Origin of the sequence: Hydrogenophaga sp. T2 (assembly GCF_049843535.1) — a bacterium.
Taxonomy (GTDB): domain Bacteria; phylum Pseudomonadota; class Gammaproteobacteria; order Burkholderiales; family Burkholderiaceae_C; genus Hydrogenophaga; species Hydrogenophaga crocea.
The window spans coordinates 166,391-220,775 of record NZ_JBBHZJ010000008.1 but is presented as its reverse complement, the minus strand read 5'-3'; the positions used below and the strand labels follow the sequence as shown (position 1 = coordinate 220,775).

Sequence of the window (54,385 nt, the reverse complement as noted above, 5' to 3'; positions counted from 1 at the left end):
TTCAGCGAGCGCCACGTGCGCGAGCTCGCGCGCTTCGACCAGGCGATCGACTACCTCAACACGCGCGACTACCGCGCCGCGGTGGCCGCCACGGTGGAGCGCGAGAAGCGCCTGCTGCAACGCATGAACCTGCTCAAGCCATGAACGCCCCGCTGCTGCAGGCCGAGGGCCTGAAGAAAAGCCACGGCCCGCGACCCGCGCTCAAGGGCGTGGACCTCAGCCTGCAGGCCGGCGAGCTGGTGGCGCTGCTGGGGCCCAACGGCGCGGGCAAAAGCACGCTGCTGCAACTGCTCACCGGCCTGTTCACGCCCGACGAGGGCCGCATCGTGGTGCTGGGCCACGACCTCGCGCGCCACCCGGACCGCGCACTCGCGGGCCTGGGCGTGGTGTTCCAGCAAAGCGCGCTCGACCTCGACCTCTCGGTGCGCGCCAACCTGCATTTCCACACCGACCTGCACGGTCTGCCGCGCGCGCAGGCGAACCCGCGCATCGACGAAGGCCTGGAGCGGCTGGGCCTGCAGGCGCAGGCGCGCGCGCCGGTGCGCAGCCTCTCGGGCGGCAACCGGCGCAAGGTGGAGCTGCTGCGCGCGCTGCTGCACCGCCCGCGCGTGCTGCTCATGGACGAGGCCACGGTGGGCCTGGACCCGGCCTCGCGCGAGCAGCTCATGGCCACCGTGCTCGCGCTGTGCGCCGACCACGGCATGGCGGTGCTCTGGGCCACGCACCTGATCGAAGAAGCGCGCCAGGCGCAGCGCCTGGTGCTGCTGCACCAGGGCACGGTGCGCTTCGATGGCCGCACCGCCGACTTCACCGCGGCCTCGGCCAGCGGCGACTTCCACACCGAGGTGATGCGCCAGCTCGGCCCGTGAGGGCCGCACGGGCTCAGAGCGCGTTCACCGGGATCTTGAGGTAGCGCACGCCATTGGCCTCGGGCGGCGGCATCTCGCCCGCGCGGATGTTCACCTGCACCGAAGGCAGGATGAGCGTGGGCATGTCCAGCGTGGCGTCGCGCTGCGTGCGCATGGCCACGAACTGCGCCTCGCTCACGCCCGCGTGCACGTGGATGTTGTGCGCGCGCTGCTCGGCGACCGTGGTCTCGAAGCGAACCGCGCGGCCCTCGGGCGGGTAGTCGTGGCACATGAAGAGCCGCGTGTCGCCGGGCAGCGAGAGGATCTTCTGCACCGAGGCGTAGAGCGTCTTCGCATCGCCGCCGGGGAAGTCGCAGCGCGCCGTGCCCACGTCGGGCATGAACAGCGTGTCGCCCACGAACACCGCGTCGCCCACCTGGTAGGCCGCACAGGCCGGGGTGTGGCCGGGCACGAACAGCACCCGGCCTTCGAGGGCGCCGATGCGCAGGGTTTCGCCGTCGGCAAACAGGTGGTCGAACTGCGAGCCGTCGGGGTGGAATTCGGGCTCGAGATGGAAGAGGCCCTTGAACACCTGCTGCACCTGGGTGATGCGCCCGCCGATGCCGATGCGCCCGCCGAGCTGGCGCTTGAGGTAGGGCGCGGCCGAGAGGTGATCGGCATGGGCATGGGTCTCGAGGATCCACTCGACGGTCAGGCCCTGGGCTTTCACGTATTCGATCACCCGGTCGGCCGACGCGGTGCGCGTGCGGCCGGACTTGGGGTCGTAGTCGAGCACCGAATCGATGATGGCCGCGGGCGTGCCCGGGCCGTTGTGGACCACGTAGGTGACGGTCCAGGTGGCGGGGTCGAACAGGCCTTGCACCTGGGGACGCGAGGGATGGGTGGGCATGGGGCGCTCCTTTGAATAAGTAAACGCCAATATATTGACAAACAATATATCCGTCAATATAGTGACAGCCATTCGACGGAACCCCCCATGCCCGCCATCAAACTCGACCTCGAAGAAATGCACGCCAGCGCCGAAGCCGCCTGCCGGCTCATGAAGGTGCTGTCCAACCCCGACCGCCTGATGCTGCTGTGCCAGCTGCTGCAGGGCGAACACAACGTGGGCGAACTCGAAGCCACGCTGGGCATCACCCAGCCCACGCTGTCGCAGCAGCTCACGGTGCTGCGCGAAGAGTCGCTGGTGAGCACGCGCCGCGAAGGCAAGCACGTGTACTACCAGATCGACAGCCCGCAGGCCCAGGCCGTTATCCGCACCCTTTACCAACAGTTCTGCCAACGCTGAGGAGACCCCGCATGACCATAGATCTCGCCAACTTCACGCCCTGGGCCTCGCTGGCCGGCGGCGTTCTGCTCGGGGTGGCGGCCGCGCTGCTGATCCTGTTCAACGGCCGCGTGCTCGGCATCAGCGGCATCCTGGGCGGGGTGCTCAACCCCACGCGCGGCGACGTGGGCTGGCGCGTGGCGCTGCTCGCGGGCCTGTTCGTGTCGCCGCTGGTCTACCGCGCGCTCGCGCCCGAAGGCTTCATCAGCGCGCCGCGCATCGACGCCGGCTTCGGCCTGATCGTGCTGGCCGGTCTGCTCGTGGGCATCGGCACGCGCTACGGCGCGGGCTGCACCAGCGGCCACGGCGTGTGCGGCCTCTCGCGCCTGTCGCCGCGCTCGCTGGTGGCCACGCTGGCCTTCATGGCCACGGGCTTCGCCACCGTGTTCGTCATCCGCCACCTGCTCTGAGGACCCCGCCATGCAGACACTCGTTGCGTTCATCGTCGGCCTGGTCTTCGGCCTGGGCCTGTTGCTCTCGGGCATGACCGACCCCGGCAAGGTGCAGGGCTTCCTCGACCTCGCGGGCGCTTGGGACCCGTCGCTGGCCTTCGTGATGGGCGGCGGCATCGCCGTGGGCCTGTTCGCCTTCGCGCTCGCCAAGCGCCGCACGCGCAGCTTCCTCGACGGCGCCATGCAACTGCCCAAGGCCACGCAGATCGACCGCCGGCTGGTGCTGGGCAGCCTCACCTTCGGCATCGGCTGGGGCCTGGCGGGCTTCTGCCCGGGCCCGGGCCTGGTCTCCATGGCTTCGGGCGAGCTCAAGGGCCTGGTGTTCGTGGTGGCCATGGTGGCCGGCATGCTGGTGTACGAATGGATCGAGCGGCTGCGGGCCCAGAAGCCGCCGCGCCACGCCTGACACCCCCACGCCCAGGAACCCCCATGGACCTCAAACGCCTCACCCCCAGCCTCGCCGTGGCGCCGCAGGTTGCGCCCGCCGACCTGCCCGCGCTGGCCGCGGCCGGCTTCACCACCGTCGTCTGCAACCGGCCCGACGGCGAACAGCCCGGCCAGCCCGACCACCACACCATGGCCGCGGCCGCCCAGGCCGCGGGCCTGCGCTTCGTGTTCCAGCCCGTGGTCTCGGGCCAGATCGGCCCCGCGCAGGTGCAGGCCTTCGGCGAAGCGCTCGCGCAGGCCACGGGCCCGGTGCTCGCCTATTGCCGCAGCGGCACGCGCTGCACCACGCTGTGGGCGTTGTCGCAGGCCGGTCAGCGGCCCTGGGACGAGCTGCTCGCGACCGCGGCGGCGGCCGGCTACGACCTGAGCCGCCTGCCCCGCCCCAGCCCATGAACCCGCGCGCGCCCCGCTGGCTGCCGGCCCTGCCCGCCCTGGTGTGGGCGCGCGACTACCGCCGCGACACCCTGCTGCGCGACGCACTGGCCGCGGTGATCGTCACGCTGATGCTGATCCCGCAGAGCCTGGCCTACGCGCAGCTCGCGGGCCTGCCGCCCGAGGTGGGCCTGTACGCGAGCGTGGCGCCGCTGCTGGTGTACGCGCTGCTGGGCAGCAGCCGCGTGCTCGCGGTGGGCCCCGTGGCCGTGGTCTCGCTCATGACCGCCGCGGCGGTGGGCGAACACGCGGCCGCGGGCAGCGCGGCCTACCTGGCGGTGGCGATCACGCTGGCGTTTCTCTCGGGCCTGATCCTGCTCGCCATGGGCCTGCTGCGGCTGGGCTTCATCGCCCACTTCCTGAGCCACCCGGTGATCTCGGGCTTCATCACGGCCTCGGGCCTGCTGATCGCCGCGAGCCAGCTCAAGACGCTGCTGGGCGTGAGTGCAGGCGGCCACAACCTGGTCGAGATGCTCGCGGCGGTGTGGGCGCAGCGGGGCCACATCCACGGCCTCACGCTGGCCATCGGCGCCAGCAGCCTGGCCTTCCTGTTCTGGGTGCGGCGCGGCCTGCAGCCGCTGCTGCGCCGGCTGGGCCTGGCGCCGCGCGCGGCCGAGCTCGCGGCCAAGGCCGGGCCGGTGGTGGCCATCGTCGGCGCCACCGTGTTCGCCTGGGCGATCGACGCCGGCGCGCACGGCGTGAAGCTCGTGGGCGCGGTGCCGCAGGGCCTGCCGCCGCTCACGCAACCGCTGTGGGATGTCGCGCTCTGGCGGTCGCTGCTGGTGCCCGCGCTGCTGATCAGCGTGGTGGGTTTCGTGGAGTCGGTGTCGGTGGGGCAGACGCTGGCGGCCCAGCGGCGCCAGCGCATCGAGCCCGACCAGGAGCTCGTGGCCCTGGGCGGCAGCAACCTCGCGGCCGCGTTCAGCGGGGGCTTTCCGGTCACGGGCGGCTTCGCGCGCTCGGTGGTGAACTTCGACGCCGGGGCGCAGACGCCCGCGGCCGGCGTGTTCACCGCCGTCGGCATCCTGCTCGCTTCGCTGCTGCTCACGCCGGCGCTGTTCCACCTGCCGCAGGCCACGCTGGCCGCCACCATCGTGGTGGCCGTGCTCTCGCTGGTCGACTTCGGCATGCTGCGCCGCACCTGGGTCTATGCCAAGGCCGACTTCACCGCGGTGCTCGCCACGCTGGGGGTCACGCTCGCGGCGGGCGTGGAAAGCGGCCTGGTGGCGGGCGTGGGCCTGTCGCTGCTGCTGCACCTGTGGCGCACCAGCCAGCCGCACATCGCCGAGGTGGGCCAGGTGCCGGGCACCGAGCACTACCGCAACGTGCAGCGCCACACCGTGATCACGCAGCCGGCGGTGCTGGCGCTGCGCATGGACGAGAGCCTGTACTTCGCCAACGCGCGCGCGCTCGAAGACCGCATCAACGCCGCGGTGGCCGAGCGGCCCGCGCTGCGCCACGTGGTGCTGCAGTGCTCGGCCATCAACGACATCGACGCCAGCGCGCTCGACAGCCTCGAAGCCATCAACCAGCGCCTGCGCGACGCCGGCCTGCAACTGCACCTGTCCGAGGTGAAGGGCCCGGTGATGGACAAGCTGCAGCGCAGCGACTTCCTGCTGCACCTGAGCGGGCGCGTCTTCCTCACGCACCACCAGGCGGCGAGCGCGCTCGCCGCCTCAGCCGAGCCCGGGCAGGAACACCGGCAGGCCGCCCTGCCCGCCTGAGGCCGACACCGGCGCGCCGTACAGCGCGCCCAGGGCCTGCGCGTTCACCACCCCGGCCACCGGCCCCTGGGCCAGCACCCGGCCCTCGCGCAGCAGCAGCGCGGTGTGCGCACAGCGCAGCGCCTGGTTGGGGTCGTGGGTGCTGAAGAGCACGCCCAGGCCCTGCCGCGCGAGCGTGCCGATGGCGGTCATCACCAGGCCCTGGTTGCCGAAGTCGAGGCTGGCGGTGGGCTCGTCGAGCAGCACCGCGCGCGGCTGCTGCGCCAGCGCGCGGGCGATCAGCACCAGTTGGCGCTCGCCGCCGCTCATGCGGTGCACCGATCGCTCGGCCAGGTGCGCGATGCCCAGGCGCGCCAGCGCCTCGTCGGCCACCGCGTGGTCGCGCGCGCCGGGGCGCGCGAGCAGGCCCAGGTGCGCGGTGCGGCCCATGAGCACCATCTGCCGCGCGCTGTAGCCGAAGGTACTGGCCTGGCCCTGCGGCACGTAGCCGAGCAGCCGCGCGCGTTCGGGCACGGGCCAGTCGGCCAGCGGCCGGCCCTGCAGGGCGAGCGTTCCGCCCTGCGCGGGCAGCAGGCCCAGCAGGGTCTTGAGCAGCGTGGTCTTGCCGCCGCCGTTGGGGCCGAGCAGCGCCACCACCTCGCCCGCGCGCAGCGCGAGCGACACGCCCTGCCCCACCGGGTGGCCGGGGTGGCCGAAGCCCAGCCCGCGGGCTTCGAGCAGCGCGGTCATGAGCCCCCCTTCATTGCCAGCCCTTGTGCGCACGCGCGAGCAGCACGATGAAGAACGGCGAGCCGATCAGCGCCGTGAGGATGCCCAGCGGGATCTCCACCGCGGCCAGGCTGCGCGCCAGCGTGTCGATGAGCAGCAGGAAGCCGCCGCCCAGCACCGCGGCCGTGGGCAGCAGGCGCACGAACGAGGGCCCCACGAGGAAGCGAGCCAGGTGCGGCACCACCAGCCCCACCCAGCCCACGATGCCCGCGGCCGCCACGCTCGCGGCCGTCACCAGCGTGGCCGCGGCCACGATGGCCAGGCGCAGCGCCGTGGTGCGTGCGCCGAGCGCGCGCGCCTCTTCCTCGGGCAGCGACATCACGTCGAGCCGCCAGCGCAGCGCGAGCAGCAGGGCCAGGCCCAGGCCCACGGGCACGAGCAGCGCGGGCAGGTCTGCGCGGTGCGCCCCCGAGAGGCTGCCGAGCAGCCAGAAGGTCATGGCGGGCAGCTGGTTGTAGGGGTCGGCCAGCGTCTTCACCAGGCCGATGCCCGCGCCCAGCAGCGAGCCGATCACGATGCCGGCGAGCAGCAGCACGAGGATCGGGTCGCCCTGGCGCACCACCGAACCCGTGGCGTACACCAGCGCCACCGCGGCCAGCCCGCCCGCGAAGGCCGCCAGCTGGATGCCCGCGAGCCCGAGCGAAAAGAAGATGCCCAGCAGCGCGCCCAGCGCCGCACCGGCCGACGCGCCGAGGATGTCGGGCGAGACCAGCGGGTTGCGGAACAGCCCCTGGAAGGCCGTGCCCGCCACCGCGAGCGCCGCGCCCACGGCCACCGCCGCCACGATGCGCGGCGCGCGGATCTGCCACACCACGGTCTGCATCGCCTCGCTGCCGCCGCCGGTGGCCACGGCCCACAGATCGGCCGGTGCCAGCGGCGTGCGACCCACGCTGAAGGCGAGCAGCACGCCCGCGCAGAGCACGAGCACGGCCCAGGCGGCGCCAGCGCGCATATCAGTCGCGGCCCGCGAGCACGCGGCGCAGCTGCGCGGGCGAGAGATCGACCTGGTAGAAGCGGCGGTAGAAGTCGCGCGCGATGGCACCGAGGTCGTCGCGGAAGCGCTCGGGGAACACCTTGGCGCCGATCCACCACAGCCCGGGCAGGCGGTTCACGCTGGGCGGGAAGTCGACCCAGCCGAAGGGCAGCTTGGGGCTCAGGTGCACGCGCCCGGCCTTCACCGCGCTCACGTTGCGCCACAGCGGGTTCTGCGCCGCGCCTTTCGCGAAGTCCTGGTCGATGGTGATGATGACCTGCGGGTCCCACTGCAGCACCTGCTCGATGGACACGCGCGCGAGCCCGCCGGGCAGCTGCGTGGACACGAGCTCGATGCCCATGGCCTCGAACATCTCGACGTTGATCGAACCGTCGAGCCCGGTCTCGAGCCCTTGCGGCCCGCGCGCGTAATACACACGCGGGCGCTGGGCACGCGGCACCGCGGCCACGCGTTCGCGCACCTGGCGCAGCGTGTCTTCGGCGTAGCGCGCCAGGCCCTCGGCGCGCTCGCGCACGCCCAGCAACTCGCCGAGCAGGCGGTAGCCCGCGGGCACGGCGTCGAGCGCGCCATCGATCAGCGCATAGGGAATGCCGGTCTGCGACTGCACGCGGTCGGCGAGCTCGACGAAGGTGGGCCGCACCGAGCCGGTGTCCACGATCAGGTCGGGCTTGAGGGCCAGCACGGTTTCGAGGTTGGCGGTGTTGCCGCGGCCGGTGAGCCGGCCCAGCTCGGGCCGGTTGCCGATGCCGGGCAGCAGGAACTCGATCTCGTCGGGCCGGTTGGCGCGCGGCCAGCCCAGCAGCGCCTCGGGCGCGAGCGTGTAGAGCCAGATGGCCGCGGGCGGGCCCGCGGGGAACACGCGCTGCACGCGCGGCGGCACCACGACGCTGCGGCCCGCGCTGTCGCTCACGCGGCGCGGCGCGGGCTGGGCCCGCAGCGCCGGCGCGGCCAGGCCCGCACAGGCCGACACGGCCGCCAGCGCGAGCGCGCGGCGGCCGGCGTCGATGGGCTCAGGGCGTGCCGAAGCCATGGCGCGCGAACACCGCCTGCGCGGGCGGCGCAAGCAGCGCGTCGGCAAAGGCCTGGGCCGCGGGGTGCGCGCCGCGGCGCACGCTCAGGCCGTAATCGGCCCCCACCTGCAGCGCGGCCGGCACGGCCACGATCTTCAGGCGCGGCACCTCGCGCTGCGAGGCGACGGCGTTGGTGCAGTAGGTCAGGAACACATCGGCCTGGCGCTCGTCCATCACCCAGGCATAGGTGCCGCGGCCCGCGGGCGCCTTGGGCGAGTTCGGGCCGCCCGTGAGCTGCAGCGCCTTGCGTTCGAGCGTGGCGAAAGCGCCGGGGCGCAGCGCATCGGCCTTGCGGAACAGGGCCCAGGCGTAGTCGCCCGAGGGGTCGGCCTTGGGCGTGCTCGTGCCCACGCGCACCTGGGGGTCGAGCAGCGCGTCGAGCAGGCGGTCGGGCGTGAGCGAGAGCTCGGCTTGCGTGAGCGCGCACAGCTGGTTGCGCGCGAACACGCGCGGCGCACTCCAGCCGCCCGCGTCGGCGAGCTTTTGCGGGTGGCCCATGTCGGCCGAGGCGAACACCTGCGCGCCCTCGCCTTTTTCGATGCGCTCGCGCAGCAGGCCCGAGGCCGCGAAGGACAGCGCGAGCTGCTGGCCGGTGCGGGCCCGGTGCTCGGCCGCGATCTCGGTCATGGCCTCGCGCAGGCTGCCCGCGGCCACCACGGGGATCGGTTCGGGGCTCAGGGGCACGGCGGGCGAGGTCATGCAGGCACTCAAGAAAGCAGGCAACGCGAACCCACCCAGCCACCGGGAGGCACCGCGGAACCGGCTTCGCCGGGCCGCGGGTGCCGTCCCCCCTCGGGGGGAAGCCGCGCAGCGGCGCAGGGGGGGCTTCATCATTTGCTGGCGTTGGGGAAGAACAGCTGTTCGCCGCCGATCTTGTAGCTCGCGATCGCGGCCTGGCCCGCGGGGCCGGTCACCCAGTCCACGAACTTCTGGCCTTCGGCCGTCTTCACCTGCGGGTGCTTGGCCGCGCTCACCAGCATCACGCCGTACTGGTTGAACAGGCGCTGGTCGCCTTCCACGAGCACCACGAGCTCGCCGCGGTTCTTGAAGTTGAGCCAGGTGCCGCGGTCGGTCAGCACGTAGGCGTTCGAGCCCGAGCCGATGTTGAGCGCCGGGCCCATGCCGCAGCCGCATTCCTTGTAACCCGCACCCTTGGCGGCCTCGGCGTCGGCCATCTTCCAGAAGCGCAGCTCGGCCGCGTGCGTGCCGCTCTTGTCGCCGCGCGAGATGAAGGGCGCGTTGGCCGCGGCCACCTTCTTGAGCGCGGCCACGATGTCCTTGCCCGCGGTTTTGGCCGGGTCGGCCTTGGGGCCCACGAGCACGAAGTCGTTGTACATGACCTCCTGGCGCTTGGCCGAGAAGCCGTCGGCGACGAACTTCTCTTCGGCCACCTTGTCGTGCACGAACAGCACGTCGGCGTCGCCGCGGCGCGCCATGTCGATGGCCTGGCCCGTGCCCAGGGCCACCACCTTCACGTCGATGCCCGTGGCCTGCTTGAACTGCGGCAGGAGGTGGCCAAACAGGCCCGATTGCTCAGTGGACGTGGTGGACGCCACCACGATGTTCTGCGCGAGCGCGGCACCGCCGAGCAGCAGGGCGGCGGCCAGGGTGGCGAGTTTGTGGATGGGTTTCACCAGGCTTCTCCTTGAACAAAAAGATGGGCGTGCGGGCACAGTGCCCGCAGCAGGTCGGCATTGAAAAAATCGTCCACGGGCAGGTCGGCGAGCACGCGGCCCTGCTCCAGGTAGACCACGCGGCTGGCCAGGCGCTTGACCTGGCCGAGGTTGTGGCTGGCGAACACCAGGGTGGTGGGGCGTCCGCCCACGGGCGTGGCGGTGAACTCGGCAATGAGCTGCTCGACCTCGCGCTTGGCGTGCGGGTCGAGGCTGGCGGTGGGTTCGTCGAGCAGCCAGATGTCGGGCTTGAGCGCCCAGGCGCGCGCGAGCGCGAGCCGCTGCTGCTGGCCGCCCGAGAGCGCGCGGCCGTTGCGCTGCGCGATGTCGGACAGGCCCACGCGGCCCAGCGCGGCGTGCGCGGCCTCGCGCGCTTCGCGCCAGCGCTGACCCTTGAGCCACAGGCCCAGCGCCACGTTCTGCCAGGCGCGCACGCGCAGCATGTGCGGGCGCTGGAACAGCATGGCCACGCGGCGCGCCTCGGGGCGCTGGCACTGGCCTTCGGTGAGCGGCAGCAGGCCGTGCAGCGCGCGCAGCAGCGTGCTCTTGCCGCTGCCGTTGGCGCCGATCAGGGCCACGCGTTCGCCTTCGGTGATGCGCAGGTTCACGCCGTCGAGCGCGGGCGCGCGCGGCGCCGGGCCCAGGCGCACCTGCAGGCCGCGCACCTCGAAACAGGCCGCGGGCAAGGCGGGCGTGCCGGGCATGCCGGTCACTGGACGACCCTCCGCGCTGCGCACTGCGGGGCTGAGCGCCTTGGGAACGGCCCGGCGGCGCTCATGCGGGCGCTCCCACGGGCAGCAGGCCGTCGGCCTTCTCGCGCCAGCGGCGCAGCAGCGAGACGGCGGCATTGAGCAGCAGCACCACGGCCAGCAGCACCACGCCCAGGCCCAGCGCCAGCGGCAGGTCGCCCTTGCTGGTTTCGAGCGCGATGGCGGTGGTCATGACGCGCGTGAAGCCGTCGATGTTGCCGCCCACGATCATCACCGTGCCCACCTCGGACACGGCGCGGCCGAAGGCGGTGATGAAGATGGTGAGCAGCGCGTAGCGCTCGTCCCAGGCCAGCAGCAGGCTGCGCACCGTGGTGCCCGCGCCCAGCGAGCGCAGCTGCTCGCCGTGGCCGAGCTCGGCGTCTTCCACCACCTGGCGCACCAGCGCGGTCACCAGCGGCAGCACCAGCACGGTCTGCGCCAGCACCATGGCGGGCACGCTGAACAGCCAGCCCAGAAAGCCCAGCGGTCCCGAACGCGACAGCAGCAGATACACCACCAGGCCCACCACCACCGCCGGCACCGCGAGCGCGGTGTTGAGCAGCGTGAGCACCGCGCCGCGGCCGCGAAAGCGCGCGGCCGCCAGCCAGGCGCCCAGCCACAGGCCCAGCGCATAGGCGATGGCGGTGGCACAGGCGCTCACGAAAAGCGAGCGCCACACGATGGCCCAGAGCCCGGCATCGCCCGACACGATGAGGCCGAAGGCCACACGCAGGCTGTCGGAGAAGGTATTCATAAGGGCCTGCACTGTAGCCAAGTGCCGGGCATCGCGCCCTGCGTGAAGACGCGATATGCAATGCCTTGCATAAGAGGGCTTGCGGCACACTCGGGGCCATGCGACGCATCGAGCTGGCCTACCACCTGAGCACCCGCGAGCCCACCCAGCCCCATGGGGCGTCGCTGTTGCGCAACCCCATGATGGACGTGCTGCAGGCGGTCAAGAGCAGCGGCTCGATCTCGGGCGCGGCGCGTGAGGTGGGCCTGTCGTACCGCCACGTGTGGGGCCAGTTGAAGGACTGGGAGGCCGAGCTCGGCCAGGGCCTGATCTTCTGGGAGCGCGGCCAGGCCGCGCGGCTCACGCCCTTCGGCGAGAAGCTGCTGGCGGCCGAGCGGCTCGCGCAGGCGCGGCTGGGCCCGCAGCTGGAGAACCTGCGCGTGGAGCTCGAGCGCGCCTTCCAGCAGGTGCTCGCGCCCGAGGGCGGGGAAGACAACGCGCCCACGCTGCGCCTGTACGCGAGCCACGACCACGCGCTCAACGAACTGGTGGACTTCGCGGCCCAGCGCGAAGGCGGGCCCGCGCTGCACCTGGACGTGCATTTCTGCGGCAGCGTGGACGCGATCCGCGCGCTCAACGAAGGCCGCTGCAACGTGGCGGGTTTTCACGCCCAGCCCTTTGCCGACGCGGGCACGGCCACGGCCCGCACCTACCGGCCCATGCTCAAGCCGGGCCAGCACAAGATCATCGGCTTCGCGCGCCGCACGCAGGGCCTGATCGTGGCGCCCGGCAATCCCATGCGGCTGCGCGACATCCACGACGTGGCGCGGCTGCAGGCGCGCTTCGTGAACCGCGCGCTGGGCACGGGCACGCGGCTGCTGCTCGACGAACTGCTGGTGCGCGCGGGGCTGATGCCGCTGGACATCGACGGCTACGACCACATCGAGCGCTCGCACGCGGCGGTGGCGCTGGCGGTGGCCGGCGGCACGGCCGACGTGGGCCTGGGCACCGAGTACGCGGCGCGCAGCGCGCGGCTCGATTTCGTGCCCATCACCGACGAGCGCTACCTGCTCGTGGGCCTCAAGCGCACGCTCGACGAAGCGCCCATGCAGCGCCTGCTGCAGTTGCTGCGCAGCCGCGCCTGGCAGACCCGCATGGCCGCCCTGCCCGGCTACCAGCCCGACCACTGCGGCGAGGTGGCGGCGATGAAGCGGCTGCTGCCCTGGTGGGGTTGAATGGGGCGCTGAGCGCGGGGCGGCATGCCGCGCCCCGCGTCGCGCTCACTGCTTGGGAATGCCGGCGCGCTCGATCACCGCGCTCCAGCGCTTGATGTCGCCGGCCAGCAGCGCGGCCGTCTGCTCGGGCGACGAGGCACGCGGGTCGATGTTGAGTTCGCGCAGCTTCTTCTGCACCTCGGCGTCGGCCACGCTGGCCGCGATCTCGCGCTGCAGCCGCTCGATCACCGGCCGCGGCGTTTTCGCGGGCGCGGCGATCGCGTTCCACGACGAGGCCACGAAACCCGCCACGCCGGATTCGGCCGCCGTGGGCACGTCGGGCAGCACCGCCGAGCGCTTCTCGCCCGCCACCGCGAGCGCGCGCAGCGCGCCGGCGCGCACCTGGGCCAGCACCGGCGCGAGGATCTCCACGCCCACGTCGACCTGGCGGCCGCGCAGCGCGCCGATCAGGTTGGGCGTGCCGTTGAAGGGCACGGTCTGGGCGTCGATGTCGGCGCTGCTCTTGAACAGCTCGGCCGCCAGGTGCTGCGTGCTGCCGATGTTGATGCTGCCGATGTTGAGCCTGCCCGGGTGGCTGCGCGCGTAGGCCAGCAGCTCGGCGAAGGTCTTGAACGGGACCTCGGGGTGCGCGAGCACCGCGATGTCGAAGAAGCCCAGCGTGGAGACGGGCGCGAAGTCTTTGAGCGTGTCGAAGGGCAGCGACTTGAACAGCCCGGCCGTGACGGCCGTGCCGTTGGACATGAGGAACAGCGTGTGGCCGTCGGGCTCGGCGCGGGCCACGGTTTCCGCGGCCACCACACCGCCCGCGCCGGGGCGGTTCTCGATCACCACGGGCTGGCCGAGCCGCTCGGCCAGCTTGCCCGCCACGATGCGCGCCGTGAGGTCACCCACCCCGCCGGCCGCGAACGGCACCACCAGGCGCAGACCGCGCGTGGGGAAGGCGGGCTGCGCCCAGCCCGCGGGCCAGGCCAGCGAGGCCGCCACGCCCAGCGCGAGCGCGCGCCGCCCCATCGAGGGATGCCGCGGAACCGGCTTTGCCGGGCCGCCGGCATCGCCCCCTCGAGGGGGTCGCGCGAAGCGCGGCGGGGGTGCTCTCATGTCATCCCACGAACTGGACGAGCCAGAGGGAGATCGGCGGGAAGAACAGCAGCAGCAACGTGCGCAGCGTGTCGGCCGCGAGGAAGGGCATCACGCCGCGGTAGCTCTCGCCGATCGGCACGTCCTTGGCCATGCCGTTGACCACGTACACGTTCAGGCCCACGGGCGGTGCGAGCAGGCCGAAGCCGACCGTCATGAGCACCATGATGCCGAACCAGATGGCGACCGATTCCTGCGGCATGCCGAAATCCAGGCCCATGATCACGGGGAAGAAGATGGGGATGGTCAGCAGGATCATGGACAGCTCGTCCATCACCGCGCCCAGCACCACGTAGAACAGCAGGATGCCGCCCACCACCATCACGGGCGGCACCTCCCAGCCCTGGATCACGCTGGCCAGCTGCGCCGGCACCTGCGTGAGCGCCAGCGAGGTGTTCATCATGTCGGCGCCGATGAAGATCATGAAGATCATGGCGCTGGCCGAGGCGGTCGACAGGAAGCACTCCTTGACCTTCTTGAGCGTGAGCTCGCCTTTGAGCACGGCCGCGATGAAGGTGCAGGCCACGCCCACGCCCGCGCCTTCGGTGGGGGTGAACAGGCCGCCGTAGATACCGCCGAACACGATCAGGAACACCACCGCGAGCGGCAGCACGCCCATCACCGCCTGAAGCGACATCTTCGGCAGGTCGAGGTTGTGGTCGGGCGCATGGCCGGGGCGCACGCGCACGTAGATCGCGATCGCGATCATGTAGCCCAGCATCGCGATGATGCCGGGGATGGTGGCCGCGGCGAACAGCTTGGCGATGTTCTGCTCGGTCAGGATGGCGTAGATCACCAGCGGCACCGAGGGCGGGATGAGGATGCCCAGCGTGCCGCCCGCAGCCAGCGTGCCCGTGGCCAGGCGGCCCGAGTAGCCGTGGCGTTTCATCTCGGGCAGGGCCACCGAGGTGATGGTGGCCGCGGTGGCGATGGACGAGCCGCAGATGGAGCCGAAGGCCGCGCTTGCGCCCACGGCGGCCATGGCCAGGCCGCCCTTGAAGCGCGCCATGATCACGCTCGCGAACTGGAACAGCGCCTTGGAGATGCCGCCCTGCGTGGCGAAGTTGCCCATCAGGATGAACAGCGGAATCACCGACAGGTCGTAGCTCGCGAAGCGCGCGAACGCGAGGCCGTTGAGGTTGTTGAGGAAGGGCGGCAGGCCCACTTGGTAGAGGTAGCCGAAGGTGCCGGCCGCGAACATCGCGACCGCGATCGGCACGCGCACGGCCATGAGGCCGAGCATGACGCCGAAGATGCTGAGGGCCATGGCAAGCGAGCTCATGCAGCGCCCTCCTCGTCCTGGGCCGGGCCGAAGGTCTGCGCCAGCGCGATCACCGCGGTGAGCAGCAGCGGCGGCACCATGGCCGCGTAGGTGATCCACTCGGGGAAGCCGAGCATCATGGTGGTGGTCATGGACTCGCGCGCGCTGAGGCCGCCGACGGCGGTGCGCCAGCCGATGACACCGATCATGAGGGCCATGAGCAGGGCGCCGAAGCGGTCGAACAGGGCGTTGACGGAAGCCGGCGCCTTGGCGGTGAAGAAGTCCACGATGATGTTTTCGCGGCGCAGCTGGCACAGCGGCATGAACAGGGCCACGGCGGCGCCCGCGGCCACGGCCGTGAGTTCGTAGTCGCCGAGGATGGTCCAGCCGGTGGTGTTGCGGCCGATGAGGCTGACGCAGGTGACCAGCGTCACCGCGGTGAGGATGAAGCCGGCCAGCACCGCGCAGACCTGGGCTAAGAACGAGAGGAACTTCAAGGCGGGGTCCAATCAGAAAAATCAAGCCGATCCGGCCCCGGCATCACCGGGAGCGGACCGGCCGTCGAAAGAGCCGCGATTATCGGCTGTGCTTGGCGATCAGGGCCCGGGCCTCGGCCGCGAGCTTCGCGCCGTCGATGCCCTTGCCCTTCACTTCGTTGATCCAGTCGGTCTCCACGGTGGACGCGGTGCGGCGCCAGCGCTGCGTTTCCTGGATGTCCAGCGCAACGATGTTGTTGCCGGCCTTGACCGCGATGTCGCGGCCGGCCTTGTCGCCCTCTTCCATGGCGCGGCCGAACAGGGCCGCGGTCTCGATGCCCGAGTTCTTGTCGATCACCGCCTTGAGGTCGGGCGGCAGCTTCTCGTAGGACGCGCGGTTCATCGAGAACGCGAAGGTCTGGGTGTACAGGCCTTCCTTGCCGGCGAAGGTGGTGTGGTTCTTCACCAGCTCGGTCACCTTGAGCGAAGGCGTGACCTCCCAGGGAATGGTGGTGGCGTCGATGGTGCCCTTGGTGAGCGCGTCGGTCACGGCCGGCACGGGCATGCCCACGGGCGTGGCGCCGAGCTTGACCAGCATGTTGTTGATGATGCGCGAGCCGCCGCGCACCTTCATACCGCGCAGGCTCTCCAGGCCGGTGATGGGCGTCTTGCTGTGGAACAGGCCGGGGCCGTGGGTGTGCACGGCGATCAGCTTGACGTCCTTGAACTCGTCGGCGGCGAACTTCTCCACGTACTCCTGAATGGCGCGCGACGAGGCCACCGGGTCACCGCTCATGAACGGCAGCTCGAACACCTCGGTCTTGGGGAAGCGGCCCGGGGTGTAGCCGAGCACGGTCCAGGTGAGGTCGACCACGCCGTCGCGGGCCTGGTCGAACAGCTGCGGCGGTGCGCCGCCAAGCTGCATGGCGTGGAACAGCTGCACCTTGATGCGGCCACCCGAATCGGCCTCGACCTTCTGGGCCCAGGGCACCAGGGCGCGCGCGGGAATGGTGGCCTGCTGCGGCAGCATCTGGTGCAGGCGCAGCGTGACGGTCTGGGCCATGGCGGTGCCGGCCACCGTGGCCGCGGCCACGGCGCCGAGCGCCGCGAGCGCGGTGCGTCGCTTCAGGAATGTCATCGTCTGTCTCCGATCGGGTTGGGGGCCCGCGCCTGGTGGTGTGTGGGTGCTCGGCGGCACGGGCGACGGGTACAACGCGCCCACACTGTGCATGCGGCCCGGCCGGGCAGCCAGTCCGGAGACCGACTTTCAGCTATGCCGTTATGTTATGAAACCTGGGGCAAACCCCGAGCTTGGGTCTGGCTCGCGGGACCGGCGACGGCCGGCCCGTCGGGGCGCCAGGCGCTGTCGAGCGTGATGCGGCCCACCACGCGCGACACGCAAGCGCAGATGCGCTGGTTGGCGGCGCGCTCGTGCGCGCTCAGGAACACGTCGCGGTGGTCGATCTCGCCTTCGAGCGCGAGCACGTCCATGGCGCAGAGGCCGCACTCGCCGCGGCGGCAGTCGCTCATGACCTCCACGCCCGCGGCCTCGAGCGCGTCGAGCAGCGATTCGCCCGGCGGCACGGTGAGCTCGCAGCCGTGGCGCGGCACCTGCACCACGAAGCTGCCCGTGGGCAGCCGGCCGCCGCTGCCGAAGGTCTCGAAGCGCAGGTCGGCCGCGGCGCGGCCCTGCGCGGCCCAGGCGGCGCGCGCGGCGTCGAGCAGGCCCGCGGGCCCGCAGACGTAACAGGGCGCACCCATGGGCAGCGCGGCGATGGCGCCCGCGAGGTCGAGCCGCTCGCCGCGCTCGGCCACCGCGGTGACCAGGGCCTCGCCGAGCTCGGCGCGCAGCGCCTCGGCATAGGCCAGCTCGGCCTGGCTGCGTGCGCCGTACAGCAGGCGCACGGCGCGCCCCTGCTGGCGCAGCGCGCGCGCCATGCCCACCAGCGGCGTGATGCCGATGCCGCCCGCGAGCAGCAGGCTCTCGGGCGCGTCGAGCGCGAGCGCGAAGTGGTTCTGCGGCGCGCTCACGGGCAGCGTGTCGCCCACCGCGAGCGACCACATGGCCCGCGAGCCGCCGCGGCCGTCGTCGAGCCGCTTGACCGCGATGCGGTAGGCGCCGCCCGCCTCGGCGGGCAGGCCCACGAGCGAATACGAGCGCGTCTGTTCGCGCCCGGCCACGCGCAGGCGCAGCTGCAGGTGCGCACCCGGCGGCCAGGCGATGGCGCTGCCGCCTTCGGGCTGCAGCAGGAATTCGCGCACGGTGGGCGTGAGGTCGGTGATGGCGGCGACACGCGCGGTCTGCCAGACGGGGTTGCTCTTCATGGGGTCAGCGGCGGCGGATGAGTTTGAGCGCGGGCATGGCGGCGTGCGCCTGCCCCTGGGTGTGGCCCGCGAGCACGGCGCGCAGGTTGCGCTGCGCCAGCCGCGAGTGCTCGCGCAGGATGGCCTCGGCGCGCGCGCTCTCGCGGCGTTCGATGGCGTCGAGCACCTGGCGGTGCTGATCCTGCGCGACGATGAGCATGTCGCGCGCCTGGCGCGATTCGGCCTCGGCGAGCACGAAGCCCGAGGGCGAGGCGAAGGGCAGCGCGCACACGCGTTCGAGCTGGCGCTCCACCGTGGGGCTGTCGGCCATCTCGGCCAGCAGCGCGTGGAAGCGGCTGTTGAGCGCCACGTAGTCGGAGAAGGCCTCGTCGTCGAGCGTGGGCGTGGCGAGCACGGCGTCGATGCGCGCGAGCACGCCGCGCGCTTCGGTGAGCACGGCCGCGGGCGCGGCGCGCTCGGCCGCGAGCCGCGCCAGCAGGCCTTCGAGCGTGCCGCGCAGCTCGATCGCGTCGGCGATGTCGCGCTCGGAAAAGGTCTCGACCACGTAGCCGCCGCCGGGCAGCGCGCGCAGCAGGCCTTCCTGTTCGAGCCGCAGCAGCGCGGCGCGCACCGGCGTGCGCGACACGCCCAGGCGCTCGACGATGGCGAGCTCGGCGATGCGCGAGCCGCCCGCCAGTTCGCCCGAGAGGATCAGCTCGCGCAGCTGCAGCAGCGCACGCACCTGGGCGCTTTCGGGCACGCCGTCGGCCATGACTTGGGGGGCCATGGCGTCAGCCCGCGCGGCGGATGGGGATGACGGTGGAGCCCGGCGTGCCGCGCTCGGCGTCCACCATCCGGTCGATCAGGCGCCGCGCCCACATCGCGCCGGCGTCGATGTTGAGGTTGTAGAACTTGTGGTCGGGGTGTTCCTCGATCGCCTTCTGCTGCGCTTCGAGCACGAACTCGTCCTCGCGGAAGATGCCGGCCACGCCCTCGCGCAGCTGGTGCGTCAGGCGCTGCTCGCCCAGGCAGTAGTTGCGCGCGAAGGCCCAGAAGTACAGGCAGGTGTTGTCGGTCTCGGGCGTGATGGTGTTGAGCACCATGCCGTTGACGCCCTGGCTGCGGTCGCCGCCGTCGCGCGGCAGCGCGCCGCTGCCCGCGGGCGCCACGCCGACGTCGATCGCCACCGTGCACGGCGCTTCGAAGCGGATGATCTGCCAGCGGTCCACCGGCCCCTGGTAGCCGCGCGCCTGCTGGATCTGGCCGGCCCAGAACGGCGGCGCCTCGATGTTCTCCATCCAGCGCGTGACGGTGGCCGTGCGGTCGCCGTGCGTGGCCACGAACGGGGCTTCGGCCACCGCGCGGTTGCCGATGCTGCTGCCGTGCACGAAGGTCTCGTGCGTGAGGTCCATGAGGTTGTCGATCACCAGCCGGTAGTCGCACTTCACGCGGATCATCTTGCCGTCGCCCGCCCACTCGGGGTCGTGGTTCCAGTGCAGGTCGGGGATCAGGGCCTCGTCGGCCAGCGCCGGGTCGCCGGGCCAGATCCACACGAAGCGGTGCTTCTCGGCCACCGGAAAGCGCCGCACGCAGGCCGAGGGGTTGAGCGTTTCCTGGCTGGGCATGTGGGTGCAGCGGCCCTCGGCGTTGAACACCAGGCCGTGGTAGCCGCAAACCACCTCGTCGCCCTCGAGCCGGCCCATGGACAACGGCAGCAGCCGGTGCCAGCAGGCATCCTCGAGCGCGGCCACACGGCCGCCGGTCTGGCGGTACAGCACCAGTTTCTGGTTGCAGACCGTGCGCGCGAGCAGGCTGCGGCCGACCTCCACGTCGTAGGCGGCGGCGTACCAGGCGTTGAGCGGAAAGTGGTTGGGGGCGGTGTTCATGGATACGCAATGTATACATGGAAGCCCGGAAACCGCGCGATTTCCGGGTGAATCGCTGGGATTCAGGCAGTTCCTGTATCCATGACGAACGCAGCGGTTGCGGGCCGGCGGCGCATCCGCTACCGTCGCCGCTCCCGAACCCAACCCCCTCCCTGGAGACAAGATGAGCCTGAACCCCCCGTTCCGCGCCGACCACGTCGGCAGCTTTCTGCGCCCCGCCTACCTGCTGCAGGCGCGCGAACAGAAGGCCAAGGGCGAGATCACGGCGGCGCAGCTGCGCGAGGTCGAAGACCGCGCGATCACCGAGATCGTGAAATTCCAGGCCGACGTCGGCCTGCAGTCGATCACCGACGGCGAGTTCCGCCGCACCTACTTCCACATCGACTTCCTCGAGCAGCTCGGCGGCGTGAAGACCGACATCCCGGTCACCATCCGCAAGCCCGACGGTACCGAAGAGCTGGCCCCGCCCGTGATCCGCGTGATCGACAAGGTGCGCCACGCCAAGAACATCCAGCTCGCCGACTTCCAGTACCTGCAGGCGCAGGTGAAGGCGCTGGGCCTGCCCGGCCTGTTGCCCAAGGTGACCATCCCCTCGCCCACCATGCTGCACTTCCGCGGCGGCCGCGCGGGCATCAGCAAGGACGCCTACCCCGAGCTCGACCCGGCCTTCTACGACGACGTGGCCCAGGCCTACGCGGACGAACTGCAGAGCCTGGCCGACGCCGGCTGCACCTATGTGCAGATGGACGACACGAACATGGCCTACCTGTGCGACGAGAAGATGCGCGAGGCCGCCCGCCAGCGCGGCGACGACCCCAACGAACTGCCGCACCGTTACGCCAGCTTCATCAACAAGGTGATCGATCGCAAGCCCAAGGGCATGACCCTGGCCATGCACCTGTGCCGCGGCAACTTCAAGAGCACGCACGCGGCGGCCGGCAACTACGAACCCGTGGCCGAGGCGCTGCTGTCCGAGATGCGGCTCGACGCCTTCTTCCTCGAGTACGACGACGACCGCTCGGGTGACTTCCGCCCGCTGCGCTTCCTGGGCAAGGGCAAGACCGTGGTGCTGGGCCTGGTCACCACCAAGTTCGGCCAGCTCGAAAGCAAGGACGCGCTCAAGCGCCGCATCGACGAGGCCGCCAAGTACGCGCCGCTGGAGCAGCTCTGCCTGTCGCCGCAGTGCGGCTTCTCGAGCACGGTGCACGGCAACAACATCGCCGTGGAAGACCAGCGCAAGAAGCTCGCGCTGGTGGTGGAAACGGCGCGCGAGGTCTGGGGCGGCTGAGGCCTAGTGGGGCCGGTACTCGGCGAAGGCCACCGGGTCTTCGACCGGCCCGGCCCGGCCCAGCACCAGGCAGACGCGGATCACGAGAAACTCGGCGCCGTCTTCGTCGAGCATGCGCGCGGCCAGACCGATCTCCCGGTCCACCTGGGCCGCGGGCACGGCGCCGGCGCCGCCGGTGCTGTCCAGGCGCATGCCGGTAAAACCCGAGCTGTGGCGTGCGCCGTCGGGCAGCGGCAACTGGTTGCGCCCATAGGCCTCGTAGTGCACACCGTGCAGGCGGCAGCGCAGGCCGTCGGGCGCGAGCGCCAGCGCCTCGGCCACGCTGTGGCGGCGGCCCCATTCGCTGGTTTGCGCGCGGTGGTACAGCGTGGCGAAGATGCGCCCCGACGGCCGCAGCAGGTCGCGCGCCTGCTGCAGGGTCTCGCGCACCGCCGCGTCGCTCAGGTAGGGCAGCACGTTGCACAGGCGCACGTAGTCCACCGCGCCGTCGTCGAAGGGCGCGGCCCGCAGGCCGCTGCCCACCACGAAGCGCAGCCGCTGCGCGTCGGGGTGCTGGCCCCACTGGCGCTGCAGCGTGGTGATGGCCGCGGCGTCCTGGTCGATGCCGGTGACGTGCACCTGCCGCTTGAGAAAGGCCGGCAGGCATTGCCCATCGGCAATGCCGAAGTCGATCGCCTGCGCACCGGGCGGCAGCGAGGCCACCAGGTCTTCGTCGGGCAGGCGCACCGCGGGTGTCTTGCCGGTGGCGAGGTTGCGGCTGGTGCGCTGCACGAGCTCGGTGCTGACCGCGCCGGTCTGGCGGTCGTAGCGCTGCTCGGCCAGCTCGCGGCTGATGCGCGGGCTCAGGCTCGCGTGCAGTGCACGCTCGCCGGCCGGGCGGACCGGCAGCCGCGGCACCAGCGGCTTGGAGGGTGACGGCGGACAGCTCCGGCTCATGGCGTGCATGGTCGGACCTCCTGGGCGGCGCGCGTGCGCGGCCGGGTGATGGCGGACAGGCTCACGGGGTTTGTCTCCTCGGATCGGGGTGAGAGGCAGGCCGGATCGGCATACCCCCACCTGTGTCACGACCCCGACGCGAAACGCGTCAGGCCCCCGGGAAAACCACGACGGCGCGGCCCGCGAGCGGACCGCGCGGCGGGCTGAATCAGCCCGTGTGCTTGGCGATCAGCGCGCGCGCGTCGGCCACGAGTTTCGCGCCGTCGATGCCCTTGGCCTTCACTTCCTTGATCCAGTCGGCCTCCACCGCCGCGGCGGTGGACTTCCAGCGCTGGGTCTCGGCGGCGTTGAGCGTGACGATGCTGTTGCCCGCCTTCTGCGCGGCCTCCAGGCCGACCTTGTCGCCCTCGTCCATGGCGCGGCCGAAGAAGGCCGCGGCCTCCACGCCCGAGTGCTTGTCGAGCACGGCCTTGAGGTCGGCGGGCAGCTTGTCGTAGCTGTTGCGGTTCATCACCAGCGCGAAGGTCTGGGTGAACAGGCCGGTGGGGCCGGCGAAGGTGGTGTGGTGCTTCACCAGGTCGGCGATCTTGAGCGAGGGCGTCACCTCCCAGGGGATGGTGGTGGCGTCGAGCACGCCCTTGGTGAGCGCCTCGGTCACCGCCGGCACCGGCATGCCCACGGGCGTGGCGCCCAGCTTGAGCAGCATGTTGTTGATCACGCGCGAGCCGCCGCGCACCTTCTTGCCCTTGAGGCTGTCGAGGCCGCTGATGGGGAACTTGCTGTGGAACAGGCCCGGGCCGTGGGTGTGTGCGGCCAGCAGGTGCACCTGGCGGAACTCGTCGGCCGCGTGGGTCTGTACGAACTCGTGGAAGGCGCGCGAGGCGGGCTCGGCCTTGCCGCTCATGAAGGGCAGTTCGAACACCTCGGCCTTGTTGAAGCGGCCCGGCGTGTAGCCGAGCACGGTCCACACCATGTCGACCACGCCGTCGCGCGCCTGGTCGAACAACTGCGGCGGCGAGCCGCCCATGGACATGGAGTGGAACAGTTGCAGCTTGAGGCGGCCGCCCGATTCGGCTTCGAGTTTCTGGGCCCAGGGCACGATGGCGCGCGCGGGGATGGTCGCGCTCGGGGGCAGGAACTGGTGCAGGCGCAGCGTCACGGTTTGCTGGGCGAAGGCCTTGCCAGCAACGGCGCTGGCACCCAATGCAGCGGCGGCCGTGAGGGCACGGCGACGGCTCAGAGCGGTCATGGAAACGATCCTGTCAGAAGAGAACGGAAGCGGCGCTCGCGGAGAGCGCGCCGGAGACATGTGCCACGTCAGGCACAAGCGCTCCGACTCTGCCGCGCCCGCGCCCCTTGCGCCACGGGCCTGGGGATCAAGCTGCTATGCCGTTATGGCATGAAACTTTCGGCCACCCCGCCGGGCGGCCCGGGCTCAGGCCAGGCCGAGCAGGCGCACGGCGTTGCCTTTGAGGATGCCGGGCATCACCTCGGGCTTGAAGCCGGCGACCTCGAAGTCCTTCATCCAGCGCTCGGGCGTGATCAGCGGGTAGTCGCTGCCGAACAGCACGCGGTCTTTCAGCAGCGTGTTGGCGTACTGCACGAGCTGCTTGGGGAAGTACTTGGGGCTCCAGCCGCTGAGGTCGATCCACACGTTGGGCTTGTGCGTGGCCACCGAGAGCGCCTCGTCCTGCCACGGGAAGCTCGGGTGCGCCATCACGATCTGCATGTCGGGGAAGTCGATCGCCACGTCGTCGAGGTGCATGGGGTTGCTGTACTCGAGCCGCAGGCCGCCGCCGCAGCGCATGCCCGAGCCGATGCCGCTGTGGCCGGTGTGGAAGATGGCCGGCAGCTTGTGCGCGTTGATCACCTCGTAGATCGGCCAGGCCATCTTGTCGTAGGGGTGGTAGCCCTGCACCGTGGGGTGGAACTTGAAGCCCTTGACGCCTTCTTCCTTGATCAGCCGCTCGGCCTCGCGCGCACCCATCTTGCCCTTGTGCGGGTCGATGCTCGCGAAGGCGATCATCATGTCGCTGTTCTCGCGCGCGGCCTGCGCGATCTCTTCGTTCGGAATGCGGCGGCGCCCGAGCTTGCTCTCGCTGTCCACCGTGAACATCACCAGGCCGATCTTCTTCTCGCGGTAGTAGGCGATGGTCTCGGCGATGGTGGGCCGGCGGCTGTTGCCGAAGTACTTGTCGGCCGCGCGGTCGTACTCCTCGCCGTAGTTGTCGAAGGGGTTCCAGCAACTCACTTCGGCGTGGGTGTGGATGTCGATGGCGACCAGGTTCTGATGGTCCACAGCAGTGCTCCTAGGGTAAACCCGGGGCCGATTTCGTCGGACGCCGGATTGATTTGGTTATTCGTTATAACAATAATCGACCACCCTCACAAGGCAGCCAACCATGCCCATCCAGACCAACGACCTGACGATCGAATTGCGCGGTGACGAAGAGCAGATCGCGCTCATCACCCTGAACCGCCCGACCAAGCGCAACGCCCTCAACGACGGCCTGGTGCTGGCCATCCGCGACATTTTCCAGGGCATGCCGCACAGCGTGCGCGCCGCGGTCATCCACGGCAACGGCGACCACTTCTGCGCCGGCCTCGACCTGTCCGAACTCAGCGAGCGCAACGCCGCTGCCGGCGTACACCACTCGCGCATGTGGCACCACGCGCTCGACCAGGTCGAACGCGGCCCCGTGCCCGTGGTGGCCGCGCTGCACGGCGCGGTGGTGGGCGGCGGCCTCGAACTCGCGAGCGCCTGCCACATCCGCGTGGCCGACGCCTCGGCCTTCTTCGCGCTGCCCGAAGGCTCGCGCGGCATCTTCGTGGGCGGCGGCGGCTCGGTGCGCATCCCGCGCCTGATCGGCACCGCGCGCATGGCCGACATGATGTTCACCGGCCGCGTGCTCGGCGCCGAAGAAGGCGAGCGCGTGGGCCTGGCGCAGTACCTGGTGCCGCAGGGCACGGCGCTGGAGAAGGCGCTCGAACTCGCCACGCGCATCGCCAGCAACGCGCCGCTCACCAACTACGCGCTCATGCAGGCGCTGCCGCGCATCGCCGACCAGACCGCCGACCACGGCTTCTTCACCGAAGCCCTGATTTCCGCCATCGTGCAGGACGCGCCCGAGGCCAAGGCCCGCGTGCGCGAGTTCCTCGAAGGCCGCGGCCCCAAGGTGAAGAAGCAATGAGCGCCGCACGGCCGCCCGAAGGCGCTCGCGCCGCGGCGCGCAGCGCGCAGGCTCCATCCAGCGGGGCGCCGCGCTACCGCGCGCTGGCCTTCGGCATCACCGAGGCCGAGCTGCGCCACACCGCCGACGGCACGGCCTACCTCAAGGCCGTGCAGCCGCTGCAGCCTTACCCCGATCGCCTCACCGACCGCCTGCTGTACTGGGCGCAGGTGGCGCCCGATCGCACTTTCATGGCGCGCCGCGCGCGCATGGCCGACGGCAGCACCGGCGACTGGGTGCACCTGAGCTACGCGCAGGCGCTCGACGCCGCGCGCTGCATCGGCCAGGCCCTGCTCGACCGCGGCCTGAGCGCCGAGCGCCCGGTGCTGATCGCCAGCGAGAACGACCTCGAGCACGCGCAGATCGCGCTCGGCTGCCTCTACGCCGGCATTCCCTGGGCCCCGGCCTCGCCCGCCTACTCGCTCGTGAGCCAGGACTACGACAAGCTGCGCCACCTGGTGAACACGCTCACGCCCGGCCTGGTCTACGCGGCCGACGCGCCGCGCTACGAGCGCGCCCTGCTCGCCACGCTCGGGCCCGAGGTCGAGATCGTCACCGGCAGCGGCAGCGTGCCCGGCCGCGCCACCACCAGCTTCGCGGCCCTGCGTGCCACGCGCCCCACGCCCGCGGTGGACGCCGCCATGCGCGCCACCGGCCCCGACACCATCACCAAGTTCCTGTTCACCTCGGGCTCGACCAAGCTGCCCAAGGCGGTCATCAACACCCAGCGCATGTGGTGCGCCAACCAGCAGCAGATGGCACAGAGCATGCCGGTGCTGGCCGACCCCGACACGCCCCCGGTGCTGCTCGACTGGCTGCCCTGGAACCACACCTTCGGCGGCAACCACAACGTCGGCCTCACGCTGATGCACGGCGGCACGCTCTACATCGACGACGGCAAGCCCACGCCCGCGCTCATCGGCGAAACCCTGCGCAACCTGCGCGAGATCGCGCCCACCGTGTACTTCAACGTGCCCACGGGCTTCGAGGCGATCGCCAACGCCATGAAGACCGACGCGGTGCTGCGCAAGAACCTGCTGAGCCGCGTGCGCATGTTCTTCTACGCCGGCGCCGCGCTCGCGCAGCCGGTGTGGGACACGCTGCACGCCGTGCAGGAACAGGAGGTCGGCGAGCGCATCGTGATGGGCACCGGCCTGGGCATGACCGAGTCGGGCCCCTTCGGCCTCTACATCACGCGGCCCGAGGTGAAATCGGGCGACCTCGGCCTGCCCGCGGCGGGCCTGGAGCTCAAGCTCGTGCCCAGCGGCGACAAGACCGAGGTGCGCTACCGCGGCCCCAACATCACGCCCGGCTACTGGCGCAGCCCCGAGGCCACGGCCGAGGCCTTCGACGACGAAGGCTTCTTCTGCACCGGCGACGCCGTGGCCTGGATCGACCCCGCCCGCCCCAACCTGGGCCTGCGCTTCGACGGCCGCATCGCCGAAGACTTCAAGCTCGCCACCGGCACCTTCGTGAGCGTGGGCCCGCTGCGCGCGAAGATCATCGCGGCCGGCGCGCCCTTCGTGCAGGACGCGGTCATCACCGGCCTGAACGAGAAAGAGGTGGGCGCCATGCTGTTCACCACCGGCGCGGTGCGCACGCTCGCACAAGGCCTGCCCGCCGACGCGCCGCTGGCCGAGGTGCTGGTGCAGCCGCCGGTGCTCGCGCACTTCCAGCGGGTGCTCAACGACCTGGCCGCGCAGGCCACCGGCAGCGCCAACCGCGTGGCGCGCCTGATCCTGCTCGCCGAGCCGCCCAGCATCGACAAGGGCGAGGTCACCGACAAAGGCTCGATCAACCAGCGCGCCGTGCTCAAGCACCGCGCCGATCTCGTGGCCGCGCTGCACGCGGGCACGGCCCCGCACACCCTGCTACCCCAAGCCAAGACCTGAAGGAGACACGCATGAAGATCGAAGGACAGGCCGCACTCGTCACCGGCGGCGGCTCCGGCCTCGGCGAGGCCACCGCGCGCGAACTCGCGCGCCTGGGCGCCAAGGTGGCCGTGCTCGACGTGAACCTCGAGGGCGCGCAGCGCGTGGCCCGCGACATCGGCGAACAATTCGGCAATGGCTGCGCCGTGGCGTTCAAATGTGACGTGACCGACACCGCCAGCGTGCAAGCCGCGATCGATGGCGCGGCCGCCGCGCACGGCCCCGCGCGCATGCTCATGAACATCGCGGGCATCGGCACCGCCAAGCGCGTGGTGCAGAAAGACGGCAGCGCCGCGCCGCTCGACGACTTCGCCAAGGTCATCAACGTCAACCTGATCGGCACCTACAACGCGAGCCGCCTGTTCGCAGCGGCCTGCGCCAAACTCGACCCGCTCGAAGACGGCGAACGCGGCGTGATGCTGTTCACCGCGAGCGTGGCGGCCTTCGACGGCCAGGTGGGCCAGCAGGCCTACAGCGCGTCCAAGGGCGGCCTGGTGGGCATGACGCTGCCGATGGCGCGCGACCTCGCGCAGCACGGCATCCGCGTGTGCACCATCGCGCCGGGCCTGTTCTCCACGCCGCTCATGCGCCAGTTGCCCGAGCCGGTGCAGGCGTCGCTGGCCGCGAGCATTCCCTTCCCGTCGCGCCTGGGCAAGCCCGAAGAGTTCGCCGCATTGGCCGCGCACATCGTGACCAACACCCACCTCAACGGCGAGGTGATCCGGCTCGACGGCGCGCTGCGCATGGCGCCGCGCTGAAGGCCTCGCGCCCGACCGACGACAAGAACCACCCGAGGAGACACCATGAACAAGCCCCTGCCCCTGGCCGGTGCGGCCGCCCTCGGTGTGGCCGCGCTGTTGGCCGCCTGCGCGAACCCACCCGGCGGATCACCGACCGCGGTGGCCACGCCCGCGCGCCTGAGCCCCGCGACCGGCGCCACCTTGCAGCGCTGCGAGGCGCTGGCCGCGCAGTTCCAGCACCCGGCCACGCGCATCGAATCGGCCGTGCCCGTGGCCGCGGGCGAGCTCAAGCTCGCCGGCCAGCCCGTGGCCGCGCACTGCCTGGTCAAGGGCCGCATGAACGAGCGCAGGGGCCGCGACGGCCGCGACTACGCGATCGGCTTCGAGATGCGCCTGCCCCAGGCCTGGAACGGGCGCTTCTATTACCAGGGCAACGGCGGCCTCGACGGTGCGGTGCGCCCGGCCGAGGGCGCGCTCGGCGGCGGCCCGCTCACCGGCGCGCTGGTGCAGGGCTTCGCCGTCATCAGCTCGGACGCCGGCCACACCGGCGCGCAAACCCCCTACTTCGGCCTGGAGCCCCAGGCCCGGCTCGACTACGGCTACCAGGCCGTGGCCACGCTCACGCCCATGGCCAAGGCGATGATCGCCAGCGCCTACGGCAAGGGCCCCGACCGCTCCTACATCGGCGGCTGCTCCAACGGCGGCCGCCATGCGCTGGTGGCCGCGAGCCGGCTGGGCGACCAGTACGACGGCTACCTGATCGGCGCACCCGGCTACCGCCTGCCCAACGCCGCGCTCGCGCAGCTCTGGGGCGCGCAGCGCTGGCTGCCGCTGGCCACGGCGGGCGCCACGGTGAAGCACCCGCTCAACCCCAACGCCAGCATCCCCGATCTCGCCAGCGCGCTGACCGCGGCCGAGCGCGAGACCGTGGCGCGCGCCGTGCTGCAGCGCTGCGACGCGCTCGACGGCCTCACCGACGGCCTGGTGCAGGCCACGCAGGCCTGCCAGGCCACGTTCGACCCCGCGCGCGACGTGCCCACCTGCAGCGGCGCGCGCGACGGCCGCTGCCTCACGCCCGCGCAGAAGAGCGCGCTGGCTCAGGTGCACGCGGGCGGCCGCGCCGCCAATGGCCAGCCGATCTACAGCGCCTTCCCCTGGGACGCCGGCATCGCGGGCAGCAACTGGGCGACCTGGAAGTTCGTCAACGCGGTCGCGCTCGACCCGCTCTCGGTGGGCACGGTGTTCACCGCGCCGCCCGTGGGCATGGTCGACCCGGCCAAGGCCGACATCGACGCGCTGCTCGCCGCGGTCGCGGCCACCGACGCCATCCACCGCGAATCGGGCCTGTCGCTCATGGGCCCGCCCGGCCACGAGAAGCCCGACAACCTGCTGCCGCTGCGCGCGCGCGGCGCCAAGATGGTGCTCTACCACGGCGTGAGCGACGCGATCTTCTCGGCCGAGGACACGCGCCAATGGCTCGAACGCGTGAACGCCAGCCAGCAGGGCCGCGCCGCCGACTTCGCGCGCTACTTCCCCGTGCCCGGCATGAACCACTGCAGCGGCGGCCCGGCCACCGACCAGTTCGACCTGCTCGGCCCGCTGGTGCAATGGGTGGAGCACGGCGTGCCCCCGCAGGCGGTGAAGGCCCAGGCGCGCGGCGCGGGCAACCCGGGCGGGGTGAACACCGAGCTGCCCGCGGCCTGGTCGGCGCAGCGCAGCCGCCCCTTGTGCGCGTATCCTGCCGTGGCCCGCTACAAGGGCCAGGGCAACCCTGAAGACGCTTCCCGTTTTTCCTGTCAGTGACCCCTTCGATGACCAAGACCGTTGTGTATGAAGTGGAGGTGATGTTCGGCGACTGCGATCCCGCCGGCATCGTCTTCTTCCCCAATTTCAGCAAGTGGATGGACGCCTCGTCCCTCAACTTCTTCGTGCAGTGCGGCGTGCCGCCGTGGCGCGAACTCGTCAAGACGCGCGGCATCATCGGCACGCCGCTGCTCGAGATCCACACCCAGTTCAAGAAGCCCGCCACCTACGGCGAGCGCCTGCAGGTGCACACCAGCGTGATCGAATGGGGCGCCAAGGTGTTCAAGCACCAGCACCGCGTGATGCGCGGCGACACCCTGCTGTGCGAAGGCACCGAGGTGCGCGCCTTCTGCGAACGCGACCCGGCCGATGCCTCGCGCATCCGCGCCATCCCCGTGCCCGAGGACATCAAGGCCCTGTGCGCCTGAGCGAGCGATGAGCGAACCCTCGATCGCCAACGCCCTGCGCCGCCCCCGTGGCGTGCGCAAGGCCGCGGCGCCCGATGCGGCCGCGGGCGCGGCCGGCGACGGCCTGCCCGACACCGGCCACCTCGAAACCCTGGTGGGCTACAACGCGCGGCGCGCGGCGCTCTCGGTCATCGGCATCTTCCTGCGCCGCATGGCGCCGTTCGAGCTGCGCCCGGTCGACTACTCGGTGCTCAGCGTGATCGCCCACAACCCGGGCGTCACCTCGCGCCAGATCTGCGCCGCGCTCGACATCCTGCCGCCCAACCTGGTGGGCATGGTCAAGGCGCTGCAGCGGCGCCGCCTCATCACGCGCCGCCCGCACCCGAGCGACCGGCGCGCCCAGGGCCTGCACCTCACGCCCACGGGCGAGCGCCTGTACCGCGAGGCCCAGGCCACGGCCAGCGCGCTCGAAGCCGAGGCCACCGCGGCGCTCACGGCCGACGAGGTGCAGACGCTGATCGCGCTGCTGCGCAAGGTGTACCGGCCCGGCACGGCGGCCACCGGAAACGGGGACGCGGCCGTCTGATCCGCCATCCGGTCAAACCCGGGTGGCCCGGCAGCCACATGCTGCACCGCACACAGCTACCAACTTGATAGCGACGGTGGGCATGCCTATAGTGAACCGGCCGACACCCGCTGCCCGGTTCGCGCGAGGAGACCGCCGATGAGCAAGGACACCGAAGCCCTGAGCCAGCTGTTCGATCTGCTGGAAGCGCGCTACGCCATGCGCGTGATCCACGCGCTGGCCGACGGACACCCCCAGACCTTTCGCCTGCTGCAAGACAGCGTGGGCGGGGTCACGCCCAACACGCTCAACACGCGGCTGAAGGAACTGCGGGCCGCGCACCTGCTCGACCACTGCGGCACCGGCTACAAACTCACGCCGCACGGTGCCGAGCTCGCGCGCCGGCTCGGCGAGTTCAAGCCCTTCGCGGGCCGCTGGCAGCACCGCAACCAGGGCGCGCGCGCGGCCGCGCGGCCCGCGCCGCGCAGCGCCGCCCGCAGCACCGCCTGAACGCGCCGCGGGCTTCAAGCCCGCTCAAGCCCGCTCAGGCCCGCTCGGCCGCCACGCGCGCCACCAGCGCCCAGGCCACCTCGGCCAAGGGCGACAACACGCGCCGCGCGCGCCGCACCAGCACGATGTCGCGGTCGATGCGCGGCAGCAGCGGCCGCACCACCAGGCCCGGCAGGCCCGCGGGCGGCAGCGCCAGCGTGGGCACCACCGACACGCCCAGGCCAGCGTCGAGCATGCGGAAGATGGTGGTCACGTGGCCCACCTCCTGCGCCAGCGGCGGCGCCACGCCCTGCTCGCGCAGCGCGTCGTCGATCAGGCGCCGGCTGCCCGAGGCGTGGTCGAGCAGCACCAGCGGCTCGCCGGCCAGCTCGGTCCAGCGCACCGAGCGCTTGCGCGCCAGCCGGTGCGTGGGCGGCGCGACGAAGCAGAACGGCTCGCTGAGGATGGGCTCGGCGTGCAGCGCGCTGTTCGGGCCCGGGTCGATCACCACGCCGAAGTCGACCTCGCCCGCGAGCACGCTGGCCAGCGCGTCGTGCTGCATGCGGTCGAGCAGCACCAGCGCCAGGCCCGGGTGTTCGCGCTGGCAGCGCGCGATGCACTCGGGCAGCAGGTTGGCCGACAGCGTGGGGCTGCTCGCGATGCGCACCCTGCCCTGGCGCTGCGTGGCCAGGCCGCGCACGTCGAGCAGCACCGCGTCGAGGTCGTCGAGCACGCGCTCGAGCCGCGTGGCCAGGTTGCGGCCCGCCGCGGTCAGCAGCACCTCGCGCGTGGTGCGGTCCAGCAGCTTGAGGCCGAGCTGCTGTTCGAGCTCGGTCACGCAGCGGCTCACCGCGGGCTGGCTCAGGCCCACCTGCGCGCCGGCGCGCGTGAAGCTGCCGTGCGCCGCCACGGCCTGGAACACACGCAACTGGCGCAGGCTGATGTTCATGCGCTCGCATGATAAATGCATCCGATAAATTCATTTCTCTTTGGAGCAGGGCTGCGGTCCAATCGCGGCCATCGCCCCGACCCGCCGCCCACCGCCATGGCCCGCTCCCGCCTGCTGCCCGACAACTTCACCCTCTACCTGATCGCCACCGTCACGCTGGCCAGCCTGCTGCCTGCGCAGGGCGTCTTCGCCGACGCGCTCGCCATCGCCACCAAGGTCGCCGTGAGCCTGCTGTTCTTCCTGCATGGCGCCAAGCTCTCGCGCGAAGCGATCCTCGCGGGCATCGGCCACTGGCGGCTGCAGATCGCGGTGGTGGCCACCACCTTCGCGCTGTTCCCCGTGCTGGGCTGGGCGCTGTCGCCCGTGCTGCGGCCGCTGGTCACGCCCGACCTGTACACCGGCATCCTCTACCTGTGCGCGCTGCCGGCCACCGTGCAGTCGGCCATCGCCTTTGCCTCGATGGCGCGCGGCAACGTACCGGCCGCGGTCTGCAGCGCCTCGGCCTCCACGTTGCTGGGCGTGGTGCTCACGCCGCTGGTGCTGGGGCTGCTGCTGGCGCAGGACGCGGCCATGGGCGACCTGCTGGGCGCCATCGGCCGCATCGGCGTGCAGTTGCTGCTGCCCTTCATCGCCGGCCACCTGCTGCGGCCCTGGATCGGTGATTTCCTCAAGCGCCGCACCTCGGTGATGAAGGTGGTCGACCAGGGCTCGATCCTGCTGGTGGTCTACGCGGCCTTCAGCCACGCGGTGATCGACGGCCTGTGGTCGCAGCTGCCGCTGAGCGCCATGGCGGGCCTGCTCGTGGTCTGCGGCGTGCTGCTGGCGCTGGTGCTCACGGTCACGGTGTGGGGCAGCCGCCGGCTCGGCTTCTCCAAGGAAGACGAGATCGCCATCGTCTTTTGCGGCTCGACCAAGAGCCTGATCACCGGCGTGCCCATGGCCAACGTGCTGTTCGCGGCCAACGTCGCGGGGGCCATCGTGCTGCCGCTGATGGTGTTCCACCAGATGCAGCTCATGGTGTGCGCGGTGCTGGCGCAGCGCTACGCGCGCCGCCCCGCGGACCCGGCCCTGACCGCGGCCGAAGCGGCCAAGGCCTGAGCCGCGGCGCTCAGCGCGCCGGGCTGTCCACCACCACCTGGCGCTGCTCGCCCAGGCCGCGGCCGCCCAGGGTCACCACGTCGCCCGGCTTCAGGTAGAGCGGCGGCTTGTGGCCCATGCCCACGCCGGGCGGCGTGCCGGTGGGGATCACGTCGCCCGGCTGCAGCACCATGAAGCGGCTCAGGTAGCTCACGATGTGGGCCACGCCGAAGATCATGGTGCGGGTGTTGCCGGTCTGGCGGCGCTGGCCGTTCACGTCGAGCCAGAGGTCCACGTCCTGCGGGTCGCCGAGCTCGTCGGGCGTGACCAGCCAGGGGCCGATCGGGCAGTGCGTGGGGTAGCTCTTGCCCTTGACCCACTGGCCTTCATAGGCCATCTGGTACGCGCGCTCGGACACGTCGTTGACCAGGCAGAAGCCGGCCACGTGGCGCAGCGCCTGGTCCTCGCTCACGTGAAAGGTGCGCTGGCCGATCACGATGCCGAGCTCGACCTCCCAGTCGAGCTGGGTCGCGCCGGGCGGCAGCCAGATGTCGTCGTGGGGGCCGCTGATGGCGCCGCTGTGCTTGTTGAACACGATGGGCTGGCCGGGCGCCTTCAGGCCGGCCTCGGCCGCGTGGTCGGCGTAGTTCAGGCCGATGGCGACCACGTTGCCCACCTGGCCCACGCAGGGGCCCAGGCGCGTGCCCGAGGGCACGGGCGGCAGCGTGAGCGGGTCGATCGCGGCCAGCCGGGCCATAGAATCCGGGCCCAGCGTGGCCGGCCCGAAGTCGGCCACCAGCCCCGAGAGGTCGCGCGGCGTGCCGCTGGCGTCGATCAGACCGGGTTGCTCGGCGCCGGGCCGGCCGTGGCGGATGAGTTTCATGGTGCAGGTGTCGGCGTTGGAAGTGACGAAGAAGGCCGGCCATTCTGCCGCGCCCGCGATCGGGCCCCTGTCACCCCCTTGAAATCCGCCGCACCGGCCCCAGTTGCCCGACTTGTCGGGCAAGCCGCCCCCGAACCGCCCGTTTCCACGAACCCGAACCGCCTTCGCCACGATGAGCCAGACGCCCCCCACCGACCCTCAGAACCCCGCTGCCCAGGCCCCTGTGAGCCCCGAAGAGGCCGAAGCCGCCCAGGCGGCGAACGAGGCCGAGGCCCTGGCCGGCCTGCAGGCCGAACTGGCCACGCTCAAGGCCCAGAACGCCGATCTGGCCGACCAGTTCCTGCGCGCCAAGGCCGAGGCGGAGAACGCCCGCCGCCGCGCCGACGAGGAAGTGGCCAAGGCGCGCAAATTCGCGGTCGAGAGCTTTGCCGAGAGCCTGCTGGCCGTGGCCGACAGCCTCGAAGCCGGCCTTGCGGTGCAGGAAGCCACGCGCGAGCAGCTGCGCGAAGGCACCGAGGCCACGCTCAAGCAGCTCAAGAGCGCGCTCGAACGCCACAAGGTGGTCGAGATCGCACCGGCCGCGGCCAGCCGCTTCGACCCGCACCAGCACCAGGCCATCAGCATGGTGCCGGCCGACCAGGAGCCCAACACCGTGGTCACGGTGCTGCAGAAGGGCTACCTCATTGCCGAGCGCGTGCTGCGCCCGGCCCTGGTCACGGTGGCGGCGCCCAAATAAGCGGCCTTGAAATACCCACCAGTTATCCACATCTTCCGCACATCGTTTTCACACCTATTTCCACACCGGACGGAGAACCAACATGGGACGCATCATCGGCATCGACCTCGGCACCACGAACTCGTGCGTGGCCATCATGGAAGGCAACAACACCAAGGTGATCGAGAACAGCGAAGGTGCGCGCACCACGCCCTCGATCGTGGCCTACCAGGAAGACGGTGAGGTGCTGGTCGGCGCTTCGGCCAAGCGCCAGGCCGTGACCAACCCCAAGAACACGCTGTACGCCATCAAACGCCTGATCGGCCGCAAGTTCACCGAGAAGGAAGTGCAGAAGGACATCGACCTGATGCCCTATTCCATCGTGGCCGCCGACAACGGCGACGCCTGGGTGGAAGTGCGCGGCAAGAAGATCTCGGCCCAGCAGGTCTCGGCCGACATCCTGCGCAAGATGAAGAAGACCGCCGAGGACTACCTCGGCGAGCCCGTGACCGAGGCCGTGATCACCGTGCCCGCTTACTTCAACGACGCGCAGCGCCAGGCCACCAAGGACGCCGGCCGCATCGCCGGCCTCGACGTCAAGCGCATCATCAACGAGCCCACCGCCGCGGCCCTGGCCTTCGGCCTGGACAAGCAGGACAAGGGCGACCGCAAGATCGCCGTGTACGACCTCGGCGGCGGCACCTTCGACGTCTCCATCATCGAGATCGCCGACGTCGATGGCGAGAAACAGTTCGAGGTGCTGTCCACCAACGGCGACACCTTCCTGGGCGGTGAAGACTTCGACCAGCGCATCATCGACCACATCATTTCCGAGTTCAAGAAAGAGCAAGGCGTCGACCTGAGCAAGGACGTGCTGGCCCTGCAGCGCCTGAAGGAAGCCGCCGAGAAGGCCAAGATCGAGCTGTCGTCCTCGGCCGCCACCGACATCAACCTGCCCTACATCACGGCCGATGCCTCGGGCCCCAAGCACCTGAACATCAAGCTCACGCGCGCCAAGCTCGAGGCCCTGGTCGAAGAGCTGATCGAGCGCACCATCGCGCCCTGCCGCACCGCCATCAAGGACGCCGGCGTGAGCGTGGGCGAGATCCACGACGTGATCCTGGTGGGCGGCATGACCCGCATGCCCAAGGTGCAGGACAAGGTCAAGGAGTTCTTCGGCAAGGAGCCGCGCAAGGACGTCAACCCCGACGAGGCCGTGGCCGTGGGTGCCGCCATCCAGGGCCAGGTGCTCTCGGGTGACCGCAAGGACGTGCTGCTGCTCGACGTGACCCCGCTGTCGCTGGGCATCGAGACCATGGGCGGCGTCATGACCAAGATGATCGCCAAGAACACCACCATCCCGACCAAGTTCTCGCAGGTGTTCTCCACCGCCGACGACAACCAGCCCGCCGTGACCATCAAGGTGTTCCAGGGCGAGCGCGAGATCGCCTCGGGCAACAAGCTGCTTGGCGAGTTCAACCTCGAAGGCATCCCGGCCGCGCCGCGCGGCATGCCGCAGATCGAGGTGACCTTCGACATCGACGCCAACGGCATCCTGCACGTGGGCGCGAAAGACAAGGGCACGGGCAAGGAAAACAAGATCACCATCAAGGCGAACTCGGGCCTCTCCGAAGCCGAGATCCAGCAGATGGTGAAGGACGCCGAGCTCAACGCCGCCGAAGACAAGAAGAAGGTCGAGCTCGTTCAGGCGCGCAACCAGGCCGAGGCCATGGTGCACAGCGTGAAGAAGAGCCTGGGCGAGCACGGCGACAAGCTCGAGGCCGGCGAGAAGACCGCCATCGAGGACGCCATCAAGGCCGTGGAAGAGGCCACGAAGGGCGACGACAAGGCCGCCATCGAAGCCAAGACCGAGGCCCTGATGACCGCGAGCCAGAAGCTCGGTGAGAAGGTGTACGCCGCGCAGCAGGCCGAGCAGGCCGCCGCCGGTGCCGCGCCCCAGGGCGAGGCCCGCGCCGACAGCAAGCCCGCCGACGACGACGTGGTGGACGCCGAAGTGAAGGAAGTCAAGAAAGGCTGATCGCGCCCGCCGCAGCCCCACACCGCCGCGTCCGGGCAACCTGACGCGGCGTTCGTGTTCGACGACAACAAGCCCACAAGACCATGTCCAAACGCGACTTTTACGAAGTGCTCGGCGTGCCCAAGAACGCCTCCGACGAGGAGATCAAGAAGGCGTACCGCAAGCTCGCGATGAAGTACCACCCCGACCGCAACCAGGGCGATGCGGCCAAGGGCGCGGAGGAGAAATTCAAGGAGGCCAAGGAGGCCTACGAGATGCTCTCCGACCCGCAGAAGAAGGCCGCCTACGACCAGTACGGCCACGCGGGTGTGGACCCCAACATGCGCGGCGGCCCCGGCGGCGCCGAGGGCTTCGGCGGTTTCGGTGACGCGTTCGGCGACATCTTCGGCGACATCTTCGGTGGCGCGCGCCGCGGCGCGGGCGGCCGCCAGGTGTACCGCGGGGCCGACCTGTCGTACGCGATGGAGGTCACGCTCGAAGAGGCCGCCACCGGCAAGGAAACGCAGATCCGCATCCCGAGCTGGGACGACTGCGAAACCTGCCACGGCAGCGGCGCCAAGCCCGGCACCAGCGCCAAGACCTGCGGCACCTGCCACGGCCAGGGCGTGGTGCAGATGCGTCAGGGCTTCTTCAGCGTGCAGCAGACCTGCCCGACCTGCCAGGGCCGCGGCAAGGTCATCCCCGAGCCCTGCACCACCTGCCACGGCCAGGGCAAGATCAAGAAGCAGAAGACGCTGGAGATCAAGATCCCCGCGGGCATCGACGACGGCCAGCGCATCCGCAGCACCGGCAATGGCGAACCGGGCCAGAACGGCGGCCCCGCGGGCGACCTGTACATCGAGATCCGGCTGCGCAAGCACGACATCTTCGAGCGCGACGGCGACGACCTGCACTGCCAGGTGCCCGTGAGCATGACCACCGCTGCCCTGGGCGGCGAGATCGACGTGCCCACGCTGCAGGGCAAGGCCACCATCGACCTGCCCGAAGGCACGCAGAGCGGCAAGACCTTCCGCCTGCGCGGCAAGGGCATCAAGGGCGTGCGCAGCAGCTACCCGGGCGACCTGTACTGCCACGTGGCGGTGGAAACGCCGGTCAAGCTCACCGAGCACCAGCGCAAGCTGCTCAAGGAGCTCGACGAGTCGTTCAGGAAGGGCGGCCACAAGCACAGCCCGAACGACAAGGGCTGGTTCGAGAAGGCCAAGGACTTCTTCAGCTGAGGCCCGGTCAGGGCCCGTAGGTGTAGTGGATGGCCTCGCGCTTGCGCGGGCCGGCGATGGTCCAGCGCACCTGCAGCAGCGGGCCTTCGCACACCAGCGTGGCGGCGTAGCGGTCGGCCGCGCACTGGTGGGCCTCGATCTCGCGCCAGTGGCCCTCGGCGGCCGGCGCCATGTCGAACAGGAACACCGGCTGCCCGGGCCCGCGCCGCAGGTGTTCCAGGCGCAGCGCGCCCGAGGGCAGCGCCGACCACCGGAACACGTTGCGAAAGGCCGTGGGCTCGCGCCCCGGCGCCGCGGCCTGCCAATGGCCCTGTTCCTCGAACACCAGCACGCCCGGGGCCGGCTCGCCCACCGCGACGCCGCCCTTGCCCTCGCCGTCCCAGCCCGTGCCCGCCGCGCTGCGCGATTCGAAGCGCAGCCGGCGCACCCGGCGCAGGCGGTTCAGCACATCGGTCAGCGCGGGCCAGGGGTCGTGAGCGGGCGGCATGGCGCGACTATCCCCGCCATAACGAGCATCGATTGGCCTTCATCGATAGTTTTTGCAAAACTATCTGGCCGTATCGATTGGACGCCAGCCATGACCGCCCTGTTCCGCCAGATCCAGCCCGTCTGGGCCCAGCTGCAGCAGCTCGAAAGCCCCGTGCCCGCCCACGCCCTGCGCACCGCGCTGCTGGCCCTGGCCGCGGGCGTGCTTGCCATGGCCGGCCTGGCGGCGGCCTCGACCTTCTGGGGCCCCACGCAGGCCTGGTGGCTCGCGGTGGACGGCGGCAGCGCGATGGTGGCGGGCGTGCAGGCCTCGCTGCTGGCGGCCGTGGCCACCGCCGTGGGTGCCTTGCCCGTGTTCGTGGTGCAGCGCATCGGCAAGCGCCAGGAAGCGGCTTTCATGGCCTTCTCGGCCGGCGTGATGCTCGCGGCCGCGGTGTTCTCGCTGCTGCTGCCCTCGCTCGAGGCCAGCCGCGCCCTGGTGGGCGGTGGCGGCGCGGGCGCGCTGTTCAGCGGCCTGGGCCTGGCGCTGGGCATGGCGCTCATGCTCGGCATCGACCGCGCCTTGCCGCACGAACACGCGGTGCTGCCGCCGGCCGCGCCCGGGCATGCCGTGGCCGCCCGGCCCGGCGACCGCGCGGCGCAGCGCGCCTGGCTCATGGTGCTGGCGCTCATGATCCACAACCTGCCCGAGGGCCTGGCCGTGGGCGTGGCCTACGCCGGCCCGGCCAGCGCCGACGCCGTGCACGACGGCGCCGCCGTGGCGCTGGCGATCGGCCTGCAGAACATGCCCGAAGGCCTGATCGTGGCGATGGCGCTGCGCACCCTGGGCCTGGGCGCGGGCAAGGCCTGGGGCGTGGCCGCGCTCACCGGCCTGGCCGAGCCGCTCGGCGCGATGCTGGGCATCGCGGTGCTGGGCAGCCTGCCCGCGCTCTACCCGCTGGGCCTGGCGCTCGCGGCCGGCGCGATGATCTTCGTGGTCAGCCACGAGATCATTCCCGAGACGCACCGCAACGGCTTCGAGGGCGCGGCCAGCGCCACGCTGCTCGCCGGCTTCGTCTTCATGATCTGGCTCAACGCGGCCCTGGCCTGAACCCGGGCCGCAGCGCCTAAGATGCCCGCATGGGCGTCAACATCCGATTTCTCGGCGGGGCCGGCACCGTCACCGGCTCCAAGTACCTGGTCGAGCACGAGGGCCAGCGCCTGCTGGTCGACTGCGGGCTGTTCCAGGGTTACAAACAACTGCGCCTGCGCAACCGCGACCCGCTGCCCGTGGTGCCGGCGCAGATCGGCGCGGTGGTGCTCACGCACGCGCACATCGACCACAGCGGCTACCTGCCGCTGCTCGTGCGCGAAGGCTTCAAGGGCAAGGCCTGGTGCACGCCCGGCACGCGCGACCTGTGCCGCATCCTGCTGCCCGACAGCGGCCACCTGCAGGAGGAAGAAGCCGCCTACGCCAACCGCAAGGGCTTCAGCAAGCACCAGCCGGCCCTGCCCCTCTACAACGTGGAGGACGCGCGCGAAAGTCTCAAGCACCTGCACGCGGTGCCGCCGCACGAGGTCTTCGAGCCGCTGCGCGGCTGGCGCGTGCGCCTGTCGGGCGCGGGCCACATCCTCGGCGCGGCCAGCGTGCTGGTCGAGGTGGGCGGCAAGCGGCTGCTGTTCTCGGGCGACCTGGGCCGGCCCGACGACGCGCTGATGCACGCGCCCGATGCCCCGCCCGAGGCCGACGTGGTGGTGTGCGAATCGACCTATGGGGACCGCAGTCACCCCCAGGAAGACCTGCTCGCCGAACTCGGCCCCGCGCTCGCGCGCCTGGCCGCGCGCGGCGGTACGGCGGTGGTGCCGGTGTTCGCCGTGGGCCGCGCACAGGCGCTGCTGCACGCGATCGCCCAGCTCAAGGCGCGCGGCGGGCTGCCGGCGGCGCTGCCCGTGTACCTCGACAGCCCCATGGCCGTGCACACCACCGAGCTCTACGAACACCACCTGGGCGAGCATCGCCTGAGCGCCGCACAGTGCCGCGACATGGAGCGCGCCGCGCACCTGGTGACCAGCGTGGAGCAGTCCAAGGCGATTGCGCTGCAGCGCGGGCCCAAGCTGATCCTGGCCGCCAGCGGCATGGCCACCGGCGGGCGCGTGCTGCACCACCTCAGCCAGCACCTGGGCGACCACCGCAACATGGTGGTGCTCACCGGCTACCAGGCGCCGGGCACGCGCGGCGCGCGCCTGGCGCAGGGCACGGCCACGCTGCGCATCTTCGGCCAGGACTGGCCGGTGCGCGCCGAGGTCGTGCAGCTCGCCTCGGCCTCGGCCCATGCCGACGCGGGCCAGCTCATGGCCTGGCTGCGCCAGCTGCCGCGCGCGCCGCACCGCGTGTTCGTCACGCATGGCGACATGGAGGCCGCCGACGCCCTGCGCCTGCGCATCGAGCACGAACTCGGCTGGCGCGCGCTGGTGCCCGAGCACAACAGCACCTGGATGGCTTGAACTTCTGGCGCGCCCCGCGCCTCTGTCTGCGATGAGATTCCTGTTTCCCCTGCTGCTGGCGGCCAGCGCCAGCGCCCATGCCCAGACCGACGACTTCCGCCAGTGCCTCGACGGCCTGCGCAGCACCGCGCGCGGCGCGGGCGTGAGCGAGGCCACGTTCCGCGCCCACACCGAGGCCTTGCAGCCCAACATGGGCGTGGTTGCCAACCTCGACGCCCAGCCCGAGTTCAAGACCCCGATCTGGGACTACCTGGCCGTGCTCGTGGACAACGAGCGCGTGGCCGACGGCGAAGCCCGCCTGAAGGAACACGCCGAGGTGCTGCAGCGCGTGCAGCAGCGCTATGGCGTGGACCCGGCCACCGTGGTCGCGGTGTGGGGCGTCGAGAGCAACTTCGGCCAGGGCTTCGGCCGCACGCCCATCGTGCAGTCGCTGGCCACGCTCTCGTGCTTCGGCCGCCGCCAGGCCTATTTCCGCACCGAGTTCGTGGCCGCGCTGCGCATCCTGCAGGCCGGCCATTTCGCGCCCGATCGCTTCACGGGCTCGTGGGCCGGTGCCTTCGGCCACACGCAGTTCATGCCCAGCACCTTCGAGCGGCTGGCGGTCGATTTCGACGGCGACGGCCGCGCCGACCTGTTCGACAGCGCGCCCGACGCGCTCGCCTCGACCGCGAACTTCCTGCAGCGCGCGGGCTGGCGCAACGACCTGCCCTGGGGCTTCGAGGTGAAGCTGCCCGCAGACTTCTCGGCCGCGGGCGAAGGCCGGCGCACCAAACGCCCGAGCGCCGAGTGGCGCGCGCGCGGTGTGCAAAAGGCCGACGGCACGCCGATTCCCGAGGGCATGAGCCTGGGCCTGCTCGCGCCGGCGGGCGTGCAGGGCCCGGCCTTCCTCGTCACACGCAACTTCGACGCCCTCTACAGCTACAACGCGGCCGAGAGCTACGGCCTGGCCATCGCCCACCTGGCCGACCGCCTGCGCGGCGCCGGCCCCTTTGCCACGCCCTGGCCCACCGACGACCCCGGCCTGTCGCGCGCCGAACGCCGCGAGCTGCAGACCCTGCTGCTCGCGCGCGGCCACGACATCGGCGCGGCGGACGGCCAGCTCGGCGAGAGGTCGCGCGCCGCGGTGCGCGCCGAGCAGCAGCGCCTGGGCTGGGCGGTGGACGGCCGCGCGGGCCAGAAGCTGCTCAAGGCGCTGCGCGGCGGCTGAACGCGCCACGCCCGCGCGCCTCAGCCGGTGTTGCGCAGGCCGGCCGCGATGCCGTTGATGGACAGGTGGATGCCCAGCTGCACGCGCTCGCCCGCCAGCCCGCTGCGGTAGCGCCGCATGAGTTCGACCTGCAAGTGGTGCAGCGGATCGATGTATGGAAAGCGGTGGTGGATGGAGCGCGCCAGTGAGGGGTTGTCCGCCAGCCGCTGCGCATTGCCCGTGATGAGCTGCAGCGCCTGCGCGGTGCGCTGCCACTCGGCCTCGATGCGCGCGAAGATGCGCTGGCGCAGGGCTTCGTCGTCCACCAGGTCGGCGTAGCGGCGCGCCAGCGCCATGTCGCTCTTGGCCAGCACCATGTCGATGTTGGCGACCACGGTGCGAAAGAACGGCCAGCGCCGGTGCATGCTCTTGAGCAGGGCCAGGCGCTGCTCGCGCCCCGGGCCTTCGCCCAGGTAGTCGTGCACCGCGCTGCCCAGGCCGAACCAGCCCGGCAGCGTCACGCGGCACTGGCTCCAGCTGAAGCTCCAGGGCACGGCGCGCAGGTCTTCGATGCGGCCGGGTGCGCCGCGCGTGGCCGGCCGCGAGCCGATGTGCAGCTCGGCGATCTCGCGGATCGGTGTGGCGCCGAAGAAGTAGCGGTCGAAGCCCGGCGTTTCGTGCACCAGCGCGCGGTAGCTCGCGGCGCTGGCCTGCGAGAGCCGCTCGGCCACCTCGTGCCATTCGGCCGGAATGGGCTTGGCCGGCGGCAGCAGCGTGGCCTCGAGCGTCGCGGCCACCAGCGTTTCGAGGTTGCGCCGGCCGATGTCGGCGTTGGCGTACTTGGACGCGATCACCTCGCCCTGCTCGGTGAGGCGGATCTGGCCGCGCACCGTGCCCTCGGGCTGGGCCAGGATGGCGTCGTAGCTCGGCCCGCCGCCGCGGCCCACGCTGCCGCCGCGGCCGTGGAACATGCGCAGCCGGATGCGCGTGGCCGGCACACCGGGCAGGCCATCGCGCGCGAGCGTGTCGAACAGCGCCACCAGCTCCACGCTGGCGCGGTGGATGGTCCAGTTGCTCGTGAACAGGCCGGCGTCCTTGTTGCTCTCGGAGTAGCCCAGCATCACCTCCTGCTCGCCGCCCGCGCGCTGCACCATGGACGCAATGCCGGGCAGCGCGAAGTAGTCGCGCAGCAGCGGCGCGGCGCGGCGCAGGTCGTCGATGGTCTCGAACAGCGGCACCACCATGAGGCCGGGCACGCCGCCGTCGGCCAGCGGGCGCGGCAGCAGGCCGGTCTCCTTCTGCAGCAGCAGCACCTCGAGCAGGTCGCTCACCGAGCCCGTGTGGCTCACGATGTGGTGGCGCAGCGCTTGCGCGCCGTAGCGCTCGCGCAGCTCGCGCGCGGCGCCGAACACCGCAAGTTCGCTCTCGGTGTCGGGCGAGTAGGCGTGACCGGGCACGCGCAGCGCGCGCCGGTCGTCGAGGCAGGACAGCAGCAGGCGGCAGCGCGCCGCTTCGTCGAGCGCGCCGTAGGCGGGCTCGAGTTTCGCGGTGGCCAGCAGTTCGGCCACCACGGCCTCGAAGCGCTGCGCGTGCTGGCGCAGGTCCAGCGTGGCGAGGTGAAAGCCGAACACCTGCGCCGCGCGGATCAGCGGGCGCAGCCGCAGGTCGGCCAGCACCTCACCGTGCTGGGCGAGCAGCGCGTCTTCGATGATGCGCAGGTCGCGCACGAAATCGGCGCAATCGAGGTAGGGGTTCTGCGGCGGCAGCGCGTGGCGCGCGGCCTCGCCGCCGCTCAGGGCCTTGAGCGTGGCGGCCAGGCGCGCGTAGATGCCCGTGAGCGCGCGCCGGTAGGGTTCGTCCTGGCGGTGCTCGCTGGTGTCGGGGCTGGCGGCGGCCAGGGCCTGCAACGGTTCGGGCACGCTCACCAGCCGCGCCGAGTGCGACAGCTCCATGCCCAGGTGGTGCACCTCGGTGAGCAGGTGGCGCAGCGCGACCTCGCTCTGGCGGCGCAGCGCGAGCGCGAGCGTGTCGGCCGTGACCTGCGGATTGCCGTCGCGGTCGCCGCCCACCCAGTGGCCCATGCGCAGAAAGCTCGCCACCGGCCCGCCGGGCAGTTCGCGTTCGAGGTTCGCGTACAGCCGCGGGATTTCGCGCAGGAAGGTGGTGTCGTAGTAGCTCAGCGCGTTCTCGATCTCGTCGGCCACGGTCAGGCGCGAGAAGCGCAGCAGCCGCGTGTGCCAGAGCTGCATCACACGCGCCTTGAGCTGCAGCTCGTTGGCCGCGATCTCGCGCGTGGCCACGGCGTCGAGCGCGCCGCCCGTGCCCTGCGAGCGCGCGCGGATGTCGTCGCGCTGCGCGAGCAGCTGCGCGATGCCGCGCTCGGCGTCGAGGATGCTCTTGCGCTGCACCTCGGTGGGGTGCGCGGTGAGCACCGGCGACACGTGGCTGTGCGCCAGCGCCTCGCGCACCGTCTGCGGCAGCACGCCGTTCCAGCGCAGCCGCGCCAGCGCCACGTCGAGCGAGCCTTCCTGCTGGTCGCCCGCGCGCTCGCGCGCCTGGCGGCGGCGGATGTGGTGGCGGTCTTCGGCGAGGTTGGCGAGGTGGCTGAAGTAGGTGAAGGCGCGGATCACGCTCACCGTCTGGTCGTCGCTGAGCGACTTGAGCAGTTGCTCGAGCGCCTGTTCGCTCTGCAGGTCGGCGTCGCGGCGGAAGGCCACCGCGAGCAGGCGGATGCGCTCCACGGTGTCGTAGGCGGCCGCGCCGTCCTGATCGCGGATGACCTCGCCCAGCAGGCGGCCGAGCAGGCGGATGTCTTCCACCAGCGGCTGGTCGATGCGCCGCAGGCGCTGGCTGGCCGCGTCGCGGCGCGGGCTGGGGGCGGGCTTGTCCACGGTGGCGGGCATTGTGCCGGACCTCACCAGCGCGGCACGAGCCGGCCGCCCTCCAGCGCCCAGCCCTGCTGCGCCATCGCGCGCGCCTCGGCCTCGTCGTGCGTGACCAGGATCGCCGCCATGCCGGCCTCGGCGATGCGCTCGCGGAATTCGGCGCGCAGCTGCTCGCGCAGCGCGGCGTCGAGCGCGGAGAAGGGCTCGTCGAGCAGCAATGCGCGCGGCTGCGTGATGAGCGCGCGCGCCAGCGCCACGCGCTGCTGCTCACCGCCCGAGAGGTGGGCCACGCGCGAGCGTGCGTGCGCGCCCAGGCCGAAGCGCTCGAGCAGCGCACGCGCGCGTTCGCGCGCCTCGCGCCGCGGCACGCCCTGCTCCACCAGGCCGAAGGCCACGTTGTCCTGCACGTCGAGGTGGGGGAACAGCGCGAAGTCCTGGAACATCAGCGCGAAGCCGCGCCGGTGCGGCGGCGTGCGCGTGAGATCGGCGCCGTCGAACCACACGCTGCCGCGCTCGGGCGTCTCGATGCCCGCGGCGATCTTGAGCAGCGTGCTCTTGCCGCTGCCCGAAGCGCCGAGCAGCGCCACGGTGCGGCCCGCGTCCACGCGCAGGCTCACGCCATCGAGCAGGGGCCGCTGGTCCCAGCGGTGGTGGATGTCACGCAGTTCGAGCATGGTCGGCGGGGTCGGGGCGCGGGCGGGCGCGGCCTTCGATGAGCACGAAGACCAGCAGCGCCAGCGCCATGAGCAGGCCCGCGAGCACCAGCGCGGCCTGCAGGTTGGACTCGCCCGGCCGGCCCAGGCGCTGGTGGATCAGCGTGGTGAGCGTGAGCCATTCGGGCCGCGAAAGAAAGAGCGAGACCGCGAACTCGCCCAGCATGGTGGCGGCCGCGAACGCGGTGCCGCGGCGCAGCGCGGGCCACACATGGGGCAGTGTGACGCGCCAGAACACGCGCCAGGGCGAAGCGCCCAGCGTGGCCGCGGCCTGCGCCAGGTGCGGCGGCACGGCGTCGAGCGCGGCCGCGAGCGCCTTGGCGATGAAGGGATAGGCGATGAGCGCGTAGGCCGCCACCAGCAGCGGCAGGCTCGCGGTCCATTCGGGGTAGAGCAGCAGCAGCCCGAAGGCCACCGTGACCGGCGACACCACGAAGGGCAGGAAGGCCGCGGCGCGCCACACCACGCCCCAGCCACGCAGCGCCTGCGCCGACACCGCGTGCAGCACGCCCATGGGCAGCGCCAGGGCCAGCGCCAGCGCGGTGAAGCGCAGCGTATTGCCCAGCGCGAGTTGCGTGGCGGGCTCGCCGAGCACGCGCCACGCGCTGCCGTCCGCCAGGGCCGGCGCCGCGCGCCACACGATGGCCAGCAGCGGCGCGGCCGCCACCGCCCCCAGCAGCGCGAGCGCGGCCGCCACGGCGGCGCGCTCACCCATGCCGCGGGCCGCGCGGCGCGGCAGCCGGTCGGCGCGCGCCGGCACGGCCAGGCGCTGCTCGATCGCCGCATAGGCCAGCGCCACCGCGCCGTTGAGCAGCAGCATCCAAAGCGCGAGCACGCCGGCCTGGCCGAGTGCGAGCTCGTGCGCCACCAGGGTGTAGATCTCCACTTCCGCCGTGGCCCAGCGCTGACCACCGAGCACCAACGCCAGGCCGAAGCCGCTCAGGCAGTACAGAAACGCCAGGCAGGCCGCCGACGCGATCCAGGGCCGCACGGCCGGCCATTCGACGCGCCAGAACGCGCGCCAGGGCGTGGCGCCCAGGGTGCGCGCCGCGGCCACGCGCGAGGCGCTGACCTGATCGAGCGCGTCGACGCCGGCGCGCACCACGAGGCAGAGGTTGAAGAACACGTTGCCATAGACCAGCAGCCAGGGCGTGTCCGAGCCGTCGATGCCCAGCACCCCGCGAGGCCCGAACAGCGCCAGCACGCCCATGGCGGCCACCAGCGTGGGCACCACGAAGGGCAGCATGAGCGCACGCAGCGCGAGCGTGCGGCCCGCGAACTCGAAGCGCGCGAACACCCAGGCCAGCGGCAGGCCCAGCAGCAAGCACAGCGCCGCGCTCAACCCCGCCTGCGCGAGCGACCACAGAACGCGGCCGCGCAGGTAGGCGTCGCCCCACAGGCCCCAGAAGCCCGGTTCGGCCGTGCCCCAGCCCTCGGCCAGCAGGCGCGCCACGGGCGCCGCCGCGAACAGCAGCAGAAAGCCCAGGGGCAGCACGCTCAGGGCGAAGCGCATGGGCCGGGTCAGCGCAACACCGTGCGCACCCAGCGGTCCTGCCAGGCGCGCAAGGTGTCGCCCGCGGGTTCGGTGGGCGGGTTGTCGAAGCGCGCGGGCTCGGCCGCGTGGCGCCGCAGCAGCTCGGCGCGCGGCGTGCCCGGCTCGGCCGGGTACATCCACATGCTGGTCTGCAGGGCCTGCTGCACCGGGGCCGAGCGCAGGAACTCGATGAATCGGCCCGCCGCCGGCCGCAGCGCGGGGTTGCCGCCCTTGACCAGGGCCACGCCCTCGACCTGCCGGTACACGCTGCCGCGCAGGAACAGGTTGGCGGTGGGCGATTCGGTCAGCGGCGTCTTGCTGAAGAAGACCTCGGCCGCGGGGCTGCTCGCGTAGCTCACCACGATGGGCCGCGTGCCGCCGTTGCGCGTGAAGTCGGTGTAGTAGGCCTCGCTCCAGCCCTTGGCCACCTTCACGCCGTTGGCGCGCATCTTCGCCCACCACTCGAAGGCCTGCGCCTCGCCCAGGCCCGCGATGGTGGCCTGCAGAAACGCCTGGCCCGGGCTGGAGGTGCCCGGGTGCTGCACCACGAGCAGGTTCTTGTAGGCGGGCTTGGTGAGGTCGTCGAGCGAGGCCGGCAGCGCCAGCCCCTTGCCGGCGAACCAGGCCTTGTCCACGTTGAGCGCCACATAGCCCAGGTCGACCGGCACCACGCCCGCCCCCAGTGGCGCGGCGGCCGGGCGCTTGGCGGCCGGGCCGTCGTAGGCATCGAACACGCCGGCCTGCTCGGCGCGCGGCAGCAGCGCGTTGTCGATGCCGAAGGCCACATCGGCGATGGGCCTGGCGCGCGTGAGGATCAGGCGGTTGAGCACTTCGCCCGCGTCGCCGCCCTTGATGAGCTGCAGCTTCACGCCGGCCTCGCGCTCGAACTGCGCGAGCAGCGGTGCCGGCAGCTCGAACGAGTCGTGCGCGATCACGCGCAACGGGGCCTGGGCCGCGGCAAGCCCGGCCGAAGCGATCAGGGCGGCGGCCAACAGACAACGGCGTTGCATGGAAGGACTCCTAGACCAGACCAGAAAACAAAAAGCCCGCCAGAGCGGACTTGTTGGAGCGCACGCTCCGATCGAGGGGCGCCGCGGAACCGGCTCCGCCGGGCCGCTGGCGCCGCCCCCCTGGGGGGGGTCGCGCGCAGCGCGGCGGGGGGGTTCTCAATCAGCCGCTGTGCGGGCGCTTGCCGGGGTTCTTCTTGCTGCGCGTGGCCACGCCGCGCTCCAGGCTGCGGCGCTGACCACGGCCGGGCGTGGGCAGCACGACGCCGTTGGCGGCGGTGGGACGCGGGGTGGCCTTGCGGTCGGCCTCGGTGACGATCTTGTTGCCCATGGCAAATCCTCAGTTCAACGGAAAAAAGCAAAGCCCGTATTCAACCACACCCGCCCTGCCCGGCCCGACCGCCGGGCGGGGGCAAGCCGGCCCGCGTAAGCTGCGCGCATGCGCCGACTGCTCGCCACCTTCTCCTGGCAGGAACTGCGCCACCACCCGTGGCGCAGCGCGGTGGCGGTGCTCGCCGTCGCGCTGGGCGTGGCCCTGGCCTTCGCGGTGCAGCTCATCAACGCCTCGGCATTGGCCGAATTCGGCCAGGCCGTGGCCGCGGTGAATGGCCAGCCCGACGCCGAGCTTCGCGCGCGCCAGGGACCGCTGGACGACGCGCTGCTCGAACGCGTGGCGGCCCACCCCGCGGTGGCCGTGGCCAGCCCGGTGCTCGAACGCACGGTGGAGGCGCGCAGCGCCAGCGGCGAGCGCCTGGTCCTGCGATTGCTGGGCGTGGACGCGCTGCTGGTGGCGCGCGTGGCGCCCGCGCTGTTGCCGCTGGTGGACAGCGAGCGCGCCGGTGCCGACCGGCTCGACCTGTTCGCGCCCGACACCGTGTTCCTCAACGCCGCCGCGCGCGAGGCGCTGGGTGCGGCCGACACCGTGGCGCTGCGCCTGGGCGCGCGCCGCGCCGAACTGCGTGTGGCCGGCCGCGTGAACGCCCCGGGCGCGCCGCTCGCGGTGATGGACGTGGCCGCGCTGCAGGCCCTGGCCGGGCAGCCCGGCGAGCTCAGCCGCATCGATCTGCGGCTGGCGCCCGGTGCCGCGCTCGACCGCGTGGTCGCCGCGCTCGATTTGCCGCCCGGCGTGTACGCACAAGGCCCGGCGCAGGCGGGCGAGCGGGTGAGCAGCCTGTCGCGCGCCTACCGCGTGAACCTCACGGTGCTCGCGCTGGTGGCGCTGTTCACGGGCGCCTTCCTGGTGTTCTCGGTGCTGTCGCTGTCGGTCACGCGGCGCCAGCCGCAGTTCGCGCTGCTCGGGGTCATGGGCCTGTCGGCGCGCGAGCGCTTGCGCCTGGTGCTGGCCGAGTCGGCCGGCATCGGCCTGCTGGGCAGCGCCATCGGCCTGTTGCTGGGCACCGCGCTCGCGGCGCTGGCGCTGCAGCGGCTGGGCGGCGACCTCGGCGGCGGTTACTTCACGGGCGTGACGCCGCCGCTGCGCTGGAGCGCGCCGGCCGCGCTGCTGTACGGCGCACTGGGCCTGGCCGCGGCGCTGGTGGGCGGCTGGTGGCCCGCGCGCGCGGCCGCAGCGCTCGCGCCCGCACAGGCGCTCAAGGGCCTGGGCTCGGCGCTGCCGCCGCGCCGCCGCCACGGTCTGGCGCTGGGCCTGGTGCTGCTGGCCGGGCTGTGCGCGCTCGCGCCGCCCGTGGCCGGCCTTGCGCTGGGTGCGTATCTGTCGGTCGGGTTGCTGCTGGTGGGCGGCATCGCGGCGCTGCCGCTCGCGGTGGGCGCGCTGCTCGAACACCTGGCCCCGCGCTTGGCGCGCCACGCGCTGCCGCTGCTTGCGGTGGAGCGCGCGCGGCGCCTGCGCGAAACCGCGGCCGTGGCCACCAGCGGCGTGGTCGCGAGCCTGGCCTTGTCGGTGGCGCTCACGGTGATGGTGGCGAGCTTTCGCGACTCGGTCTCGCACTGGCTCGACGCCGTGCTGCCCGCGCCGCTGTACCTGCGCAGCAACGACGGCGCGCCGCTGCCCGAGGCCTTCGTGGCCGGCGTGCGCGCCCAGCCCGGCGTGGCGCGCGTGGACACGCTGCGCGCGCTGCCGCTGCAGTTCGACCCCGCGCGCCCGCCCGTGACGCTGCTGGTGCGCACGCTGCAGGGCGAGCCCCTGCCCTTGCCGCTGGTGGGCCGCGCCGTGCCCGTGCCCGAGGGCACGGTGCCGGTGTACGTGAGCGAGGCCATGCAAGACCTGTACGGCGCGCGCCCCGGCCAGCCGCTGCCCGCGCTCGCGCAGGCCCTGGCCGCGCCCGAGGCGCGCGCGGCGCGCTACGTGGTGGCCGGCGTGTGGCGCGACTACGCGCGCCAGCACGGCAGCATCGCGATCGACGAAGCCGTGTACGCGCGGCTCACGCGCGACCGCCGCGTGAGCGACCTCGCGCTGCACCCCGCCGAGGGCACCGACCCGGACGCGGTGCGCGAAGCCCTGCGCGCGCTGGCCGCGCAGCAGGGCCTGGCCGAGGCCGTCGAGTTCGCGTCGGCCGAACAGATCCGCGCCACCTCGCTGCGCATCTTCGACCGCAGCTTCGCCGTCACCGTGTGGCTGCAGGCCGTGGCCATCGGCATCGGCCTGTTCGGCGTGGCCGCGAGCTTCAGCGCCCAGGTGCTGGTGCGGCGCAAGGAGTTCGGCCTGCTCGCGCACCTGGGGCTCACGCGCGCGCAGGTGCTGGGCGTGGTGGCGCTCGAAGGCCTGGCCTGGACCGTGCTGGGCGCGCTCGCGGGCCTGGCACTGGGCCTGCTCGTGAGCCTGGTGCTGGTGCACGTGGTGAACCCGCAGAGCTTTCACTGGACCATGGACCTCGTGCTGCCCTGGCCGCGCCTGTTGGCGCTGTGCGTGGCGGTGGTGCTCGCGGGCACGCTCACGGCCTGGCTCGCGGGCCGGGCCGCGGCCTCGCGCGACGCGGTGCAGGCCGTGAAACAGGACTGGTGAACCCATGATCGCGCGCCGCCCCCTGCTCTTGACCCCACTTGCACTCGCACTCGCGCCCGCCCTCGCGCTGCCGCGCGCGCAGGCCCGCGACGTGGCGCGCCCCGGCGACGCGCTGCGGCCGCGGCCGCTGGTGTTCCCGCGCGACCACGGCGCCCACCCCGACACGCGCACCGAATGGTGGTACCTCACGGGCCGGGCGCAGGACGCCGCCGGCCGCGAGTTCGGCTTCCAGGTGACCTTCTTCCGCAGCCGGGTGGACCCGGCCCAGGCCCTGTCGGGCCGGCTCGCGGCGCGCCAGCTGCTGTTCGCGCACGCGGCCATCACCGACGTGGCGGGCCAGCGGCTGCACCACGACGAGCGCATCGCGCGCTGGAACGGCGAGCCGCCGCCGAGCCCCGAACGCGCGGTGTTCGCGAGCGAGCGCGACACCGAGGTGCACATCCGCGACTGGTTCCTGCAGCGCCGCGCCGACGGCGGCTACCGCACACGCCTGACCGGCGACACGCTGCTGATCGAACTCGAGGCCGACGCGCCGCAGGCCTGGCTGCTGCAGGGCGAGCACGGCTTCTCGCGCAAGGGCCCCGACGCGGCGCAGGCGAGCTTTTACGTGACCCAGCCGCAGCTGCGCGTGCGCGGCACGCTGGGCCTGGCGGGCCAGCGTTTCAGCGTCAGCGGCACCGCATGGCTCGACCACGAATGGAGCGAGGCCCTGCTGCACCCCGAGGCCGTGGGCTGGGACTGGATCGGCATGAACCTGTTCGAGGGCCACAGCCTCACGGCCTTCCAGCTGCGCCGCGCCGACGGCGGCAAGCTCTGGGCCGGGGGCTCCTTTCGCGCCGCGGGCGACGCGCAGGACCCGAACGCCATCCACCGCTTCCCGGTGGGCGAGGTGGACTTCGCGCCACGGCGCTGGTGGACCAGCCCGCTCACGCGCACGCGCTACCCGGTGGAATGGGCCGTGCGCACGCCGGCCGACTTCTACACCGTGCGCGCCCGCATCGACGCCCAGGAACTCGACAGCCGCGCCAGCACGGGCGCGATCTACTGGGAAGGGCTGTCGGACCTGATCGACAGCAACGGCCGCACGGTGGGGCGCGGCTACCTGGAGATGACGGGGTACGCGAAGCGGCTGGTGCTGTAGCCGCTGCGACGGCGCCCGCTGTTCAGGCCGGCTTCTTCGCCTCGGCCATGCCCACCGCGTCCTTCACGCACTTCTTGGTGAAGCTGTTCTTGGCCGCGCCCGCGAGCTTCTTCTCGGCGGCGTTGGCTTCGCACACGGCGGCGGCGTCTTTCTCGCACTTCTTCAGAAAACTGTTCTTGGCCGCGCCGGCCAGTTTCTTCTCGGCCGACTGCGCCTGGCAGGTCGGGCCCTCCGCGAACGCGGCGCTGGCGGCCAGCGCGAACACGGTGGCGGTGATGAGGGATTTGGCGAACATGAACCTGCTCCTGAATGGGTGGTGCGCCAATTGTTATCGCGCAATTCGATGACACGCAATCGGGTTGCACACGCGGGTTGTGACGGCGCGTCACGGCGCCGGAGCAGAATCCGGCCATGACCACCGCCTCCGACCGTCCGCGCGGCCAATCGCCGCGCTCCCTCAGCGGGCTGCTGCCCTTCATGCGGCCCTACCGCCTGCAGATCGCACTGGCGCTGCTGTTCCTGGTGCTGGCCGCGGCGGCCACGCTGGCCTTTCCGGCGGCGCTGCGGCTGCTGATCGACGACGGCCTGGTGCCGGCCGGGCGCGGCGAGCAGGCGCTGGCGCTGCGCGAGCACTTCGCCGAGCTGTTCGCGGTGGCGGTGGCGCTGGGCGTGTTCTCGGCGGTGCGCTTCTACTTCGTGAGCTGGATCGGCGAGCGCATCACGGCCGACCTGCGCAACGCCGTGTACAGCCACGTGCTGCGCCAGAGCCCGCAGTTCTTCGAGACCACGCAGACCGGCGAGGTGCTCTCGCGCCTGACCACCGACACCACGCTGGTGCAGACCGTGGTGGGCTCGTCGCTCTCGATGGGCCTGCGCAATGCGGTGATGGGCCTGGGGGCGCTGGGCATGCTGGTGTGGTCGCACCCCTACGTGATGGTGCAGGTGGTGGCGGTGGTGCTGTTCGTGGTGCTGCCGGCCATGTGGTTCGGCCGCCGCGTGCGCCGGCTCTCGCGCGCCAGCCAGGACCGCGTGGCCGATTCGAGCTCGATCGCGGCCGAGGTGCTCAATGCCATTCCCACGGTGCAGAGCTACGCGGCCGAGGGGCGCGAGGCGCAGCGCTTCGACCGCTCCACGCAGTTCGCCTTCGACACCGCGGTGCGGCGCACACGCGCACGCGCCGCGCTCGTGGCCTTCGTGATCATCGCCAACGCGGCCCTGGTGCTCTGGGGCCTGTTCCAGGGTACGCAGGCGGTGCTCAATGGCCAGCTCACGCCGGGGCAGTTGGGGCAGGCGGTGTTCTACGTGGTGATCTTCGCGGGCGCGGTGGCCGTGCTCGGCGAGGTCTATGGCGACCTGCTGCGCGCCGCGGGCGCGAGCGAGCGCCTGATGGAACTGCTGGCCACCGAATCGCCGGTGCGCTCGCCCGCGCAGCCGCTGGCCGCGCCGCTGCCCGAGGGCGGCAGCGCGCTGGCGTTCGAAGACGTGCGCTTTCACTACCCTTCGCGGCCGGCGCAGGCCGCGCTCGACGGCTTCTCGCTCGCGGTGGCGCCGGGGCAGACCGTGGCCATCGTGGGCCCGAGCGGCGCGGGCAAGAGCACGGTGTTCGGCCTGCTGCTGCGCTTCTACGACCCGCAGCAAGGCCGCATCGTGCTCGACGGCACGCCCATCGACGCCATGGACCTGCAGGCGCTGCGCGAGCGCATCGGCATCGTGCCGCAGGAGCCGGTGATCTTCTCGAGCAGCGCGCTGGAGAACATCCGCTACGGCAAGCCGGGCGCGAGCGACGACGAGGTGAAGGCGGCCGCGCGCGCGGCCTTCGCCGACGAGTTCATCGAACGCCTGCCCGAGGGCTACGACACCTTCCTGGGCGAGCGCGGCGTGCGCCTGTCGGGCGGCCAGCGCCAGCGCATCGCGATCGCGCGCGCCATGCTCAAGAACCCGCCGCTGCTGCTGCTCGACGAGGCCACGAGCGCGCTCGACGCGCAGAGCGAGCGCGTGGTGCAGGCCGCGCTGGAGGCCGCCATGCGCGACCGCACCACGCTCGTGATCGCGCACCGCCTGGCCACGGTGCAGCGCGCCGACCGCATCGTGGTGCTCGACCACGGACGCCTGGTGGAACAGGGCACGCACGCCGAGCTGGTGGCGCGCGGCGGCGTGTACGCGGGCCTGGCCGCGCTGCAGT

The 54,385-nt window shown here is 72.0% G+C and carries 53 protein-coding genes (2 of these 53 cut by a window edge); 26 read left to right on the top strand and 27 right to left on the bottom strand.

The features are described 5' to 3' along the window. Together WDZ95_RS18695 and WDZ95_RS18690 are read left to right on the top strand one after the other, a co-directional pair. Positions 1–144 carry the 3' end of a tripartite tricarboxylate transporter substrate binding protein gene (locus WDZ95_RS18695; RefSeq protein WP_287467927.1) on the top strand. The gene continues 819 nt to the left of window position 1, outside the view, so 144 of the gene's 963 nt are visible here — the last part of the coding sequence; its start codon lies beyond the left edge, outside the window; the stop codon is at positions 142–144. Continuing rightward, positions 141–869, top strand: coding sequence for an ATP-binding cassette domain-containing protein (locus tag WDZ95_RS18690; protein WP_287467926.1), 729 nt, complete (start codon positions 141–143; stop codon positions 867–869). The genes WDZ95_RS18695 and WDZ95_RS18690 overlap by 4 nt, the downstream gene beginning before the upstream one ends. Before the next feature lie 13 nt (positions 870–882). Here WDZ95_RS18690 and WDZ95_RS18685 read toward each other — a convergent pair whose 3' ends face one another. Beyond that, positions 883–1,758 (bottom strand): MBL fold metallo-hydrolase, encoded by an 876-nt coding sequence (locus WDZ95_RS18685; RefSeq protein ID WP_425780669.1) that lies wholly within the window; start codon positions 1,756–1,758, stop codon positions 883–885. 87 nt (positions 1,759–1,845) lie between these two features. Between WDZ95_RS18685 and WDZ95_RS18680 the strand changes: the two genes are divergently transcribed. From WDZ95_RS18680 to WDZ95_RS18660, 5 genes are read left to right on the top strand one after another with little or no spacing between them, the layout of a single operon-like run. Further along, entirely contained in the window at positions 1,846–2,157 is a 312-nt protein-coding gene (locus tag WDZ95_RS18680) for an ArsR/SmtB family transcription factor (RefSeq protein ID WP_166224634.1), read from the top strand. Positions 2,158–2,168: 11 nt separating this feature from the next. Beyond that, positions 2,169–2,606, top strand: a complete 438-nt coding sequence (locus tag WDZ95_RS18675) for a YeeE/YedE family protein (RefSeq protein ID WP_425780666.1) — start codon at positions 2,169–2,171, stop codon at positions 2,604–2,606. 10 nt (positions 2,607–2,616) lie between these two features. Further along, the gene (locus WDZ95_RS18670) at positions 2,617–3,054 is read left to right on the top strand and encodes a DUF6691 family protein (protein WP_425780664.1); all 438 of its coding nucleotides are present in this window, start codon (positions 2,617–2,619) and stop codon (positions 3,052–3,054) included. Positions 3,055–3,077: 23 nt separating this feature from the next. Beyond that, positions 3,078–3,488 carry a TIGR01244 family sulfur transferase gene (locus tag WDZ95_RS18665; protein WP_425780662.1) on the top strand — a complete coding sequence of 137 codons (411 nt, stop codon included), beginning with the start codon at positions 3,078–3,080 and terminating at the stop codon, positions 3,486–3,488. Beyond that, entirely contained in the window at positions 3,485–5,251 is a 1,767-nt protein-coding gene (locus tag WDZ95_RS18660; RefSeq protein WP_425780660.1) for a SulP family inorganic anion transporter, read from the top strand. The genes WDZ95_RS18665 and WDZ95_RS18660 overlap by 4 nt, the downstream gene beginning before the upstream one ends. Here WDZ95_RS18660 and WDZ95_RS18655 read toward each other — a convergent pair. From WDZ95_RS18655 to WDZ95_RS18625, 7 genes are all read right to left on the bottom strand, one after another. After that, positions 5,204–5,980 carry an ABC transporter ATP-binding protein gene (locus tag WDZ95_RS18655; protein WP_425780658.1) on the bottom strand — a complete coding sequence of 259 codons (777 nt, stop codon included), beginning with the start codon at positions 5,978–5,980 and terminating at the stop codon, positions 5,204–5,206. The genes WDZ95_RS18660 and WDZ95_RS18655 overlap by 48 nt on opposite strands. A 10-nt stretch (positions 5,981–5,990) precedes the next feature. After that, a complete protein-coding gene (locus tag WDZ95_RS18650; RefSeq protein WP_425780656.1) occupies positions 5,991–6,971 on the bottom strand; it encodes a FecCD family ABC transporter permease in 981 nt (326 codons plus the stop codon). 1 nt (position 6,972) lies between these two features. After that, positions 6,973–8,043, bottom strand: coding sequence for an iron ABC transporter substrate-binding protein (locus tag WDZ95_RS18645; protein WP_425780654.1), 1,071 nt, complete (start codon positions 8,041–8,043; stop codon positions 6,973–6,975). Further along, the gene (locus tag WDZ95_RS18640; RefSeq protein ID WP_425780652.1) at positions 8,024–8,782 is read right to left on the bottom strand and encodes a molybdate ABC transporter substrate-binding protein; all 759 of its coding nucleotides are present in this window, start codon (positions 8,780–8,782) and stop codon (positions 8,024–8,026) included. Before WDZ95_RS18640 ends, WDZ95_RS18645 begins: the two co-directional genes overlap by 20 nt. 131 nt (positions 8,783–8,913) lie before the next feature. Further along, the gene (locus tag WDZ95_RS18635; RefSeq protein WP_425780650.1) at positions 8,914–9,717 is read right to left on the bottom strand and encodes an extracellular solute-binding protein; all 804 of its coding nucleotides are present in this window, start codon (positions 9,715–9,717) and stop codon (positions 8,914–8,916) included. Continuing rightward, the gene (locus tag WDZ95_RS18630; RefSeq protein WP_425780760.1) at positions 9,714–10,460 is read right to left on the bottom strand and encodes an ATP-binding cassette domain-containing protein; all 747 of its coding nucleotides are present in this window, start codon (positions 10,458–10,460) and stop codon (positions 9,714–9,716) included. The genes WDZ95_RS18635 and WDZ95_RS18630 overlap by 4 nt, the downstream gene beginning before the upstream one ends. A 70-nt stretch (positions 10,461–10,530) precedes the next feature. Continuing rightward, positions 10,531–11,259 carry an ABC transporter permease gene (locus tag WDZ95_RS18625; RefSeq protein ID WP_425780648.1) on the bottom strand — a complete coding sequence of 243 codons (729 nt, stop codon included), beginning with the start codon at positions 11,257–11,259 and terminating at the stop codon, positions 10,531–10,533. Positions 11,260–11,357: 98 nt separating this feature from the next. On the opposite strand from WDZ95_RS18625, the gene WDZ95_RS18620 reads away from it, so the two are divergent. Then, positions 11,358–12,473 (top strand): substrate-binding domain-containing protein, encoded by a 1,116-nt coding sequence (locus tag WDZ95_RS18620; protein WP_425780646.1) that lies wholly within the window; start codon positions 11,358–11,360, stop codon positions 12,471–12,473. 45 nt (positions 12,474–12,518) lie between these two features. Here WDZ95_RS18620 and WDZ95_RS18615 read toward each other — a convergent pair whose 3' ends face one another. The 7 genes from WDZ95_RS18615 to WDZ95_RS18585 all read right to left on the bottom strand — a co-directional run bounded on the left by WDZ95_RS18615 (position 12,519) and on the right by WDZ95_RS18585 (position 19,537). Further along, positions 12,519–13,484, bottom strand: a complete 966-nt coding sequence (locus tag WDZ95_RS18615) for a Bug family tripartite tricarboxylate transporter substrate binding protein (RefSeq protein WP_425780644.1) — start codon at positions 13,482–13,484, stop codon at positions 12,519–12,521. Positions 13,485–13,572: 88 nt separating this feature from the next. Continuing rightward, positions 13,573–14,892, bottom strand: a complete 1,320-nt coding sequence (locus WDZ95_RS18610) for a TRAP transporter large permease (protein WP_425780642.1) — start codon at positions 14,890–14,892, stop codon at positions 13,573–13,575. Continuing rightward, positions 14,889–15,368, bottom strand: coding sequence for a TRAP transporter small permease (locus tag WDZ95_RS18605; protein ID WP_425780640.1), 480 nt, complete (start codon positions 15,366–15,368; stop codon positions 14,889–14,891). Before WDZ95_RS18605 ends, WDZ95_RS18610 begins: the two co-directional genes overlap by 4 nt. A gap of 79 nt (positions 15,369–15,447) precedes the next feature. Continuing rightward, a complete protein-coding gene (locus WDZ95_RS18600) occupies positions 15,448–16,485 on the bottom strand; it encodes a TRAP transporter substrate-binding protein (protein WP_425780638.1) in 1,038 nt (345 codons plus the stop codon). Positions 16,486–16,631: 146 nt separating this feature from the next. Beyond that, a complete protein-coding gene (locus WDZ95_RS18595; protein WP_425780636.1) occupies positions 16,632–17,672 on the bottom strand; it encodes a PDR/VanB family oxidoreductase in 1,041 nt (346 codons plus the stop codon). Between the two features lie 4 nt (positions 17,673–17,676). After that, complete coding sequence (locus WDZ95_RS18590; RefSeq protein ID WP_425780634.1) at positions 17,677–18,438, bottom strand: GntR family transcriptional regulator; 762 nt, start codon at positions 18,436–18,438, stop codon at positions 17,677–17,679. A gap of 4 nt (positions 18,439–18,442) precedes the next feature. Beyond that, the gene (locus WDZ95_RS18585) at positions 18,443–19,537 is read right to left on the bottom strand and encodes a Rieske 2Fe-2S domain-containing protein (RefSeq protein WP_425780632.1); all 1,095 of its coding nucleotides are present in this window, start codon (positions 19,535–19,537) and stop codon (positions 18,443–18,445) included. A gap of 163 nt (positions 19,538–19,700) precedes the next feature. On the opposite strand from WDZ95_RS18585, the gene WDZ95_RS18580 reads away from it, so the two are divergent. Beyond that, positions 19,701–20,825: a 5-methyltetrahydropteroyltriglutamate--homocysteine S-methyltransferase gene (locus tag WDZ95_RS18580; RefSeq protein ID WP_425780630.1), complete on the top strand. Its 1,125-nt coding sequence runs from the start codon at positions 19,701–19,703 to the stop codon at positions 20,823–20,825. Between the two features lie 3 nt (positions 20,826–20,828). Here the strand turns inward: WDZ95_RS18580 and WDZ95_RS18575 are convergent, their stop codons facing one another. The 3 genes from WDZ95_RS18575 to WDZ95_RS18565 form a co-directional block, all read right to left on the bottom strand. After that, positions 20,829–21,770: a class I SAM-dependent methyltransferase gene (locus WDZ95_RS18575; RefSeq protein WP_425780628.1), complete on the bottom strand. Its 942-nt coding sequence runs from the start codon at positions 21,768–21,770 to the stop codon at positions 20,829–20,831. A 199-nt stretch (positions 21,771–21,969) separates the two neighbouring features. Further along, positions 21,970–23,010, bottom strand: coding sequence for a TRAP transporter substrate-binding protein (locus WDZ95_RS18570; protein ID WP_425780626.1), 1,041 nt, complete (start codon positions 23,008–23,010; stop codon positions 21,970–21,972). A 186-nt stretch (positions 23,011–23,196) separates the two neighbouring features. After that, positions 23,197–24,060 (bottom strand): amidohydrolase family protein, encoded by an 864-nt coding sequence (locus tag WDZ95_RS18565; RefSeq protein WP_166224569.1) that lies wholly within the window; start codon positions 24,058–24,060, stop codon positions 23,197–23,199. Between the two features lie 103 nt (positions 24,061–24,163). Here WDZ95_RS18565 and WDZ95_RS18560 point away from each other — a divergent pair, with 103 nt between their 5' ends. The 7 genes from WDZ95_RS18560 (at position 24,164) to WDZ95_RS18530 (ending at position 30,947) form a co-directional block, all read left to right on the top strand. Continuing rightward, the gene (locus tag WDZ95_RS18560; protein WP_425780624.1) at positions 24,164–24,952 is read left to right on the top strand and encodes a crotonase/enoyl-CoA hydratase family protein; all 789 of its coding nucleotides are present in this window, start codon (positions 24,164–24,166) and stop codon (positions 24,950–24,952) included. After that, positions 24,949–26,883, top strand: coding sequence for a feruloyl-CoA synthase (locus WDZ95_RS18555; RefSeq protein WP_425780622.1), 1,935 nt, complete (start codon positions 24,949–24,951; stop codon positions 26,881–26,883). Before WDZ95_RS18560 ends, WDZ95_RS18555 begins: the two co-directional genes overlap by 4 nt. Before the next feature lie 11 nt (positions 26,884–26,894). Next, a complete protein-coding gene (locus tag WDZ95_RS18550) occupies positions 26,895–27,680 on the top strand; it encodes an SDR family NAD(P)-dependent oxidoreductase (protein WP_425780620.1) in 786 nt (261 codons plus the stop codon). 45 nt (positions 27,681–27,725) lie between these two features. Next, the gene (locus WDZ95_RS18545) at positions 27,726–29,465 is read left to right on the top strand and encodes a tannase/feruloyl esterase family alpha/beta hydrolase (RefSeq protein ID WP_425780618.1); all 1,740 of its coding nucleotides are present in this window, start codon (positions 27,726–27,728) and stop codon (positions 29,463–29,465) included. 8 nt (positions 29,466–29,473) lie between these two features. Further along, a complete protein-coding gene (locus WDZ95_RS18540) occupies positions 29,474–29,893 on the top strand; it encodes an acyl-CoA thioesterase (protein ID WP_166224558.1) in 420 nt (139 codons plus the stop codon). Positions 29,894–29,900: 7 nt separating this feature from the next. Continuing rightward, the gene (locus tag WDZ95_RS18535; RefSeq protein ID WP_166224555.1) at positions 29,901–30,458 is read left to right on the top strand and encodes a MarR family winged helix-turn-helix transcriptional regulator; all 558 of its coding nucleotides are present in this window, start codon (positions 29,901–29,903) and stop codon (positions 30,456–30,458) included. A 138-nt stretch (positions 30,459–30,596) separates the two neighbouring features. Beyond that, entirely contained in the window at positions 30,597–30,947 is a 351-nt protein-coding gene (locus WDZ95_RS18530; RefSeq protein WP_166224552.1) for a winged helix-turn-helix transcriptional regulator, read from the top strand. 34 nt (positions 30,948–30,981) lie between these two features. On the opposite strand, the gene WDZ95_RS18525 is transcribed toward WDZ95_RS18530, so the two are convergent. After that, the gene (locus tag WDZ95_RS18525) at positions 30,982–31,875 is read right to left on the bottom strand and encodes a LysR family transcriptional regulator (RefSeq protein WP_425780615.1); all 894 of its coding nucleotides are present in this window, start codon (positions 31,873–31,875) and stop codon (positions 30,982–30,984) included. Positions 31,876–31,971: 96 nt separating this feature from the next. Here WDZ95_RS18525 and WDZ95_RS18520 point away from each other — a divergent pair, with 96 nt between their 5' ends. Next, complete coding sequence (locus WDZ95_RS18520; RefSeq protein WP_287467914.1) at positions 31,972–32,973, top strand: bile acid:sodium symporter family protein; 1,002 nt, start codon at positions 31,972–31,974, stop codon at positions 32,971–32,973. A 10-nt stretch (positions 32,974–32,983) separates the two neighbouring features. On the opposite strand, the gene WDZ95_RS18515 is transcribed toward WDZ95_RS18520, so the two are convergent. Continuing rightward, a complete protein-coding gene (locus WDZ95_RS18515; protein ID WP_166224544.1) occupies positions 32,984–33,835 on the bottom strand; it encodes a fumarylacetoacetate hydrolase family protein in 852 nt (283 codons plus the stop codon). A 172-nt stretch (positions 33,836–34,007) separates the two neighbouring features. On the opposite strand from WDZ95_RS18515, the gene grpE reads away from it, so the two are divergent. The 3 genes from grpE (at position 34,008) to dnaJ (ending at position 37,805) form a co-directional block, all read left to right on the top strand. After that, on the top strand, positions 34,008–34,571 hold the full coding sequence (grpE, locus tag WDZ95_RS18510) for a nucleotide exchange factor GrpE (RefSeq protein ID WP_425780612.1): 564 nt from the start codon (positions 34,008–34,010) through the stop codon (positions 34,569–34,571). Between the two features lie 82 nt (positions 34,572–34,653). Continuing rightward, the gene (gene dnaK, locus WDZ95_RS18505) at positions 34,654–36,588 is read left to right on the top strand and encodes a molecular chaperone DnaK (RefSeq protein ID WP_166224538.1); all 1,935 of its coding nucleotides are present in this window, start codon (positions 34,654–34,656) and stop codon (positions 36,586–36,588) included. Between the two features lie 83 nt (positions 36,589–36,671). Next, positions 36,672–37,805 carry a molecular chaperone DnaJ gene (gene dnaJ, locus WDZ95_RS18500; protein WP_425780610.1) on the top strand — a complete coding sequence of 378 codons (1,134 nt, stop codon included), beginning with the start codon at positions 36,672–36,674 and terminating at the stop codon, positions 37,803–37,805. Between the two features lie 7 nt (positions 37,806–37,812). On the opposite strand, the gene WDZ95_RS18495 is transcribed toward dnaJ, so the two are convergent. After that, positions 37,813–38,292 (bottom strand): DUF6314 family protein, encoded by a 480-nt coding sequence (locus WDZ95_RS18495; protein ID WP_425780608.1) that lies wholly within the window; start codon positions 38,290–38,292, stop codon positions 37,813–37,815. Between the two features lie 90 nt (positions 38,293–38,382). Between WDZ95_RS18495 and WDZ95_RS18490 the strand changes: the two genes are divergently transcribed. The 3 genes from WDZ95_RS18490 to WDZ95_RS18480 are packed head-to-tail and all read left to right on the top strand — an operon-like array spanning position 38,383 to position 41,982. After that, positions 38,383–39,381: a ZIP family metal transporter gene (locus tag WDZ95_RS18490; protein WP_425780606.1), complete on the top strand. Its 999-nt coding sequence runs from the start codon at positions 38,383–38,385 to the stop codon at positions 39,379–39,381. Between the two features lie 29 nt (positions 39,382–39,410). Continuing rightward, complete coding sequence (locus WDZ95_RS18485) at positions 39,411–40,775, top strand: MBL fold metallo-hydrolase (protein ID WP_425780604.1); 1,365 nt, start codon at positions 39,411–39,413, stop codon at positions 40,773–40,775. Between the two features lie 31 nt (positions 40,776–40,806). Then, a complete protein-coding gene (locus WDZ95_RS18480) occupies positions 40,807–41,982 on the top strand; it encodes a lytic murein transglycosylase (protein ID WP_425780602.1) in 1,176 nt (391 codons plus the stop codon). A gap of 20 nt (positions 41,983–42,002) precedes the next feature. Here the strand turns inward: WDZ95_RS18480 and ppc are convergent, their stop codons facing one another. The 5 genes from ppc to WDZ95_RS18455 form a co-directional block, all read right to left on the bottom strand. Continuing rightward, entirely contained in the window at positions 42,003–44,864 is a 2,862-nt protein-coding gene (gene ppc / locus WDZ95_RS18475) for a phosphoenolpyruvate carboxylase (RefSeq protein ID WP_425780600.1), read from the bottom strand. A gap of 11 nt (positions 44,865–44,875) precedes the next feature. Then, positions 44,876–45,520 carry an ABC transporter ATP-binding protein gene (locus tag WDZ95_RS18470; protein WP_166224517.1) on the bottom strand — a complete coding sequence of 215 codons (645 nt, stop codon included), beginning with the start codon at positions 45,518–45,520 and terminating at the stop codon, positions 44,876–44,878. Further along, positions 45,504–47,072 carry an ABC transporter permease gene (locus WDZ95_RS18465; RefSeq protein ID WP_425780597.1) on the bottom strand — a complete coding sequence of 523 codons (1,569 nt, stop codon included), beginning with the start codon at positions 47,070–47,072 and terminating at the stop codon, positions 45,504–45,506. The genes WDZ95_RS18470 and WDZ95_RS18465 overlap by 17 nt, the downstream gene beginning before the upstream one ends. A gap of 8 nt (positions 47,073–47,080) precedes the next feature. Further along, a complete protein-coding gene (locus tag WDZ95_RS18460) occupies positions 47,081–48,103 on the bottom strand; it encodes a thiamine ABC transporter substrate-binding protein (RefSeq protein WP_425780595.1) in 1,023 nt (340 codons plus the stop codon). 160 nt (positions 48,104–48,263) lie between these two features. Next, positions 48,264–48,431 (bottom strand): hypothetical protein, encoded by a 168-nt coding sequence (locus WDZ95_RS18455; RefSeq protein ID WP_166224508.1) that lies wholly within the window; start codon positions 48,429–48,431, stop codon positions 48,264–48,266. Between the two features lie 108 nt (positions 48,432–48,539). Between WDZ95_RS18455 and WDZ95_RS18450 the strand changes: the two genes are divergently transcribed. Both WDZ95_RS18450 and WDZ95_RS18445 read left to right on the top strand, forming a co-directional pair. After that, positions 48,540–51,062, top strand: coding sequence for an FtsX-like permease family protein (locus WDZ95_RS18450; RefSeq protein ID WP_425780593.1), 2,523 nt, complete (start codon positions 48,540–48,542; stop codon positions 51,060–51,062). 4 nt (positions 51,063–51,066) lie between these two features. Beyond that, positions 51,067–52,203, top strand: a complete 1,137-nt coding sequence (locus WDZ95_RS18445; protein ID WP_425780591.1) for a lipocalin-like domain-containing protein — start codon at positions 51,067–51,069, stop codon at positions 52,201–52,203. A 22-nt stretch (positions 52,204–52,225) separates the two neighbouring features. Here the strand turns inward: WDZ95_RS18445 and WDZ95_RS18440 are convergent, their stop codons facing one another. Further along, the gene (locus WDZ95_RS18440) at positions 52,226–52,498 is read right to left on the bottom strand and encodes a hypothetical protein (RefSeq protein WP_425780589.1); all 273 of its coding nucleotides are present in this window, start codon (positions 52,496–52,498) and stop codon (positions 52,226–52,228) included. A 116-nt stretch (positions 52,499–52,614) separates the two neighbouring features. Between WDZ95_RS18440 and WDZ95_RS18435 the strand changes: the two genes are divergently transcribed. Next, a protein-coding gene (locus WDZ95_RS18435) for an ABC transporter transmembrane domain-containing protein (protein ID WP_166224496.1) crosses the window boundary here: on the top strand, positions 52,615–54,385 show its 5' portion. It continues 11 nt past the right edge of the window; only the first 1,771 of its 1,782 coding nucleotides appear in the window; the start codon lies at positions 52,615–52,617; its stop codon lies off the right edge, out of view.

What these genes read in the sequence shown, in the direction of transcription:
- WDZ95_RS18530 (WP_166224552.1), top strand. Translation starts at nt 30,597, where the DNA reads ATGAGCAAGGACACCGAAGCCCTGAGCCAGCTGTTCGATCTGCTGGAA.
- WDZ95_RS18445 (WP_425780591.1), top strand. Translation starts at nt 51,067, where the DNA reads ATGATCGCGCGCCGCCCCCTGCTCTTGACCCCACTTGCACTCGCACTC.
- WDZ95_RS18675 (WP_425780666.1), top strand. Translation starts at nt 2,169, where the DNA reads ATGACCATAGATCTCGCCAACTTCACGCCCTGGGCCTCGCTGGCCGGC.
- WDZ95_RS18570 (WP_425780626.1), bottom strand. Translation starts at nt 23,010, where the DNA reads ATGACCGCTCTGAGCCGTCGCCGTGCCCTCACGGCCGCCGCTGCATTG.
- WDZ95_RS18490 (WP_425780606.1), top strand. Translation starts at nt 38,383, where the DNA reads ATGACCGCCCTGTTCCGCCAGATCCAGCCCGTCTGGGCCCAGCTGCAG.
- WDZ95_RS18520 (WP_287467914.1), top strand. Translation starts at nt 31,972, where the DNA reads ATGGCCCGCTCCCGCCTGCTGCCCGACAACTTCACCCTCTACCTGATC.
- WDZ95_RS18540 (WP_166224558.1), top strand. Translation starts at nt 29,474, where the DNA reads ATGACCAAGACCGTTGTGTATGAAGTGGAGGTGATGTTCGGCGACTGC.
- WDZ95_RS18690 (WP_287467926.1), top strand. Translation starts at nt 141, where the DNA reads ATGAACGCCCCGCTGCTGCAGGCCGAGGGCCTGAAGAAAAGCCACGGC.
- WDZ95_RS18450 (WP_425780593.1), top strand. Translation starts at nt 48,540, where the DNA reads ATGCGCCGACTGCTCGCCACCTTCTCCTGGCAGGAACTGCGCCACCAC.
- WDZ95_RS18630 (WP_425780760.1), bottom strand. Translation starts at nt 10,460, where the DNA reads ATGCCCGGCACGCCCGCCTTGCCCGCGGCCTGTTTCGAGGTGCGCGGC.
- WDZ95_RS18495 (WP_425780608.1), bottom strand. Translation starts at nt 38,292, where the DNA reads ATGCCGCCCGCTCACGACCCCTGGCCCGCGCTGACCGATGTGCTGAAC.
- WDZ95_RS18680 (WP_166224634.1), top strand. Translation starts at nt 1,846, where the DNA reads ATGCCCGCCATCAAACTCGACCTCGAAGAAATGCACGCCAGCGCCGAA.
- dnaJ (WP_425780610.1), top strand. Translation starts at nt 36,672, where the DNA reads ATGTCCAAACGCGACTTTTACGAAGTGCTCGGCGTGCCCAAGAACGCC.
- WDZ95_RS18555 (WP_425780622.1), top strand. Translation starts at nt 24,949, where the DNA reads ATGAGCGCCGCACGGCCGCCCGAAGGCGCTCGCGCCGCGGCGCGCAGC.
- WDZ95_RS18440 (WP_425780589.1), bottom strand. Translation starts at nt 52,498, where the DNA reads ATGTTCGCCAAATCCCTCATCACCGCCACCGTGTTCGCGCTGGCCGCC.
- WDZ95_RS18620 (WP_425780646.1), top strand. Translation starts at nt 11,358, where the DNA reads ATGCGACGCATCGAGCTGGCCTACCACCTGAGCACCCGCGAGCCCACC.
- ppc (WP_425780600.1), bottom strand. Translation starts at nt 44,864, where the DNA reads ATGCCCGCCACCGTGGACAAGCCCGCCCCCAGCCCGCGCCGCGACGCG.
- WDZ95_RS18660 (WP_425780660.1), top strand. Translation starts at nt 3,485, where the DNA reads ATGAACCCGCGCGCGCCCCGCTGGCTGCCGGCCCTGCCCGCCCTGGTG.
- WDZ95_RS18525 (WP_425780615.1), bottom strand. Translation starts at nt 31,875, where the DNA reads ATGAACATCAGCCTGCGCCAGTTGCGTGTGTTCCAGGCCGTGGCGGCG.
- WDZ95_RS18650 (WP_425780656.1), bottom strand. Translation starts at nt 6,971, where the DNA reads ATGCGCGCTGGCGCCGCCTGGGCCGTGCTCGTGCTCTGCGCGGGCGTG.
- WDZ95_RS18485 (WP_425780604.1), top strand. Translation starts at nt 39,411, where the DNA reads ATGGGCGTCAACATCCGATTTCTCGGCGGGGCCGGCACCGTCACCGGC.
- WDZ95_RS18665 (WP_425780662.1), top strand. Translation starts at nt 3,078, where the DNA reads ATGGACCTCAAACGCCTCACCCCCAGCCTCGCCGTGGCGCCGCAGGTT.
- WDZ95_RS18610 (WP_425780642.1), bottom strand. Translation starts at nt 14,892, where the DNA reads ATGAGCTCGCTTGCCATGGCCCTCAGCATCTTCGGCGTCATGCTCGGC.
- WDZ95_RS18585 (WP_425780632.1), bottom strand. Translation starts at nt 19,537, where the DNA reads ATGAACACCGCCCCCAACCACTTTCCGCTCAACGCCTGGTACGCCGCC.
- WDZ95_RS18670 (WP_425780664.1), top strand. Translation starts at nt 2,617, where the DNA reads ATGCAGACACTCGTTGCGTTCATCGTCGGCCTGGTCTTCGGCCTGGGC.
- WDZ95_RS18600 (WP_425780638.1), bottom strand. Translation starts at nt 16,485, where the DNA reads ATGACATTCCTGAAGCGACGCACCGCGCTCGCGGCGCTCGGCGCCGTG.
- WDZ95_RS18640 (WP_425780652.1), bottom strand. Translation starts at nt 8,782, where the DNA reads ATGACCTCGCCCGCCGTGCCCCTGAGCCCCGAACCGATCCCCGTGGTG.
- WDZ95_RS18645 (WP_425780654.1), bottom strand. Translation starts at nt 8,043, where the DNA reads ATGGCTTCGGCACGCCCTGAGCCCATCGACGCCGGCCGCCGCGCGCTC.
- WDZ95_RS18580 (WP_425780630.1), top strand. Translation starts at nt 19,701, where the DNA reads ATGAGCCTGAACCCCCCGTTCCGCGCCGACCACGTCGGCAGCTTTCTG.
- grpE (WP_425780612.1), top strand. Translation starts at nt 34,008, where the DNA reads ATGAGCCAGACGCCCCCCACCGACCCTCAGAACCCCGCTGCCCAGGCC.
- dnaK (WP_166224538.1), top strand. Translation starts at nt 34,654, where the DNA reads ATGGGACGCATCATCGGCATCGACCTCGGCACCACGAACTCGTGCGTG.
- WDZ95_RS18515 (WP_166224544.1), bottom strand. Translation starts at nt 33,835, where the DNA reads ATGAAACTCATCCGCCACGGCCGGCCCGGCGCCGAGCAACCCGGTCTG.
- WDZ95_RS18655 (WP_425780658.1), bottom strand. Translation starts at nt 5,980, where the DNA reads ATGACCGCGCTGCTCGAAGCCCGCGGGCTGGGCTTCGGCCACCCCGGC.
- WDZ95_RS18550 (WP_425780620.1), top strand. Translation starts at nt 26,895, where the DNA reads ATGAAGATCGAAGGACAGGCCGCACTCGTCACCGGCGGCGGCTCCGGC.
- WDZ95_RS18625 (WP_425780648.1), bottom strand. Translation starts at nt 11,259, where the DNA reads ATGAATACCTTCTCCGACAGCCTGCGTGTGGCCTTCGGCCTCATCGTG.
- WDZ95_RS18460 (WP_425780595.1), bottom strand. Translation starts at nt 48,103, where the DNA reads ATGCAACGCCGTTGTCTGTTGGCCGCCGCCCTGATCGCTTCGGCCGGG.
- WDZ95_RS18595 (WP_425780636.1), bottom strand. Translation starts at nt 17,672, where the DNA reads ATGAAGAGCAACCCCGTCTGGCAGACCGCGCGTGTCGCCGCCATCACC.
- WDZ95_RS18535 (WP_166224555.1), top strand. Translation starts at nt 29,901, where the DNA reads ATGAGCGAACCCTCGATCGCCAACGCCCTGCGCCGCCCCCGTGGCGTG.
- WDZ95_RS18590 (WP_425780634.1), bottom strand. Translation starts at nt 18,438, where the DNA reads ATGGCCCCCCAAGTCATGGCCGACGGCGTGCCCGAAAGCGCCCAGGTG.
- WDZ95_RS18470 (WP_166224517.1), bottom strand. Translation starts at nt 45,520, where the DNA reads ATGCTCGAACTGCGTGACATCCACCACCGCTGGGACCAGCGGCCCCTG.
- WDZ95_RS18615 (WP_425780644.1), bottom strand. Translation starts at nt 13,484, where the DNA reads ATGGGGCGGCGCGCGCTCGCGCTGGGCGTGGCGGCCTCGCTGGCCTGG.
- WDZ95_RS18575 (WP_425780628.1), bottom strand. Translation starts at nt 21,770, where the DNA reads ATGCACGCCATGAGCCGGAGCTGTCCGCCGTCACCCTCCAAGCCGCTG.
- WDZ95_RS18560 (WP_425780624.1), top strand. Translation starts at nt 24,164, where the DNA reads ATGCCCATCCAGACCAACGACCTGACGATCGAATTGCGCGGTGACGAA.
- WDZ95_RS18465 (WP_425780597.1), bottom strand. Translation starts at nt 47,072, where the DNA reads ATGCGCTTCGCCCTGAGCGTGCTGCCCCTGGGCTTTCTGCTGCTGTTC.
- WDZ95_RS18455 (WP_166224508.1), bottom strand. Translation starts at nt 48,431, where the DNA reads ATGGGCAACAAGATCGTCACCGAGGCCGACCGCAAGGCCACCCCGCGT.
- WDZ95_RS18545 (WP_425780618.1), top strand. Translation starts at nt 27,726, where the DNA reads ATGAACAAGCCCCTGCCCCTGGCCGGTGCGGCCGCCCTCGGTGTGGCC.
- WDZ95_RS18685 (WP_425780669.1), bottom strand. Translation starts at nt 1,758, where the DNA reads ATGCCCACCCATCCCTCGCGTCCCCAGGTGCAAGGCCTGTTCGACCCC.
- WDZ95_RS18480 (WP_425780602.1), top strand. Translation starts at nt 40,807, where the DNA reads ATGAGATTCCTGTTTCCCCTGCTGCTGGCGGCCAGCGCCAGCGCCCAT.